The organism is Peptoniphilus sp. HMSC075B08 (assembly GCF_001815405.1).
GTDB classification, from domain to species: Bacteria; Bacillota; Clostridia; order Tissierellales; family Peptoniphilaceae; genus Peptoniphilus_A; species Peptoniphilus_A harei.
The window spans coordinates 1-57,671 of record NZ_KV820448.1; the positions used below are offsets into that span (position 1 = coordinate 1).

The 57,671-nt window shown below is 33.8% G+C and carries 51 protein-coding genes and 1 pseudogene; 40 read left to right on the top strand and 12 right to left on the bottom strand.

The window, feature by feature from the left end:
• Positions 1 to 266: 266 nt before the first annotated feature.
• Positions 267 to 806 carry a glutathione peroxidase gene (locus HMPREF3023_RS03625; protein WP_070700816.1) on the bottom strand — a complete coding sequence of 180 codons (540 nt, stop codon included), beginning with the start codon at positions 804 to 806 and terminating at the stop codon, positions 267 to 269.
• A 345-nt stretch (positions 807 to 1,151) separates the two neighbouring features.
• Positions 1,152 to 1,742 (bottom strand): TlpA family protein disulfide reductase, encoded by a 591-nt coding sequence (locus HMPREF3023_RS03630; RefSeq protein ID WP_070700818.1) that lies wholly within the window; start codon positions 1,740 to 1,742, stop codon positions 1,152 to 1,154.
• A gap of 160 nt (positions 1,743 to 1,902) precedes the next feature.
• Between HMPREF3023_RS03630 and HMPREF3023_RS03635 the strand changes: the two genes are divergently transcribed.
• The 12 genes from HMPREF3023_RS03635 to HMPREF3023_RS03690 all read left to right on the top strand — a co-directional run bounded on the left by HMPREF3023_RS03635 (position 1,903) and on the right by HMPREF3023_RS03690 (position 12,716).
• Complete coding sequence (locus tag HMPREF3023_RS03635) at positions 1,903 to 2,850, top strand: nucleoside hydrolase (RefSeq protein WP_070700822.1); 948 nt, start codon at positions 1,903 to 1,905, stop codon at positions 2,848 to 2,850.
• The gene (locus tag HMPREF3023_RS03640; protein WP_070700825.1) at positions 2,847 to 3,392 is read left to right on the top strand and encodes an ECF transporter S component; all 546 of its coding nucleotides are present in this window, start codon (positions 2,847 to 2,849) and stop codon (positions 3,390 to 3,392) included. Before HMPREF3023_RS03635 ends, HMPREF3023_RS03640 begins: the two co-directional genes overlap by 4 nt.
• A 261-nt stretch (positions 3,393 to 3,653) precedes the next feature.
• Positions 3,654 to 3,977: a hypothetical protein gene (locus tag HMPREF3023_RS03645; protein WP_070700826.1), complete on the top strand. Its 324-nt coding sequence runs from the start codon at positions 3,654 to 3,656 to the stop codon at positions 3,975 to 3,977.
• Positions 3,964 to 5,913, top strand: coding sequence for a V-type ATP synthase subunit I (locus HMPREF3023_RS03650; protein WP_070700828.1), 1,950 nt, complete (start codon positions 3,964 to 3,966; stop codon positions 5,911 to 5,913). Before HMPREF3023_RS03645 ends, HMPREF3023_RS03650 begins: the two co-directional genes overlap by 14 nt.
• Positions 5,914 to 5,923: 10 nt before the next feature.
• Complete coding sequence (locus tag HMPREF3023_RS03655; protein ID WP_070700830.1) at positions 5,924 to 6,394, top strand: V-type ATP synthase subunit K; 471 nt, start codon at positions 5,924 to 5,926, stop codon at positions 6,392 to 6,394.
• 8 nt (positions 6,395 to 6,402) lie between these two features.
• Positions 6,403 to 6,951 carry a V-type ATP synthase subunit E gene (locus HMPREF3023_RS03660; protein ID WP_070700833.1) on the top strand — a complete coding sequence of 183 codons (549 nt, stop codon included), beginning with the start codon at positions 6,403 to 6,405 and terminating at the stop codon, positions 6,949 to 6,951.
• A 17-nt stretch (positions 6,952 to 6,968) separates the two neighbouring features.
• The gene (locus HMPREF3023_RS03665) at positions 6,969 to 7,961 is read left to right on the top strand and encodes a V-type ATP synthase subunit C (protein ID WP_070700836.1); all 993 of its coding nucleotides are present in this window, start codon (positions 6,969 to 6,971) and stop codon (positions 7,959 to 7,961) included.
• Positions 7,954 to 8,268, top strand: coding sequence for a V-type ATP synthase subunit F (locus HMPREF3023_RS03670; protein WP_070700839.1), 315 nt, complete (start codon positions 7,954 to 7,956; stop codon positions 8,266 to 8,268). Before HMPREF3023_RS03665 ends, HMPREF3023_RS03670 begins: the two co-directional genes overlap by 8 nt.
• Positions 8,269 to 8,295: 27 nt before the next feature.
• Positions 8,296 to 10,065 carry a V-type ATP synthase subunit A gene (locus tag HMPREF3023_RS03675; protein WP_070700843.1) on the top strand — a complete coding sequence of 590 codons (1,770 nt, stop codon included), beginning with the start codon at positions 8,296 to 8,298 and terminating at the stop codon, positions 10,063 to 10,065.
• Positions 10,058 to 11,482: a V-type ATP synthase subunit B gene (locus tag HMPREF3023_RS03680; protein WP_070700846.1), complete on the top strand. Its 1,425-nt coding sequence runs from the start codon at positions 10,058 to 10,060 to the stop codon at positions 11,480 to 11,482. The genes HMPREF3023_RS03675 and HMPREF3023_RS03680 overlap by 8 nt, the downstream gene beginning before the upstream one ends.
• Positions 11,482 to 12,165 carry a V-type ATP synthase subunit D gene (locus HMPREF3023_RS03685; RefSeq protein ID WP_070700849.1) on the top strand — a complete coding sequence of 228 codons (684 nt, stop codon included), beginning with the start codon at positions 11,482 to 11,484 and terminating at the stop codon, positions 12,163 to 12,165. The genes HMPREF3023_RS03680 and HMPREF3023_RS03685 overlap by 1 nt, the downstream gene beginning before the upstream one ends.
• Positions 12,166 to 12,341: 176 nt before the next feature.
• The gene (locus tag HMPREF3023_RS03690) at positions 12,342 to 12,716 is read left to right on the top strand and encodes a lactoylglutathione lyase (protein WP_070700852.1); all 375 of its coding nucleotides are present in this window, start codon (positions 12,342 to 12,344) and stop codon (positions 12,714 to 12,716) included.
• Positions 12,717 to 12,765: 49 nt separating this feature from the next.
• Here HMPREF3023_RS03690 and HMPREF3023_RS03695 read toward each other — a convergent pair whose 3' ends face one another.
• The 3 genes from HMPREF3023_RS03695 to HMPREF3023_RS03705 form a co-directional block, all read right to left on the bottom strand.
• Positions 12,766 to 13,218 carry a DUF3021 domain-containing protein gene (locus HMPREF3023_RS03695; protein ID WP_070700855.1) on the bottom strand — a complete coding sequence of 151 codons (453 nt, stop codon included), beginning with the start codon at positions 13,216 to 13,218 and terminating at the stop codon, positions 12,766 to 12,768.
• Positions 13,219 to 13,227: 9 nt separating this feature from the next.
• Complete coding sequence (locus HMPREF3023_RS03700; protein ID WP_070700857.1) at positions 13,228 to 13,668, bottom strand: LytTR family DNA-binding domain-containing protein; 441 nt, start codon at positions 13,666 to 13,668, stop codon at positions 13,228 to 13,230.
• A 118-nt stretch (positions 13,669 to 13,786) separates the two neighbouring features.
• Positions 13,787 to 14,164 carry a hypothetical protein gene (locus HMPREF3023_RS03705; RefSeq protein WP_070700860.1) on the bottom strand — a complete coding sequence of 126 codons (378 nt, stop codon included), beginning with the start codon at positions 14,162 to 14,164 and terminating at the stop codon, positions 13,787 to 13,789.
• A 70-nt stretch (positions 14,165 to 14,234) separates the two neighbouring features.
• Here HMPREF3023_RS03705 and HMPREF3023_RS03710 point away from each other — a divergent pair, with 70 nt between their 5' ends.
• Positions 14,235 to 14,756, top strand: a complete 522-nt coding sequence (locus HMPREF3023_RS03710) for a DUF3783 domain-containing protein (protein ID WP_070700863.1) — start codon at positions 14,235 to 14,237, stop codon at positions 14,754 to 14,756.
• 208 nt (positions 14,757 to 14,964) lie between these two features.
• Here HMPREF3023_RS03710 and carB read toward each other — a convergent pair whose 3' ends face one another.
• On the bottom strand, positions 14,965 to 18,168 hold the full coding sequence (carB, locus tag HMPREF3023_RS03715; RefSeq protein ID WP_070700866.1) for a carbamoyl-phosphate synthase large subunit: 3,204 nt from the start codon (positions 18,166 to 18,168) through the stop codon (positions 14,965 to 14,967).
• 696 nt (positions 18,169 to 18,864) lie between these two features.
• Between carB and HMPREF3023_RS03720 the strand changes: the two genes are divergently transcribed.
• The 19 genes and pseudogenes from HMPREF3023_RS03720 (at position 18,865) to HMPREF3023_RS03805 (ending at position 39,373) form a co-directional block, all read left to right on the top strand.
• Positions 18,865 to 20,001 carry a glycosyltransferase family 4 protein gene (locus tag HMPREF3023_RS03720; protein WP_070700869.1) on the top strand — a complete coding sequence of 379 codons (1,137 nt, stop codon included), beginning with the start codon at positions 18,865 to 18,867 and terminating at the stop codon, positions 19,999 to 20,001.
• Complete coding sequence (locus HMPREF3023_RS03725; RefSeq protein WP_070700872.1) at positions 19,988 to 20,476, top strand: DUF4330 domain-containing protein; 489 nt, start codon at positions 19,988 to 19,990, stop codon at positions 20,474 to 20,476. Before HMPREF3023_RS03720 ends, HMPREF3023_RS03725 begins: the two co-directional genes overlap by 14 nt.
• Positions 20,477 to 21,025, top strand: a complete 549-nt coding sequence (locus HMPREF3023_RS03730; protein WP_070700874.1) for a hypothetical protein — start codon at positions 20,477 to 20,479, stop codon at positions 21,023 to 21,025.
• On the top strand, positions 21,019 to 22,398 hold the full coding sequence (locus HMPREF3023_RS03735) for an O-antigen ligase family protein (RefSeq protein ID WP_210400908.1): 1,380 nt from the start codon (positions 21,019 to 21,021) through the stop codon (positions 22,396 to 22,398). The genes HMPREF3023_RS03730 and HMPREF3023_RS03735 overlap by 7 nt, the downstream gene beginning before the upstream one ends.
• 24 nt (positions 22,399 to 22,422) lie before the next feature.
• Positions 22,423 to 23,523 carry a polysaccharide pyruvyl transferase CsaB gene (gene csaB / locus HMPREF3023_RS03740; RefSeq protein ID WP_070700879.1) on the top strand — a complete coding sequence of 367 codons (1,101 nt, stop codon included), beginning with the start codon at positions 22,423 to 22,425 and terminating at the stop codon, positions 23,521 to 23,523.
• A gap of 192 nt (positions 23,524 to 23,715) precedes the next feature.
• On the top strand, positions 23,716 to 24,645 hold the full coding sequence (locus tag HMPREF3023_RS03745; protein ID WP_246829179.1) for a Ppx/GppA phosphatase family protein: 930 nt from the start codon (positions 23,716 to 23,718) through the stop codon (positions 24,643 to 24,645).
• Complete coding sequence (ppk1, locus tag HMPREF3023_RS03750; RefSeq protein WP_210400909.1) at positions 24,623 to 26,767, top strand: polyphosphate kinase 1; 2,145 nt, start codon at positions 24,623 to 24,625, stop codon at positions 26,765 to 26,767. The genes HMPREF3023_RS03745 and ppk1 overlap by 23 nt, the downstream gene beginning before the upstream one ends.
• 300 nt (positions 26,768 to 27,067) lie before the next feature.
• Entirely contained in the window at positions 27,068 to 27,748 is a 681-nt protein-coding gene (locus tag HMPREF3023_RS03755) for a phosphoribosylaminoimidazolesuccinocarboxamide synthase (RefSeq protein ID WP_070700884.1), read from the top strand.
• 10 nt (positions 27,749 to 27,758) lie between these two features.
• The gene (gene purE, locus HMPREF3023_RS03760) at positions 27,759 to 28,235 is read left to right on the top strand and encodes a 5-(carboxyamino)imidazole ribonucleotide mutase (RefSeq protein ID WP_070700886.1); all 477 of its coding nucleotides are present in this window, start codon (positions 27,759 to 27,761) and stop codon (positions 28,233 to 28,235) included.
• A gap of 11 nt (positions 28,236 to 28,246) precedes the next feature.
• Entirely contained in the window at positions 28,247 to 29,278 is a 1,032-nt protein-coding gene (gene purM, locus HMPREF3023_RS03765; RefSeq protein WP_070700888.1) for a phosphoribosylformylglycinamidine cyclo-ligase, read from the top strand.
• Positions 29,262 to 29,864 carry a phosphoribosylglycinamide formyltransferase gene (gene purN, locus HMPREF3023_RS03770; RefSeq protein WP_210400910.1) on the top strand — a complete coding sequence of 201 codons (603 nt, stop codon included), beginning with the start codon at positions 29,262 to 29,264 and terminating at the stop codon, positions 29,862 to 29,864. The genes purM and purN overlap by 17 nt, the downstream gene beginning before the upstream one ends.
• Position 29,865: 1 nt before the next feature.
• Complete coding sequence (gene purH / locus HMPREF3023_RS03775) at positions 29,866 to 31,377, top strand: bifunctional phosphoribosylaminoimidazolecarboxamide formyltransferase/IMP cyclohydrolase (RefSeq protein ID WP_070700892.1); 1,512 nt, start codon at positions 29,866 to 29,868, stop codon at positions 31,375 to 31,377.
• A gap of 8 nt (positions 31,378 to 31,385) precedes the next feature.
• Positions 31,386 to 32,630 carry a phosphoribosylamine--glycine ligase gene (gene purD / locus HMPREF3023_RS03780; protein WP_070700894.1) on the top strand — a complete coding sequence of 415 codons (1,245 nt, stop codon included), beginning with the start codon at positions 31,386 to 31,388 and terminating at the stop codon, positions 32,628 to 32,630.
• Positions 32,631 to 32,737: 107 nt separating this feature from the next.
• A complete protein-coding gene (locus tag HMPREF3023_RS03785; RefSeq protein WP_070700896.1) occupies positions 32,738 to 33,409 on the top strand; it encodes a YoaK family protein in 672 nt (223 codons plus the stop codon).
• A 158-nt stretch (positions 33,410 to 33,567) separates the two neighbouring features.
• Positions 33,568 to 33,741 (top strand): annotated as a pseudogene (locus HMPREF3023_RS09825) (gamma-glutamyl-gamma-aminobutyrate hydrolase family protein); the annotation flags it as partial.
• 388 nt (positions 33,742 to 34,129) lie between these two features.
• Complete coding sequence (locus tag HMPREF3023_RS03790) at positions 34,130 to 35,467, top strand: DUF3798 domain-containing protein (RefSeq protein WP_070700898.1); 1,338 nt, start codon at positions 34,130 to 34,132, stop codon at positions 35,465 to 35,467.
• A 109-nt stretch (positions 35,468 to 35,576) separates the two neighbouring features.
• Entirely contained in the window at positions 35,577 to 37,169 is a 1,593-nt protein-coding gene (locus HMPREF3023_RS03795) for a sugar ABC transporter ATP-binding protein (protein WP_070700900.1), read from the top strand.
• Entirely contained in the window at positions 37,162 to 38,238 is a 1,077-nt protein-coding gene (locus tag HMPREF3023_RS03800) for an ABC transporter permease subunit (protein ID WP_070700902.1), read from the top strand. Before HMPREF3023_RS03795 ends, HMPREF3023_RS03800 begins: the two co-directional genes overlap by 8 nt.
• Positions 38,231 to 39,373 (top strand): ABC transporter permease subunit, encoded by a 1,143-nt coding sequence (locus HMPREF3023_RS03805; protein ID WP_070700904.1) that lies wholly within the window; start codon positions 38,231 to 38,233, stop codon positions 39,371 to 39,373. The genes HMPREF3023_RS03800 and HMPREF3023_RS03805 overlap by 8 nt, the downstream gene beginning before the upstream one ends.
• Before the next feature lie 350 nt (positions 39,374 to 39,723).
• Here the strand turns inward: HMPREF3023_RS03805 and HMPREF3023_RS03810 are convergent, their stop codons facing one another.
• Positions 39,724 to 40,599 carry a DUF4300 family protein gene (locus HMPREF3023_RS03810; RefSeq protein WP_070700906.1) on the bottom strand — a complete coding sequence of 292 codons (876 nt, stop codon included), beginning with the start codon at positions 40,597 to 40,599 and terminating at the stop codon, positions 39,724 to 39,726.
• A 234-nt stretch (positions 40,600 to 40,833) separates the two neighbouring features.
• Between HMPREF3023_RS03810 and HMPREF3023_RS03815 the strand changes: the two genes are divergently transcribed.
• The 4 genes from HMPREF3023_RS03815 (at position 40,834) to HMPREF3023_RS03830 (ending at position 46,258) form a co-directional block, all read left to right on the top strand.
• A complete protein-coding gene (locus HMPREF3023_RS03815; RefSeq protein ID WP_070700908.1) occupies positions 40,834 to 41,418 on the top strand; it encodes a TetR/AcrR family transcriptional regulator in 585 nt (194 codons plus the stop codon).
• 9 nt (positions 41,419 to 41,427) lie between these two features.
• Positions 41,428 to 43,482, top strand: coding sequence for an efflux RND transporter permease subunit (locus HMPREF3023_RS03820; RefSeq protein WP_070700910.1), 2,055 nt, complete (start codon positions 41,428 to 41,430; stop codon positions 43,480 to 43,482).
• Positions 43,483 to 43,502: 20 nt separating this feature from the next.
• Positions 43,503 to 45,929, top strand: a complete 2,427-nt coding sequence (locus HMPREF3023_RS03825; protein ID WP_070700912.1) for a hypothetical protein — start codon at positions 43,503 to 43,505, stop codon at positions 45,927 to 45,929.
• 62 nt (positions 45,930 to 45,991) lie between these two features.
• Entirely contained in the window at positions 45,992 to 46,258 is a 267-nt protein-coding gene (locus tag HMPREF3023_RS03830) for a GNAT family N-acetyltransferase (protein ID WP_070700914.1), read from the top strand.
• Positions 46,259 to 46,321: 63 nt separating this feature from the next.
• Here HMPREF3023_RS03830 and HMPREF3023_RS03835 read toward each other — a convergent pair whose 3' ends face one another.
• Together HMPREF3023_RS03835 and HMPREF3023_RS03840 are read right to left on the bottom strand one after the other, a co-directional pair.
• On the bottom strand, positions 46,322 to 47,347 hold the full coding sequence (locus HMPREF3023_RS03835; RefSeq protein WP_070700916.1) for a PTS sugar transporter subunit IIC: 1,026 nt from the start codon (positions 47,345 to 47,347) through the stop codon (positions 46,322 to 46,324).
• Positions 47,347 to 47,928 carry a nitroreductase family protein gene (locus HMPREF3023_RS03840; RefSeq protein WP_070700918.1) on the bottom strand — a complete coding sequence of 194 codons (582 nt, stop codon included), beginning with the start codon at positions 47,926 to 47,928 and terminating at the stop codon, positions 47,347 to 47,349. Before HMPREF3023_RS03840 ends, HMPREF3023_RS03835 begins: the two co-directional genes overlap by 1 nt.
• A 309-nt stretch (positions 47,929 to 48,237) precedes the next feature.
• Here HMPREF3023_RS03840 and HMPREF3023_RS09205 point away from each other — a divergent pair, with 309 nt between their 5' ends.
• Together HMPREF3023_RS09205 and HMPREF3023_RS03850 are read left to right on the top strand one after the other, a co-directional pair.
• Complete coding sequence (locus HMPREF3023_RS09205; protein WP_083315508.1) at positions 48,238 to 50,175, top strand: acyl-CoA dehydrogenase family protein; 1,938 nt, start codon at positions 48,238 to 48,240, stop codon at positions 50,173 to 50,175.
• Between the two features lie 11 nt (positions 50,176 to 50,186).
• Complete coding sequence (locus HMPREF3023_RS03850) at positions 50,187 to 51,431, top strand: FprA family A-type flavoprotein (protein WP_070700920.1); 1,245 nt, start codon at positions 50,187 to 50,189, stop codon at positions 51,429 to 51,431.
• A gap of 220 nt (positions 51,432 to 51,651) precedes the next feature.
• Here HMPREF3023_RS03850 and HMPREF3023_RS03855 read toward each other — a convergent pair whose 3' ends face one another.
• Genes HMPREF3023_RS03855 through HMPREF3023_RS03865 form a run of 3 tightly spaced genes read right to left on the bottom strand, consistent with a single transcriptional unit; the run spans position 51,652 to position 53,736 of the window.
• Complete coding sequence (locus tag HMPREF3023_RS03855) at positions 51,652 to 51,966, bottom strand: DUF5960 family protein (RefSeq protein ID WP_070700922.1); 315 nt, start codon at positions 51,964 to 51,966, stop codon at positions 51,652 to 51,654.
• Positions 51,963 to 52,337 (bottom strand): hypothetical protein, encoded by a 375-nt coding sequence (locus tag HMPREF3023_RS03860; RefSeq protein WP_246829180.1) that lies wholly within the window; start codon positions 52,335 to 52,337, stop codon positions 51,963 to 51,965. The genes HMPREF3023_RS03855 and HMPREF3023_RS03860 overlap by 4 nt, the downstream gene beginning before the upstream one ends.
• Positions 52,324 to 53,736 (bottom strand): Y-family DNA polymerase, encoded by a 1,413-nt coding sequence (locus HMPREF3023_RS03865; RefSeq protein WP_070700924.1) that lies wholly within the window; start codon positions 53,734 to 53,736, stop codon positions 52,324 to 52,326. Before HMPREF3023_RS03865 ends, HMPREF3023_RS03860 begins: the two co-directional genes overlap by 14 nt.
• 375 nt (positions 53,737 to 54,111) lie before the next feature.
• On the opposite strand from HMPREF3023_RS03865, the gene HMPREF3023_RS03870 reads away from it, so the two are divergent.
• Together HMPREF3023_RS03870 and HMPREF3023_RS03875 are read left to right on the top strand one after the other, a co-directional pair.
• The gene (locus tag HMPREF3023_RS03870; RefSeq protein ID WP_070700926.1) at positions 54,112 to 56,667 is read left to right on the top strand and encodes a DUF4268 domain-containing protein; all 2,556 of its coding nucleotides are present in this window, start codon (positions 54,112 to 54,114) and stop codon (positions 56,665 to 56,667) included.
• 75 nt (positions 56,668 to 56,742) lie between these two features.
• Positions 56,743 to 57,495 (top strand): YfjL-like protein, encoded by a 753-nt coding sequence (locus HMPREF3023_RS03875; RefSeq protein WP_070700928.1) that lies wholly within the window; start codon positions 56,743 to 56,745, stop codon positions 57,493 to 57,495.
• Positions 57,496 to 57,671: the final 176 nt, after the last annotated feature.

Consider the following 57,671-nt stretch of genomic DNA (forward strand, 5'->3'; position numbering starts at 1 on the left):
GAACTGTAGCATCAGGAGTAGTATCAAAGATTCTTGACTAATCCTTTGGGATTAACAAAAAAATCTTAATAAATAAAATTAGAGGGAGTTTATGCTCCCTCTTTTTTGTTGCCAACTTATATTTATTAAAATAATATTAAAATAAGTAGAATTTTTTTTCATTACAACTATTTATTTGAAATTTAAAATAAGGTAAATAAAGAAAAAGACTTCTGTAAAATTTAATACAGAAGTCTTTTTGTTTTATAAATTTTTAACTTAGAAGTTTAAATTAACTCTACAATTTTTTCATCGACCAAATCCATTTTTTCAGTTGGCTCAAATCTTTCTACTACATTTCCATCCCTATCAATTAAGAATTTTGTGAAGTTCCATTTGATATCAGGGTTATTCTTGTAGTCCTTGTCCCTAGATTTTAGAAGGGTTGCCATGGCAAGAGCCTTGGGACCATGTCCAAAGCCTTCAAATCCCTTTTTAGATTTTAAAAACTTGTAAAGTTCAAGTTCATTATCGCCATTTACTTCAGCCTTTTTCATTTGAGGGAATTCAATATTGAAATTCAATTGGCAGAATTTTGTAATTTCTTCATCACTTTCTGGAGCTTGTTCCTTGAATTGATTGCAAGGGATATCAATTATTTCAAGTCCCTTGTCGTGGTATTTGTCATAAAGGTCTTGCAAGTCATTATATTGGGGTGTAAATCCACACCTTGTTGCAGTGTTAACTATTAAGATAACTTTCTCCTTTAAATTTTTTAAATCTAAGAAAGATCCGTCTTGTCTTTCAACTTTATAATCATAAATCATTTTTATTCCTCCTATTTATTCTTAATTACCCATTTTTAAAAAATTAACAACTCATAAAGACTTTAATAAAATTAGTAAGTCACTGATTAAGAGTCTTTACTAAAAAAGAGATGGTTCCCCATCTCTTAAATAATTTTATCAACTTGTCTTATAAAAAGTTAGTAATTTTTTGTTACTTATAAATCTTATAGAAAATCTTAATCACTTAAGACTTGGTAAATTTTTATGATTTAGCATTTTCTTATAAGTTTACAAATTTTTATGACTCAGCATTTTCTTATGAGTTTACAAATTTATATGACTCAGCATTTTATTATGAGTTAACAAATTTTTATGACCTAAAGCTTACTTATTTTCTTCCAATAGTTTGTCAATTGTTGCTGCAATTGAAGCTTTATCTTTTTTACCAACAAATCCACCTAGAACTTGGCCTTCAGAGTTGACAAAGAAAGTTGTTGGCATTGCAGTTATATGCACAAGACTATCTTCAGTTGTTGGGTTAGGCATTATATTTGTATAAGTCACTCCAGCATTTTTAATTATTTCTGTAGCTTCTTCTACATTTGTGTCCATGCTTGCATTAGTATCAACAACTACTCCTAAGAAATTAATTTTGTCCTTATATTCTTCGCCTAGGTCAGCAAGGTCTGGCATTTCTTCTTTGCAAGGTCCACAGAAAGTTCCCCAAACATTAACAAGAGTAAGAGGTTTTTCCTTGTAAAAATCTTCAGACTTTACAATATTTCCCTCTTCAATGTCAAGAGTTTGGAAGTCAAATCTTTTAATTGGCATTGATTCTAAGTCTATTGCAGATGCTTTTGTCTCCTGAACTTCTTTAGAATTATTTTCTTTTGATACATCATTAGTTTTCTTATTGCATGCGAAGAGACTTAAAGCCACTGCACAAACAATCAAAATTTTAAATAATTTTTTCATATAATCACTCCAGTGTAAATTTTTTTAATTTTGCCTAAGTCAATTATACTTCATGGCCAAAAACTTGTCTATTTTTTAAAAATAAGGTATAATTTATCTCACTTGTTCGGGAACTCCAAGTATAAAAAACTAATTGTTCTCCAAAGAAATGGAGGTTATTATGAAGAAAATTATTATTGACGCAGATCCCGGGATTGATGATTCTATAGCTATTATGCTAGCAGCAAAGCTTAAAGAATATGAAATCCTCGGGATCTCTTTGGTTTCAGGAAATGTTCATGTTGAAAAGGGAAGAAAAAATGTCCTTAGACTTATGAAGTTCTTGCAGAAAGATTTTAAAATCTATATGGGTTCAGAGGAACCCCTTTGCAAGGAATTTATAAATGCTGAAGACACTCACGGTGAAGATGGACTTGGTGAAACTTATTTAGACTATGATGAAAAAGAAAATTCTGGTGATGCCATAGATTTCTTAATTGATGAAGCCAAAAAGGGCGACTTGACAATTTTTGCCCTAGGACCCCTAACTAATATAGCAAGAGCTATTGAAAGGGATAGGGATGCCTTTAAGGACACAAGAATTATTGTAATGGGTGGCAACTTTAGGAGCCACGGCAACATGAGCCCAGTAGCAGAATTTAATTTTTATGTTGACCCAGAGGCAGCAGATTATGTGATTAAAAATGCACCGAGAATGATAGAAATTGTCCCACTAGATGTAACTAGAGAATTTGTTTTAACTCCAAGTATTCTTTCTTATATCAAGAGACTTAATCTAGAGATGGGAAATTTTATAGAAAAGATTACTAATTTCTATATGGATTTTCACTGGGAATATGAAAAAATTATTGGGTCTGTTATAAATGATCCACTTACAATTCTTTTAGAAAGAAATCCAGACTTATTTTATGGCAGAACTTATAATGCAGAATGCATCACAGATGGACCTGCCAGGGGAATGCTCATGGTTGATGCCATGGACTTCATGAAAAAAGAAAAAAATGTAATTATTTATGAAGAGACAGAAGTTTTTGAAGTATGGAGAGACTTTATAGAAGTTATTACAGGTAAGGAAGTTGACGTAAATGTCTTAGGTGATTTGCTATGAAGATTTCAACAAAAAAAATTACTATTTTAGCTCTTTGCATAGCAATAAATATGGTTGGGTCCTGGATTGGTGTCTTGATAAAATTACCAGTTTACCTAGACTCAATAGGAACTATAATGGCAGGTTTTACCTTTGGCCCAATATTTGGCCTTTTGACAGGAATGATTACTGCCTTTGTAAACACTATAGGGGACCCTATTGCCCTTTACTTTATGCCAACTCAACTTATAGTAGGTTTTACTGCGGGATATTTTAAATTTCTAAAAAGAGATGATTATATTTCTAAGTTTTATTTAACTCCTTTTATGTCAATACCTGCTGCTATATCTTCTGCACTTATCGCAACTTATCTTTTTGGAACTGTGACAACAGCAGGATCATCTTATATTGTCCAAGCCTTGCGTGCAGTAATGGATTTGCCAGATTTTGTAATTGTATTTGTAATTCAAATTATAACTGACTACGCTGACAAACTAATTTCTATACTATTGGTTTCAAAGGTGTACAATATGGGTGCTTTTCAAAATATTTTAAAGAAATAATTATCACGACCGCTTCTAAATGAAGTGGTTTTTTATTTTGGAAAATTCAGTTTAATTTGTTAAAATATTAATAGAATACTTGTTACTTTTATTCTTGTAAATAATTTTAAAATTTACTTTTTTGATAAATTTTAAATAAAAATGTCTTATAAGGGTAAAAGTAAATTATATACAAATAAAGATTAAAACATTTTAGTTAAATAATATTTTAACAAGTGCTATAATTTATTTGTGAGAAGATTTTACACTGGAGGTGATTTAGTGTCAGATGATGCAGTAAAAAAAGTTAAAGACACTGAAGCTGAGGCAAAAAAAATAATTGGCGATGCTGAGGTTAAAGCCAAGGAAATTATTGAAGAGGCAAGTGCCAAGGGCGAGGAAGCTTATCGAAAAATAGTTGATGAAGCTAGGGATAAGAAAGACGCCTATGTTGAAAAGGCAAGGATTGAAGCTGGTGAAGCTGTAAAACCAATTGGAGCTGAAGCAGACAAAAAAATTGCTGAAATTTCAAAAAATTCCAAGAGCAAAGAAGCTGAAGTTGTAAAGTCAGTGGTAGAGAGGATTGTGAATAATGGCAATAGTTAAGATGAAAAAATTCAAACTCTTTATCTTTGATGAGAACAGGGAAAATTTGATTAACAAGTTTCAAAAATTTAACTATGTTCACATTGACGAATCTGATTTTGATGAAGATAACTTTTCAGAAGATGATTTCACAAGACCTAGGTCATCAGAAGATTTAATAGAAATTGATGACAAAATCAAGAGATCTAAGGAAGATATTGATCTTTTACTTAAGTTTAAGGACAAGGAAAACCCAATTAAAGCTATGAAAGATGGGGTTAGTGACATAAGTCTTGAAGAACTTACGGCTAGGGCCTTAACCTTTCCCTTTGAAAAAATTGACGGTGAGATTAGGGACTTAGTTGATCGAAAGGATAAGAACAAGAGTAAGATTCAGAATATTGATTCTAAAATAGCTGAATTAAAACCTTGGGAGGACCTTTCTTCTTCATTAAAAGATCTTAATAAGTTTGGTACTGTAAACATTTACACAGGAACGGTCTCATCAAATTATGCAGAGGACTTTGAAGGCGAGGTAATAAAAAATGACTTAGCCTATATTGAAAGGGTCTCAAAAGACAAGAATTTTAACTATTATCTCATGATAGTTGAGAACTCTGTGGACGAAGAAATTAAAGATCTTATGACAAATTATGGGTTTACTCCTATAAAGGTCAAATCAGATGGAAAAGTTAAGGATACTATAGGATCCTACGAAAAAGATAAAGAAGTACTTTTTGAAAAAAATAATAAAATTGAAGAAGAATTAAAAACTTACTTAAAATACCTAGAAGATTTTAAGTACTCTTATGAACATTATAGGAATGAAAAAGTAAAAATAATGTCTGAGAGAAAATTTTTAAAGACTACTGAATTAAATCTAATTGAAGGTTTTGTCCCAGAAGACAAACTACAAGATTTGGAGAAGGAAATCCAAAAAGTTTGCAAGGATAACTACTATCTAAGGGCAGAGGATCCAGATAGGGATTCAAAAGAGGTTCCAATATTACTAAAGAACAACGCTTTTGTAAGTCCTTTTGAACTTATGACAGAAATGTATGCCATGCCAAAATACAATGAAATTGACCCAACACCATTCTTTGCACCTTTTTATTTTGTATTTGCAGGGATAATGGTTGGAGACTTTGGTTATGGTCTTTTGGTATTCTTGGCAACACTTTTTGCCTTGAAGAAATTCAAACTAACAGATAAGAAGAGAAGGTTTTTCAAGTTTTTTAACTACCTATCTATTTCAACAATTATATTTGGACTAGTATTTGGTTCCTTCTTTGGAGGAATAATTGAACTTCCAAGCTTAATAGATCCAGCAGAGGATTCTACACTTTTGGTAATATTATCAGTTATCCTAGGTGGAATTCACATATTCTTTGGTCTTGGTATTAAGGCTTATATGGATATTCGTGATGGAAAACCAAAGGATGCCCTATATGATGTAGGATTTTGGTACATGGCAGTCTTGGGAGCAATAGGTTTTATACTTGGAAAGTTCCTTCCACAAATTGCACCTTACAGCAAGTTACTTATGATTATAATGATTATTGGTATGGTTGGAATTGTTGCAACAGGTGGTAGAGAAGAAAAGTCAACTGGAGCAAAGATTGGTTGGGGAGTTTATTCTCTCTATGGAATCACATCTTATCTTGGGGACTTTGTATCTTACCTAAGACTTATGGCACTGGTTTTATCAGGTTCCTTCTTGGGACTTGCTATAAATATGATTGCAGGAATGCTTTTTGAATCAAATATAATTGGCAAGTTATTTGCCATAGTAATTTTTGTGGCCTTCCAATTATTTAATGCCTTTCTTTCTTATTTGTCAGCTTATGTTCACACAGCAAGGCTAACTTATGTAGAAATGTTTAATAAATTCTATGAAGGTGGAGGCATACCTTTCAAGAAAATGATAGAAAATTCAGATTACTTTAATATAGACTAGGAGGATTAATATGTTAAATGGACTAATGGGAGAATATGGCGGATTGATTTTAGGATCAATTGGAATCTTTTTAGCAGTTGCACTTGCAGGTGCAGGTTCTGCTAAGGGAGTAGGTTTAGCAGGGGAAGCTGCTGCTGGAGTTGTAATTGATGAACCAGAAAAGTTTGGTAAGTCACTTGTACTTCAACTGCTTCCAGGTACACAAGGTCTTTACGGTTTCGTAATTGGACTATTTATCTTATTTAGACTTGCAGCTGACACACCAGTTAACACAGGTTTTATGTACCTAGCAAGTGGTGCAGTAATTGGTCTTGCAGGACTTGTATCTGCTGTTGCACAAGGAAAGGTAGCTGTTGCAGGTATCAACATCCTTGCTAAAAACGAAGAACAACAAGCAAAGGGTATTATCTTTGCAGTAATGGTTGAGCTTTACGCTATTCTTGCTTTTGCAATTTCATTCTTTATCCTATTCAGAGCCTAGGTGATACTATGGCAGGACTTGAAAATATTTTAAATAAAATAATTAAGGATGCAGAGGAAAAAGCAAAGCTTATAATAAAAGAAGCTGAAGAAAAAGAAAACACTATTATAGAAGATAGAAAAGAAGACGGCAGATTTCTTGCCAATAAAATTGACAGGATTGCTGAAAGAGAAAGAGAAGACATCTTCAAGAGAAGTAAGTCATCAGAAGAACTTAAGGCAAGAGACAAAATTTTATCTGAGAAAAACAGGATAATTGATGAAGTCCTTGAAAAAGTTGTTGAAGAACTTGAAAATCTATCTGAAGATGATTTTGTCAGATTCCTAAAAAATAATTTAGGAGATGAAAAACTTAAGGGCGGCACTATTGATATTCCCAAAAAATATAGGAATGCTGTAGAAAAGGCTGACCTGGGTTTTAAAATATCTGATAGGGATATTGAAAGTGGATTTGTCCTTAACAAGGACAATCTAGTTTACAATGGAGACTTTAGGTCCATTGTAAGATCTGAGAGAGAAGATTTAGAAAAATATCTAGCTGAAGAACTATTCAGTTAAGAGGAAAAGGTGATTTAATGGATAGAAATAAATTTATCCAAAGTTCCACAAGATTAAGAGTTTTGGAAAAGAAGCTTTTAAAAAGTGAAAACTTTATAAGGATTTCTGAACAAGATACTTTGGAAGACGCACTTAGATCTCTATCTGATACAGTTTACAACAAATTTATAAATAAAATATCTTCTCCCACAGAATATGAAGTCATACTGAAAGAGGAGCTCACGAGATTTTATGACGAAGTTTATGAAATCTCTCCATCGAGAATACCTGTTGACTTAGTTGCATTAAAATACTTCTACCACAATCTAAAGGTCTTAATTAAGGAAAAGATTGGGGAAGAAGATTTAAAAGACCTATTTATGACCCTAGGTGGATTTGATATTAAGGAATACAGGGATGGCATCTTAAAGGGCAGCAAGAGAAATAAATATTTTGAACTTATAGGAAAAATTGAGGAAGCTTACGAAGAAAAGAAGGATCCTCAAATTATTGATATATATCTTGATAATGCCTACTTTAAGGACCTACTTGAGCTTGCAGAAGAATCTAAAGTTGACCTATTTATAGATTATGCGAAAAATCTCATTGATTTTACAAATATAAGGACCCTACTTAGGGCTAAAAAACAGGAAAAAGATGTAGAATTTTTAAAAAACATAATTGTTCCTGGAGGCAAACTAAGAGAAGAAACTTATTTTGATTTATTAAATAGGGATATAAGTTCAGACACTGAAGCTTTCAAGAGACTTGATATTTATAAGTATATAAAGGAAGGTCTTGACGACTTTAAAGAAAAGGGAACCCTATCAAACTTTGAGAGGGAGATGGACAACTACTTTATAGACCTTATTAAGGATGTAAAATATATTACCTATGGTCCAGAAGTTGTTTTTGCCAATGTATTGGCAAAGGAAATGGAAATTAAAAATCTAAGAATTATTTTAGTTTCAAAATTAAATGGACTTGATGGTGAATTTATAAGAGAAAAGTTGCGTGATAGTTATGTATAAAATTGCAGTTGTTGGAGACAAGGACTCTGTTTTATCTTTTAAGGCAATAGGAATTGATGTCTTTGTTGCCTATGAAGGTAAGGACGCGAGATACCAGGTAGACAGTCTTGCAAAAAAAGATTATGGTGTAATTTATATTACAGAAGATCTTGCAGCAAAAATACCAAAAACAATTGAAAGATATAATGATGAATTAATACCAGCCATAATTGTTATCCCTTCAAACAAGGGAACTCTTGGAATTGGTATGCAAAACTTAAATAAAAACGTGGAAAAGGCAGTTGGAGCGAATATATTAGGTGATTAGTCACCTTTTTATAAAGGAGGAGCTTTATTGAAATCAGGAAAGATAATTAAAGTATCCGGACCACTAGTCGTAGCTTCTGGCATGGAAGATGCCAATGTCTATGATGTGGTAGAAGTTTCTAAAGACAAATTAATTGGTGAAGTTATTGAAATGAGAGGAGACCAAGCCTCTATTCAAGTATATGAAGAAACTACAGGCATAGGACCTGGAGATGAAGTTTATACAACAGGAGCACCCCTATCAGTTGAGTTAGGACCTGGAATGATTGAGCAAATGTTTGATGGAATCCAAAGACCATTAGTTGGACTTAGAGACGAAGCCGGAGACTTTCTAGAAAGAGGAGTTACAGTAAATCCTTTAAATAGAGATAAAAAATGGGAATTTAAAAAAGTTGCGAGTGTTGGAGATGAAGTTGAACCAGGAGATGTTCTTGGTACAGTTGAAGAAACTCCAGTAGTAACTCACAAGATTATGGTTCCCAATGGTATAAAGGGAAAGGTTAAGGACATTAAGGAAGGTTCCTTTACAGTTGTTGATACTGTTGCAGTTATTGAAACTGAGGATGGCGACAAGGAACTTAACATGATTCAAAGATGGCCAGTTAGAAAGGGGAGACCTTACAAGAAAAAGGTTGATCCTAAGGAACCACTTATTACGGGACAAAGGGTAATTGATACCTTCTTCCCAATAACTAAGGGTGGTACTGCAGCTATACCAGGACCTTTTGGTTCAGGTAAGACAGTTGTACAACATCAACTTGCTAAGTGGGCAGATGCACAAATAGTTGTTTATGTTGGTTGTGGCGAACGTGGAAACGAAATGACAGACGTACTTATGGAATTTCCAGAACTAATAGATCCAAATACTGGCGAATCTATTATGAAGAGGACAGTTCTTATTGCCAATACATCTAACATGCCAGTTGCTGCTCGTGAAGCCTCAATTTATACAGGAATCACAATTTCTGAATACTTTAGAGACATGGGATATTCTGTTGCCATGATGGCGGACTCAACATCTCGTTGGGCAGAGGCTCTTCGTGAAATGTCTGGTCGTCTTGAAGAGATGCCTGGTGACGAAGGTTACCCAGCTTATCTTGCATCAAGAATTGCAGAATTTTATGAAAGGGCAGGACGTGTTCTTGTAAATGGTAAGGAAGAAAGAGAAGGAGCCCTATCAGTTATAGGTGCAGTTTCTCCTCCAGGTGGAGATATTTCTGAGCCAGTAACACAAAATACACTTAGAATTGTAAAAATATTCTGGAAGCTTGACTATGATTTATCATATCAAAGACACTTCCCAGCAATTAACTGGATAGACTCTTACTCTTTGTATCAACCAAAGATAGATTCTTATCTAGATGAAAATATAAACAGAAGATTTTCTAAACTTAGAAAGAGATCAATGGCACTTCTACAAGAAGAAACTTCTTTACTTGAAGTAGTAAGACTAGTTGGCCGTGATTCACTCTCTGATGAAGACCAAATGAAATTACACACAAGTAAGTCAATTCGTGAAGACTTTTTACAACAAAATGCCTTCCACGATGTTGATACCTTCTGTCCATTAGAAAAACAATTTAAGATGTTAGACACAATTCTTTACTTCTATGACAGGGGACAAGAAGCCCTAGAAAATGGAGCCTACTTTAGCGAAATTGAAGAACTTGACGTTAAAGAAAGCATTGCAAGAATGAAGTATGTTCCAAATGAAGAATTGGAAAAAATTGATGAAATAAAGGACAAAATTGTTAGTCAGCTTAATAAATTAGTAGAGGTCGGTGATACAGATGCTTAAAGAATATAAATCAGTAACAGAAGTTGTTGGACCTCTTATGACTGTAGAAGGTGTAGAAGGTGCAGCTTATGAAGAACTAGTTGACATCGAGCTGCAAAATGGAGAAAAAAGACGTGGTCGTGTAATCGAAATTGACGGTGATAAGGCCATGGTTCAAATCTTCGAAGGTTCTAGTGGAATCAACCTAAAGGATACAAGTGTTAGGTTCTTAGGTAAGCCTCTTGAACTTGGAGTTTCACCTGACATGATTGGTAGAGTCTTTGATGGACTTGGAGAACCAATTGATGATGGTCCAAAGATTATTCCAGAAGAAAAAATCGATATAAATGGTACTGCAATTAACCCAGTATCAAGAGACTACCCATCAGAATTTATTCAAACTGGTGTGTCTGTAATTGACGGACTTAACACTCTTGTAAGGGGACAAAAACTCCCTATTTTCTCTGCAGCAGGACTTCCTCACAACGAACTTGCAGCTCAAATTGCAAGACAAGCTACAGTACTTTCTGGTGGAGACTTCGCCGTTGTATTTGCAGCTATGGGTATTACCTTTGAAGAAGCTCAATACTTTATTGATGACTTCACAAAGACAGGTGCCATTGACAGGGCTGTTCTATTTATGAACCTTGCAGATGACCCTGCAATAGAAAGACTTGCAACACCAAAGATGGCCCTTACTGCAGCAGAATACTTGGCTTTTGAAGAAGGCAAGCACGTTCTTGTTATCTTAACAGATATGACAAACTATGCAGAAGCCCTAAGAGAAGTTTCTGCAGCAAGAAAAGAAGTTCCAGGTAGACGTGGTTACCCAGGTTATCTATATACTGACCTTGCAGGTATCTATGAAAGAGCTGGAAGAATAAAAGGAAGAGATGGATCTATCACTCAAATCCCTATCCTAACAATGCCAGAAGGTGACATCACTCACCCAATCCCTGACTTGACTGGATATATCACAGAGGGACAAATAATCCTTTCAACAGAATTATTTAAACAAGGTCTAGAGCCACCTATTAACGCCATCCCATCCTTATCAAGACTTAAGGACAAGGGTATTGGTAAGGGAAAGACTCGTGAAGACCATGCAGATACAATGAACCAAATTTATGCTGCTTACACAGCAGGTAAAGAAGCAAAAGAATTATCAGCAATCTTAGGGGAAACTGCCTTAACAGAAACAGACAAGGCCTTTGCTCAATTTGCAGATATGTTTGAAAAACAATATGTATCTCAAGGTTTTGAAACAAATAGGTCTATACTTGAAACCCTAAACTTAGGTTGGGAACTTTTATCTATAATTCCTAAGACAGAACTTAAGAGAATTGACGACAAATTAATTGAAAAATATTTGGGCGATAAGGAGAATAAAGAGGAGGATTCTAAGGATCCTGAAAATTTAGAAAATGAGGGATTATAATGGCAAGACTAAATATAAACCCCACAAGGATGAACCTATCCATTCTAAAGACGAAACTTGAAACATCAAAAAGAGGCCACAAACTTTTAAAGGACAAGCAAGATGAACTTATGAGACAGTTCATCACCCTTATCAAGGAAAACAAAAAGTTAAGACTTGAAGTGGAAGACAAACTTCAAGATTCCTTTAAGGCCTTCTTAATGGCATCAGCTGCCATGAGTCCTGAAATGTTAGAAGAAGCAATTGCCCTTCCAACAACAAGGACTTTAGTTGATATAAAAAAGAAAAATATTATGTCTGTTAACGTACCTGAAATGGAATTTATAACAAAGAAGACATCAGAAGATGCATCAAGATATCCCTACGGATATGCACAGACAACTTCAGACCTTGACTCAGCTATAGATAATCTTACAGAAGTAATGGAAGAGCTTTTGACCCTAACTCAGAAAGAAAAGGCGTCACAACTTCTTGCTAACGAAATCGAAAAGACGAGAAGAAGAGTAAATGCACTTGAGTACAAAACAATTCCAGACTTAGAAGAGACTATAAAATATATTCGTTCAAAACTTGATGAAAGTGAAAGGGCAAATATAACAAGACTAATGAAGGTCAAGGACATCATCTCAAAAGAAGAGATGAAGGAAGAAAAATCAGAAAAAGTAAATGCAGAACTTGCATGAGAATAATAAAGCTAGAGAAAAATCTCTGGCTTTTTTATTTTAGAAAATTTAAATTAAAGTTTAATTGAGTTTTATTAATTAAAGATTATGATAGAACTTTCAAACTTTGTGTGTGGCCATGTATTTCATTGGTTATAAATAAATTATAAGAAGAAATCATTAGAGGGAGGAATAAAATGAAATTTTTACACACAATGATTAGGGTAAAAGATCTAGAAAAATCTGAAAAGTTTTATAAAGAAAATTTGGGTTTTGTTGAATCAAGACGCAAGGACTTTCCAGAAGATGAATTTACACTAGTCTATTTAAAGTTAGAGGATTCACCCTATGAATTAGAATTAACTTATAATTATGACGGAAGAGATTACACAATGGGCGACGGTTACGGTCACATTGCAATCTCTCACCCAGACATCAAAGCCTTTAGGGAAGAATTAAAAGAAAAGGGTTGTGATGTAACAGAACTTAAAGCCCTTTCAGACAATTCAGATTCTTATTTCTTTGTAAAAGATCCAGATGGATACAAGATTGAAGTTATTGGTGAAAAATAAATAACAAACATGACCACCTTGTGAAGTGAATTCATAAGGTGGTTTGCATTTACATATTATTTTTAATTTTAGCATTTAAACTTGCAACATCCCTTTTGTAAATTGCGTATTCAATAAACCATATTCCAAGATAGATTAAAAAGTAAATTGCAAGAAAGATAGCAAGGGATAAAAAGGACTTTTGGAACCAGTAGAGTTTGTAGCCCACAAAAACCATAGTTGAACCAGTCAATAGAAAGTGTAGAATAGTCCTTGCAAGTATTGAAAGTTTTTCTTCTCCCCAAACTACAGAGGCAAAGCCAAATATCAAGCCAAGAAGTCCAACGAGGCAAATTGACAAAAAGCTTGCTGAAAAGACTGAATTAGAGTTCTCAATTAGCATAGGGTTTGCAATAGAAAAATCGCCATCAGTGAAGAAGTAGGACATGACAAGAGAAATTACAAGCAAAACAAATTCACATATCAAAAGACCATTTACCATTCGACTAATAATTTTTTTCATAAAATCACCTCATATACCAAGAGTTTCTTTAATTTTTTTTACATATCTTCGAGAGACAAAGGTCTTGGAATTATTTTTCATTTTTACAGAAATAGTTCCAGAGTAGGATAAGTCAAAGCTATCAACTAAATTTAGGTTGATAAGTTCAGAATTTGAAATTCTAACAAACTTCTTAGACTTTAAAATATCTTCAAGCTGATAAATTCTTTTCTTTACTAAATATTTTTCATCTATAGACTCAGCAAAGACCTTTGAATTCTCTGTGTAAATTCTATAAATTTTTGCCGGATTTAGAATTTTTATCTTCTCATCAAGAAAATCAATTAAAAGACTCTCTGAATTTTCTAGTACAAAGGACTTGATCCTTAGAACTTCTTCCGTAATCTTATCTGTGTAAACAAAAGTCTTGGGAAGCTTATAAGCTTCATCTATTTTAATTTCAAAATCCATATGTGACCTCCTTTACTTATAATATAAACCATGAGAAGAAAAAGTAAATAAATCTCAGCTAAGTGGTCAAAATTTTTATATAAGTGGTAAAAGAAAAAGTGTAGGAATATTCCCACACTTAATCTAATAAAATTCCTTTTAAAATTGCGTGAATAAGATGGTCGCCATTTTCGTCATAGACATCTGAAGTTATATCAATAAAATTTTTGCCATTTTTACTTTCGATATTGTCAACTACATTAATACTTTTGATTTTTCTTCCTGTATATGCTTTTTTCAAAAAATCAAATTCCATCCTATACATCAAAATATCGTAATCGCCACCAATTTTATTAGTGAGACTTGCTGTCAGAAGACCTTGCAAAAGATATTCGCCTTTGTCGTTGGGATTTTCGTGGTGCTTACCCCAAAAGTTAGCATTTTCTGCATAGTCATTTAAGTCCTTCTCAGTAAAAATTCTTTCGTAAATAACTTCATCGCCCTTATTTAATCTCATAATAACACCTCGATTATAATATACCCAATAATTAAATTAAATTTGGGTAAAATAATATAGAGGTGTTAAAATGAAGAAAATTTTATTATATGGACTTGACAGTGAAAAGACAAAAATCACTGAAGAAGTTGCAAGTGAATTTGGAATTGAATTAAATAAAATAAATAAGGAAAATTTAGAAGAAAAAGTTGGAAAACTTTTTGAAGAAGATTTAAGTAAGAATGAAGGACTAGAAGCTGAAGAAAAGCTTATGGTTTTATCAGACATGGATAGGGAAGAGCTGCGTGACTTCCTATTAGGTCTTAAGGGCAAGGGAGTCATGGTAGACCACAAGTGCGTCCTTACAAAGACTAATGCAGAATGGACCTTTGGATTTTTAATGGGACACATTGCTGATGAACACAGGGTGGTTACAAAATTTAGAGAACTTGGTGGACTTGTAAAGATTGCCCTTGATAAACTTGAAAAAGAAGCTGACCAAGACTTGAAAAAACTTGTGGATAGGGCAATGGAAAATAGAGACAGAGAACTTGACGAAGAAAGAATTGACAAGGACATAAGAGATTTAAAAGATAGATTAAATATAAAATAAATTTAAACCCAGAAGCTTTTCTGGGTTATTTTTATGAATTTAATTAAGAGCTAAAAATTAAATAACTTATAGCTTAAAGCAATAACTTTAAATTTTTATAAGATATCTAGGAAGAAAATCCCTAACAGATATTTCATAAAACATAAAAAAATAAAACCTCGATGTATTAATTACACCGAGGTTTTTTAAGCTTTATAGATTTTTAAAATTAAAATTCTTTTATGTCATAGATATCCATGTTTTCTTCATGGAATTTTTTATTTTTAACTGCTACTCTTGCTGCTAATGTGTCAAGTGATGTCACTATGTCAATGCCGTATTCTGTAGCCATTCTTCTAATTTTAAAGCCATCTCTTGTTGAGTCGCCACCCTTTGTTGGAGTGTTAACTACAAGATCGATTTCGCCGTTTCTTATTACGTCAAGTATATTTGGTCTTGGGTCATTGATTTTGCCAACTTCTTTTGCATCGATGCCAGCATCTTTTAAGAATTTACAAGTTCCCTTAGTTGCTACAATCTTGTAACCCATATCTTGCATTGTCTTTGCAATTCCTAAGAATTCTTCCTTGTCATTGTCATTAATTGTTGCAAGAACACGTGATGCATTGTCTTCTATCGCAGATCCTCCTGCTAGGAAGCCTTTGAAAAGTGCTTCGTCAATGTCTTTTCCAACTCCAAGGACTTCTCCAGTAGATTTCATTTCAGGTCCAAGAGAAATTTCTACCCTGTTAAGTTTTGACATTGAGAAAACTGGAACTTTAACAGCCATTAATTTTGGTTCTTTGTAAATGCCTGTGCCATAAGAAAGGTCAGCTAATTTTTCGCCGAGCATTGTCTTTGTTGCAAGGTCCACTATAGGAACTCCAGAAACCTTTGAGATATAAGGAACTGTTCTTGATGCACGAGGGTTTACTTCTATGATATAAAGTTCATTTTTGTATTCAATGAATTGGATGTTGATCATGCCCTTAACGTGTAGTGCCTTGGCAATTTTCTTTGTGTAATCTAAAATTTTATCTTTGATTTCATTTGAGATGTTAATGCTTGGATAAATTGTGATTGAGTCACCAGAGTGAACTCCAGCTCTTTCAAGGTGTTCCATAATTCCTGGTATCAATACATCTTCGCCATCTGATATAGCATCAACTTCAATTTCACGACCCACTAGGTATTTGTCAATTAGGACAGGATTAATTGCATCTCTTTCAAAGGCACCCTTTAGGTAAGTTACAAGACTTTCTTCGTCGTTAGTTATTTGCATACCTTGGCCACCTAGTACATAGGATGGTCTAACAAGTAGTGGATAACCAAGTTCTTTTGCAACTTCAAGACCTTCCTTGATATTGAAGACTCCGTGTCCCTTAGGTCTATTGATTTTTAATTCTTCAAGCATTTCGTCAAATTTTTCTCTATCTTCAGCCCTGTCAATGTCTTCGAAGTCAGTTCCAAAGATATTTACCTTTTGGTCGTGAAGGTATTTTGCAAGTTTAATTGCAGTTTGGCCACCAAAGGCAAGGATAACTCCCATTGGTTTTTCTGTGTCAATAATTGATTTTACTTCTTCTTCAGTAAGTGGTTCAAAGTAAAGTTTGTCTGATGTATCGAAGTCAGTTGAAACAGTTTCTGGGTTGTTGTTTATTGTAATTGTTTCGATTCCCATTTTGATAAGGGCCTTAATTGCGTGAACACTGCAGTAGTCGAACTCAATACCTTGACCAATTCTTATTGGACCAGATCCAATTACAATTATTTTTTTATTGTCAGAGATAATATTTTCGTCTGTCTTTTCATAAGTTGAGTAGTAGTAAGCACCATTTTTTCTAAATGGAGAAGTATCTACTCTTCTGTAGTTTGGAAGGATATTGTTCTTTTGACGAAGGTCAACAACTTCATCTATATCAACTTCAAGTGCCGCTGCAATAGTCTTGTCAGAAAAACCTAATTTCTTTAACTTGGCTAATTCTTCAGGAGTTATTGTATCAAGACTTAAGTTTTTAAGTTTTTCTTCTTCGTGAACAATTCTTTCGATTTTTTCTAAGAAGTAAAGGTCAATGCCAGTTATGTCGTGAATCATTTCTATAGAGAGTCCACGTCTAATTATTTCTGCGACGTCGAATAGTCTTTCATCGTCTGGAAATTTTATTCTCTTCTTTAATTCTTCAGTAGTTCTTTCTTCAGAGAACTTTGATTCAAGAGAGAATTTGGAAATTTCAAGAGATCTTATACCCTTAAGAAGGGCTTCTTCAAAGGATGAGCCAATGGACATAATTTCGCCAGTTGCCATCATCTTTGTACCAAGTTTTCTGTTGGCAAACTTGAACTTGTCAAAAGGCCATTTAGGGATTTTAACAACTACATAGTTACATTTTGGTTCGTAGTTTTCAATAGTTTCGCCAGTAGTTTCGTTTTGGATTTCATTTAAGTTTAGGCCAAGGGCAATCTTTGTTGCAATCCTTGCTATTGGATAGCCTGTTGCCTTTGATGCAAGAGCTGATGAACGAGAAACTCTTGGGTTAATTTCAATTATTGCATAGTCAAGTGTTTCTGGGTTTAAAGCAAGTTGTACGTTACAAGCACCAACAACATTTACACTTTCTACTATATTAAGGGCAGATTTTTTTAACTTAGCTAGAACATCCTTATCAAGACTTTGACAAGGAGCAACAACTATGGAGTCGCCTGTGTGAACTCCAACTGGGTCTACATTTTCCATGTCACATACAATTATCTTTTCGCCAGCAGCATCTCTAATTACTTCAAATTCAATTTCCATCCAACCACGAATAGATTTTTCAAGAAGACATTCGTTTACTGGGCTAAGACTAAGTCCATGAGATAAAACTTCTTCGAGTTCTTCTTCATCATAAGCAAAGCCACCGCCAGTTCCTCCAAGAGTATAGGCAGGTCTAACAACTAGGGGATAGCCAATTTTCTTTGCAAGTTCCTTTCCTTCTTCAAGGCTTGTTGCAATTTCAGAATCAATAATTGGTTCGCCAATTTCCTTCATTGTATTCCTAAAAATATCCCTGTCTTCGCCCTTTTTGATGGCTTCTATGTCAGTACCAATTATTTTTATTCCATATTTTTTTAGGATTCCACGCTTGTCTAGTTCAAGTGTCATGTTGAGACCAGTTTGTCCACCCATACCGGCAATTAATGAGTCAGGTCTTTCTTTTTCAATAATTTTTTCTATAAAAGAAATTGTAATTGGTTCAATGTAAATTTTATCGGCAACACCCTTGTCTGTCATAATAGTAGCAGGATTTGAATTTACAAGAACAGTTTCAACTCCGTTTTTCTTTAGGGTTTCACAAGCTTGTGTACCTGAGTAGTCAAACTCTGCAGCCTGTCCTATGACAATGGGACCAGAACCTATTACTAGTGTCTTCTTAATTGAATTATCTCTTGGCATTTTTTTCTCCTTTTTCCAAATAAAAGATCAAACATTCTTAAAAATGGGCAAAAAAAATTTAGGTCATTAAATTTGCTCAAAAAAAAATCATGCACAAGGACATGATTTTACTCAGTCCTTGGACTGATTTTCTATTTTTTTATCTTTATTATTAAATCACTTTTTGGAAACAATTGCAAGAACTTTTTTTGAAATTTTAAAATTTATATTGAACTTACTTATTAAACTTGTCAGCAACTTCTACAAGTCTTCTTGCTTGGAATCTTACTCAATGATATATCAGCTAATTATTTTGAAATAATGTCTCTTTTATTATTAATATAATATCAATAATTTATTACTCCTAATTAATAAGTTACCCGTAAATGCATATAGAAACATAAAAAATATAAAACAGCAAAAGTAGATAAAATATAATAAATTATAAAGACGTAAAAATATTCTAAGTCACAAGAAAACATAAAGTCACAAAAAAGCATAAAGTCATAAAAAAGCATAAAGTCACAAAAAAATATGAAATCATAAAAATTTATCAAGTCATAAAATTTTATAGACTTATAGAAAATTATAAAGTGGGAAAAATTTGTTAAGTCGAAGGAAAATATTATGGGTGAAGGTCTTGGTAAGTGACATAAACAAAACTGTTAAAATTATTTCAAATTTATTGTATAATGAATTAGATAAGGAGGAGAAGTTATGAGAAAAGTTCTCCATTTAATTAGTGGCGGCGACACAGGTGGTGCAAAGACTCACATCTTCACCCTGATGAAGGGCCTTAGTGGAAAGGTAGATACAAAAATTATCTGCTTTATTAAAGACACCTTTTACGAGGAAGCCAAGGAAAGAGGCATAAACATAGAAGTCTATCCACAGGAAAAGAGGTCAGACCTTTCAGTCGTTTCTAAATTAAGTGACGAAATAAATAAGAGCAAGTATGATTTAGTCCACGCTCATGGTGCGCGAGCTAATTTTATTTGCATGTTTTTAAAAAAGAAAATAAGTATCCCCATGGTTACAACAGTTCACTCAGACTATAAGCTTGACTTTAAGGATTCTTTTTACAAAAATTTGATTTACACGACTTTAAATAAGATGTCTCTCAAGAAATTTGACCATTATATTTGTGTAAGTGACAATTTTAAAAAAATGCTAGTAGATAGGGGCTTTGATAGGGAAAAAATTCATGTCCTTTACAATGGCATAGACATAGAAGAAAAAATTGACCACGATCCAAAGACTGCTTTCTTAGAAAAGCACAAGGTTAATTACAACGGTGAACTCTTAGTTGGTATTGCTGCAAGGCTCGATAAGGTCAAGGACCACGAAACCTTTATAAAGGCTTGCAATGAAACCCTAAAGGTAAATCCAGATATAATTTTCTTAATAGCAGGAGAGGGAGAGGAAAAGAAAAATTTACAAGAGATGGCAAGGTCCTATGGAATAGAAAAAAATATTTATTTCTTAGGCTTTGTAAGAGACAAGTATTCTTTCTTTAATGCTATTGATATAAATGTCTTGACTAGTTTATCAGAGTCTTTCCCTTATGTGATTCTTGAGGCAGCTCTCTTAAATGTGCCTACAGTTTCCACAAAGACTGGTGGTATACCTGAGATAATAAAAGACGATTACACTGGATACTTATTCCCAGTGGGCAATTATAAGTCTCTTTCAAGATATATCCTAGACCTTTATAACAAGAGGGACAAGCTAAAGGAATTGGGAGAAAACATAAGGAAAGAAGTTATAGAAAATTATTCTCATGAATCTATGGGAAATAGACAAACAGAAATTTATGAAGAAATATTAAGGGGAGGAAAAAATGAAGATAATTGACAAAAAGGGCAGACTTTTTGGCTTAATTAATATAATTGATTTATTAGTAATTGTATTACTGATTGCACTTGTTGCTGTAGGAGCAAAGAGATTTGGAAATAAGGGACCTGTTGGTGAAGTAACAACTAAAAAAGGTGTTATTACTGCTGAGGTCAAGGATGTTAGAGATGTAACTGCCAACAACATTAAGGTTGGAGACCCAATCTACGATTACGATAAGGGAACTTATCTTGGTAAAATTGCCACTGCTGAAGTTGAACCTTACAAGGATAAGACTGAATACCAAGGCAAATTTTACAATTCAGAAGTTCCTGACAAGTACAGGGTCCTTATGACTATTGACGCAGATGTAAAGGACACACAAGATTTTTATCAAGTTGGCACTGAACAAGTGAGAATTGGTGCAGAGATGAGAATTAAGAACAAGAGCATCACAACATTTATGACAATACTTGGTGTAGAAGTAAAGAACTAGGTGATTACTATTAACTCATTAACTATAAGGTTTTTAAATAAAATCTATAGGGCCTTTAGTGGATTCTATGAAGACTCCTTTACTAAAAGAGCCCATGATTTTATAGCTAAACCAATGGAAAAAAATTTTGCAAATTCAAAAACTAAACTTGTCCTGGGAGGAGAGAAAGTTTTATTTGCAAATTCCTTTATCTATAAGATTTATAGGGGCTTATTTAGGCTTATAGAAAGGTTTATGAATTTTCTTGGAAAGATTTTTGTGCCCTTAATAAAAAATTCCTTTTTCTTAGGGGGAGCCTTTAGGTCTCTTAATGACTTTGATGAGATTGCAGGTATTATTTCCAATATAATCTTTTATTCTGGTGTTCTAACCTTGATTATTTCTCTAATTGTAGGGGCGAAAATTATTTTTCCTATTTTATTTATAATTTTGGGAATAATTCTTTCACTATTTAAGGGAAGATACATGGATATAATTATGGGTTCAAAGTTTTTGGAATTTTTCACAAGCTTTTTTAAATTAGATGAAGGCGGTGAAAACTGGTGGTAAGATCAAGAAAAATTAATTTTATTTTATTGTCTGCAGTTTTCCTAAGTATCATATATTATTTTTTGGGACTTAAGTTATTTTTGGCAGCCTTTCTTGGGATAAGTGGACTGCTTTTAGTTATTTACGATATTAAAATCGGCCTATTTGCTTCAGTCTTTCTTTACCCCTTTGTGCCCGATGCCTTAGGCTTAATTATGCTCTTGTCCATGGGATTTTTTGTCTTACTAAGGACTTTCTTATACAAAGAAGAATTTAAGGTTGGGGAGAGGACAGTTCCTCTTGCAATTTTTGTATTTATTATAGTTTTCTCGACTATAACATCAATTGATCCATCGGGTTCAGCTCGTGACTTGGCCTTAAATGCAGCAGGTATTTCCTTTTTATTTGCAATGACAAATTCCATAAAGACTAAGGGCCAACTTAATGCCTTTATATCAACGTTACTTTTATCTGCTCTTGTAGTTGCACTACTTGGAGTTCTTCAATATTTTACTGGAGTAGAGATGAGACCGGAGTGGCTTGACACAGAAAATAACACAGACATTGCAGTAAGGGTTTACTCAGTATTCTTTAACCCAAATATTTTGGCAGAGTACCTAGTGCTTATCACGCCAATTGCCGTGGGAATGACTTGGTATACAAAGAGCATGAGGAAGAAATTTCTCTTTGCAGGATCAACTGGTATACTTTTAATCTGTATTGTCATGACACTTTCAAGAGGTGGTTGGGTAGGAATAGCCCTAGCAGCCCTTGCTTTTGTACTATTGGTTGACAAGAGGTTACTTCTTCTTGGAGTGCCAATGGTCTTGGGTGGACTTGCCTTTCTTCCACAAAAAGTTGTAGATAGGATTACTTCCATAGGTTCAACAGTAGATAGTTCAAATATGTATAGGATAAAAATTTGGCAAATTACTAGGGATGTAATTAGGGACAACATGGTTGCAGGAGTTGGTTTTGGCTACGTGCCTTTTAAGGAAACCTTTGAGAGATATATAAGGACAATGCCAATATATCACGCTCACAACACTTATCTTGAAGTTGCAGCAGAAATTGGCCTAATTGGATTTATATTTTTCATTCTCTTACTATTTTCAAGTTTGAAATACACTTATGTAAACCTAGTAAAATCTCAAGACAAATATTTTAAATATCTTGGAGCAGGACTTTTCGCAAGTATAATTGGCATCATGGGTCATGGACTTGTGGAACACTTCCTATATATTCCAAGAATTATATTTACCTTCTGGATTGTGCTTGGAATAATTTTCACTGCTATAAATGTGGAAAAACTTGAGAGAGATGAAAGTTTAGAAGAAATAGAAAATAAAGATAATTTAAAAGAAGAAAACATAATAGAGGCAGAAACTATTTAGAGAGTGATTAAACAGAGTGATCTTATGAAAAAAATTGTAATATCTGGATACTTTGGCTTTGACAATTCTGGCGACGACGCCATCTTAAAAGCCATGGTAGATGATTTTAAAAAATTAAATATTGATTTAGAGATGACAGCACTCTCAAATAATCCTGAAAAAACAAAAGAGGTTTATGAAATAGGGGCAGTAAATAGGTTTTCATTCAGTGAGGTCCGTGGAGCCCTAAAAGAAACAGATCTCCTCTTGTCTGGTGGAGGATCTCTTCTCCAAGATATTACTTCCACAAGGTCTATTATTTATTATCTTTCTGTAATTATCTTGGCAAAGTTTTTGAGAAAAAAAGTTTACGTCTATGCCAATGGAATTGGACCAATAGATAAAAAATTCAACAGGATTTTGACAAGATGGGTCCTAAACAGGGTGGACTATATAAGTTTAAGGGACGACCTCTCCTATAAGTTTGTAAGAGATCTAGGAGTTACCAATAAAAATATAGAAGTAACTGCTGACCCAGTCTTTACCCTTGAAGCTGCAAGTGAAGATAGGGTTGATGAAATCTTAAAGAATGAAAATATTAAGATTACAGATAAGACTATAGGATTTTGCATAAGAGATCAAAAAAATATTGAAGAGATAAGGGATAAGTTTGCAGCGACTATCGACAAGTTAATCGAAGATGGTTACGATATTCTCCTTGTACCCTTCCATAATCCTAGGGACAATATTTATTCAAGCGAAGTTGCAAATAGGTGTCGTCACAAGGACAAGGTAATGCTAATAGAAAACACCTACTCTGCAGGAGAGTTAATGGGAATTTTTAAAAAATTAAAACTCCTTGCGGCTATGAGGCTTCATTCACTTGTATATGCAGCAAGTGTCAATCTTCCAATGGTGGGAATAATTTATGACCCAAAGGTTGAAGCCATGGTAAAGGAACTGGGGATAGAAGAAGCTATTGATGTGGAGAACTTTACTCCAGAAGAACTCTTTACTAAAATAAAATTAGCCCTTGAAAATTTGGAAGAAAGAAGACAAGTTTTAGCTGACAGAGCAGAAGAAATGAGACGAGAGTCCAAGAGAAATGTAGAAATAACTTTGGACTTATTAGAAGAAAAATTTTAAATAGTTTTAACTTAAATATAAAAGAATTTATTAAAAAATTAATTATCACAAAGGGGTCAGGTAACTGGCTCCTTTTTTGTTTAAAATTTTATTGTTCAAAATACTAGACAAAAAATTACATACTTTAAAAGAAAAATTTACAAGAATTTTACAATTGAAGTTTAAGATGATTGTGAATGATTATGAGGAAGGATGAGATTATTTATGAGACACGCAATAGTAGATATAGGATCCAACACAATTAGGTTAATAGTCTTTGACGTTCACGAAGAGACTGAAGAATTAAAAAAAGTTTTAAATAAAAAATATACGGCTGGACTAATAACTTATGTGCACGATGGCGAACTTTCTGGAAAGGGAATAAAAAAACTTATAAAGACCCTTGCAAGTATAAAAAATATTGTAGAAGAACTAAAGGTTGACACTTTCTCACCCTTTGCTACAGCATCCTTGAGAAATTTAGACAACACAGAGGAAGTCTTGGCAAGAGTCAAGGAAGAACTTGATATTGATATTGACGTCCTAGACCAAGTTGAAGAAGCTTTTCTTGGAAATGTTGGAATAAGAAGTGAAGTAGAAATTGAAAGTGGACTTTCAATAGATATTGGTGGTGCCAGTACAGAAGTTGTTTATTTCGATGAAGAAGGACCTAAGGAATTTTTAAACTTAAATATTGGTTCACTCTTACTTTTTACTGCAAATGTATCGAGAATTTTGCCAAAGAAAAAAGAAATGCGTGCTATTAAAAAGATTGTTCTTCGTGAAATTAATTCTTTTAAATTTTCTACTAAGACAGACAAATTAGTTGGAATTGGTGGATCAATTAGAACTACAGGAAAAATCATTGAAGACCTTTGGGGAGGAGATGACAAATCCTTTAGCTTAGATGACCTTGATAAATTAATGGAACTTATTGAGGACAAGGACACAGATATTATTAGGTCAATCTTGAGCATAAACCCAGCCAGAATCCATACAACTGTACCTGGAATAATAATTTTAAGAACTTTTATGAAAAAGTTTAATATAAATGAGATACAAGTTTCTGGAAATGGACTGAGAGAAGGTTATTTAATTTATAAAGTATTGGGTGGTAATGATGAAATCCTACTTTCAAAATAGAGAATTATCCTGGCTAAGATTTAACGAAAGAGTACTCCTTGAAGCAACTGAAAAAGAAGTCCCTGACCTGGAGAAATTAAAATTTATTAGTATTTTTATTTCAAATTTAGATGAATTTTTTATGGTTAGGGTTGGCTCTCTTCATGACTTATCTTCCTTGAAAAAAGAAGTAAAAGATAACAAGACTGGGATGAATGCAGAAGAGCAAATTCAGGCAATTTTAGAAACTCTTCCAAAAATTTATGAAGAGAAGGACGAGATTTTTAAAGAAGTAAGTGAGAGCTTAGAGAAGGTAAATATAAGAAACTTATCTTACGAAGATTTGGATAAAAATCAAAAAGATTTTGTAGATGACTTTTATATTAATAGGATTGATCAACTTGTGTCTCCTCAAATAGTTGATATAAATCATCCCTTTCCATTTTTAGAAAATACGAAATTATATGCCATTGCACATCTAGAGAAAAATGGAGAAAAAGTATTTGGTATAGTTCCGGTTAGAAGAACTTATCCAAAATATTTAATCTTGCCAGGAGAAAACTTTGAATATATTTTAATGGAAGATATAATTCTAAATAAAATTGATGAAATTTTTAAGGATTATGAGGTCTTATCAAAAAATATAATTAAGGTAACAAGGAATACCGACTTTGTTGATGACAGGGATACCTGGGAAGAGTTTGACGACTACACTGAATACATGAAGACCATCTTAAAGAAGAGAAAGAGATTAAATGTTGTGAGGTTGGAATCAGAAGGAAGTCTTCAAAAGCCAAGTCTTAAATTTCTTTTGAAAAAGTTGGACTTAGATGAGGCTGCTTATTTTTCTTCAGAAACACCCCTAAACATGAAATATGTCTTTGATTTAATTGATGAAGTGCCAAAGGCTATAAAAAGTGGTCTCCTCTATAAGAAATTAAGACAATACAATCCTAGCGATTTTTCTTCCAGCGTGACAGAAGATATTAGATTGAAAGACAGGATTTTATCTTATCCCTATGATAGTATGGATACCTTTATATCTCTTCTTAAAGAAGCAGCTAATGACCCTGAGTGCAAGTCCATAAAGATAACAATTTATAGGCTGGCAAAAAATTCTAAGGTTGTTAGATACTTAACAGAGGCAGCACAAAATGGAAAAGAAGTCACAGTTTTTGTTGAGATAAAGGCGAGGTTTGACGAAGAATCAAATATAAATTATGCAAATATTCTTTATGAAGAAGGCTGCAACATTATCTATGGTTTTAACAAGTATAAAATGCACTCCAAAATTTGCCTAATAACTTATAAGGACAGTGTAAGTGGAAATTTAAATTACATCAGCCAAATTGGTACAGGAAATTATAATGAATCCACTGCTAAACAATACACTGATTTTGCCTTAATGACTGCCAATCCAGAAATAGGACTTGATGCAACAGATTTCTTTAAAAATATGTCCATTGGCAATTTAGATGGAAAGTACAAACATCTCCTACAGTCACCAACAAGCTTAAAGTCAGGACTTATGCATCTTGTAGAAAGAGAAATTGAAAGGGGAGAAGATGGCTATATCCTTTGTAAATTCAATTCTCTAACAGACAAGGACTTTATAGAAAAATTTGTTGAAGCATCACAAAAGGGAGTGAAAGTTGATTTAATTATTAGGGGGATTTCATGTCTTCTCCCTGGTATAGAAGGGAAAAGTGAAAACATAAGAATTAAGTCTATTGTTGGAAGATTTTTAGAACACCCTAGGGTTTATGTCTTCGGCAAGGACAAGAAAGATATGTACATTTCTTCTGCCGATCTTATGACAAGAAATACAGAGAAGAGAGTTGAGATAGCGACACCAGTATTGGATGAAGATATAAGAAATAGAATACTAAATTATCTTGAAATACAAATGCAGGATAATGTTGGTGCTAGGTTAATGAATAGCCATGGAGAATATGAAAAAATTGAAATTCAAGGAGAGAGAATTTCATGTCAAGATTACTTTATAAAGAAGTGTGAAGAAAAGAACTTTGCTGCGAGGAGTAAAGTCGAAAAAACAACTACTGATAAAGAAAAAGTTGAAGATGAAAAACATAACAAAAAGAACTCTTTCTTTGGTAAGCTCTTAAAAAATTTCAAAAAATAAAATTTTAAAAAATACACTTTTACTTTTGGAATTCCTTAAAAATTATTGATATATAAGGAATTTAAATTCAGGCTCAAGTTTACAAAAACTATTGACAATTAAAATCTAAATTGATAATATCTAATTGTATGAGAGCTCATATCATGAGTGAAAGTGTGCCTAGGGATCCGGGCTTTGCCAAGGACCGAGCGGTACGGGTACTTTTTTTATAAAGTATCACACCTTAGGGAAAAAAGCCCAGAGGGGTAGGTTTTACGAAATCTGCCTCTTTGGGCTTTATTTAATTTACTGGAGGAAATTATGAAAACTATTTACCAAGGAAAAACTAAGAATGTTTTAGAAGAAGACGGAAGATGTTACCTACAATTTAAGGATGACATGACAGGAACTGACGGAGTTTTTGATACTGGTGGAAACCAAGTAGCTGGTAGTATTGAAGGTGCAGGTAAAGAATGTCTAAAAGTTACTAAATACTTCTTTGAAAAAATCAATGAAGCAGGAATTAACACTCACTACATTTCTTCTGACCTTGACAATAATTTAATGGAAGTAAAAAGAGCAAGTGTATTTGGTAAGGGTCTTGAAGTTATTACAAGATTTAAGGCCGTTGGATCTTTCTACAGAAGATATGGCCTTTATGTAGAAGAAGGTGCTGACCTTCCAGAATATACTGAAATCACTTTAAAAGATGATGGAAGAGACGATCCACTTATTACTAAAGAAGGACTTGTTGCCCTAGGTATCTTAAAAGCTGAAGAATACGACACAATCGTAGAAATGAATAAGAAAATTGCAAATATTGTAAAAGACCTTTTAAAAGAAAAGGGACTAGACCTTTACGATATTAAATTTGAATACGGTAGACTTGAAGGATCAGACGAAATCGTCCTAATCGACGAAGTTAGTGGTGGAAACATGAGAGCTTACCATAATGGAGAATATGTAGAACCTCTTAATGTTTCAAAATATCTAGAAATTTAAGGAGTAAAAAATGAGAGTATCAATTATAATGGGTTCAATTTCTGACAGAGAAATTGCAGACAAGATCGTTGCAAAATTAATGGAATTTGGGATTGAATATGAAGCCAAAGTAATTTCTGCTCACAGAGCCTTAAAAGAGTTACAAGAATATGTAAAAAATGCTGAAGATGAAAGTCAAGTTTTCATTTCAATAGCAGGCAAGGCTGCCCACCTTGGTGGAGTTATAGCAGCTCTTACTACAAGACCTGTTATTGGAGTGCCTGTTAAGAGTTCAACTCTTGATGGACTAGATGCACTTCTTTCCACTGTTCAAATGCCAAGTGGAGTACCTGTTGCTACAGTTGCTATTAATGGTGGAGAAAATGCTGCAATCCTTGCTGCAGAAATTTTGGCTGTATCTGATGACAATTTAAAGGAAAAGCTAAGACAATTTAGGTCTGATATGTCAGAAAAAATTGCAAACACCGAATATATTTACGAAGGATAAAAGGAGCGGAGATGGCAATTAATTATAAGAATGCAGGCGTAGATGTTGATGCCGGTCAAAGAGAAGTTGAATTAATTAAGAGTATTGTTAAAAAAACCCAATCCAAGGATGTTTTATCATCTCTTGGTGGATTTTCTGGTTTATTTAATTTAGACCTTGATGGAATTAAAAATCCTGTACTTTGTAGTGGTACAGATGGTGTTGGTACTAAAGTTATCTTGGCTCACATGCTTGATAAACACGATACTATTGGTATTGACTGTGTGGCAATGTGCGTAAATGATATTTTATGCCAAGGCGCTAAACCACTTTTCTTCTTGGACTATATTGCAACTGGCAAGCTAGTTCCTGAAAAAATGGAAGAAATTGTAAAGGGAGTTGCCGAAGGTTGTATCCAATCTTCAGCATCACTTATTGGTGGAGAAACTGCAGAAATGCCTGGAGTTTACCAAGAAGACCAATATGACCTAGCAGGTTTTGCTGTTGGAGTTGTTGATAAGGACAAAATTATCGATGGTTCTGCTATTAAGGAAGGAGACATAGTTTTTGGTCTTTCTTCCAATGGTATCCACTCTAATGGTTATTCACTTGTTAGAAAAATTGTATTTGACCACTGCAAACTTGATTTAAATGAAGAAATTGATGAATTAAATTCTACTCTAGGGGAAGAACTTTTAAAGCCAACAAGAATTTATGTTAAGGAAATTCTTGAGCTTTTGAAAATTGTTGATATTAAGGGAATGAGTCACATAACAGGTGGAGGATTCTACGAAAACATTCCAAGAATGATTCCAGATGGACTTTGTGCAAAGGTTGATACATCTGTAATCGAAACTCCTGAAATCTTTAAACTTTTAAAGAAGTGGGCAGATCTAAAGGATGAAGACATGTACGCTACCTTCAATATGGGCGTTGGATTTACTCTTGTTGTATCTGAAGAAGACAAAGATAAGGTTGTTGACTTCTTTAAGGATACAGACTTAAAACTTTATGAACTTGGAAAAGTTGTGGCTGGAGAAGATAAAATTGACCTTAGCCTCTAAAAATATTGCAGTTTTAATTTCAGGTGGTGGCACAAACCTACAAGCCATCATTGACAATACAGAAAATAATTATATTAACGGAAAAATAAAAATTGTCATTTCAAATAGAGAAGATGCTTATGGCTTAGTCAGAGCAGAGAAGGCGGGAATACCTGGCCTCTGCATTAAAGATGATGAAGAACTCATAAGCAAGTTAAGAGAAAATAATATTGACTTAATTATTCTGGCAGGATATCTAAAAATCTTGCCAGAAAAAATTACCAAGATTTATGATAATAAAATAATTAATATACATCCATCACTAATTCCTGCCTTTTGTGGCAGGGGTTACTATGGATTAAAAGTACATGAGGCCGTCATATCAAGAGGTGTTAAATACACTGGTGCCACAACTCATTTTGTAAATGAGGGGGCAGATGAGGGTCCTATTATCATGCAAAGAATTGTTGAAGTTGAAGACGAGAGTCCAGAAGAACTTCAACAAAAGGTTTTAACGATTGAGCACGAAATTTTGCCTCTTTCTGTAAAATATTTTTGCGAGGATAAGTTAAAAGTTGTTAATGGAAAAGTTGTAATTGGAGGTTAGGATGAGGGCACTTATTTCAGTTTATGACAAAGAAGGAATTGTTGAGTTTGCCAAAGAACTTGCCAATAGAGGTTGGGAAATCATTTCTACTGGTGGAACTTATAAGAAGCTAAAGGATGCAGGAATAGATGTAATATCTGTAGACAAGGTAACTGGTTTTCCAGAAATTTTAGATGGAAGAGTGAAGACTCTTAACCCAAAAATCCACGCAGGCATACTTGCAAGACGTGATTTAAATGAACATATGGAAACTTTAAAGGAAGAAGAAATAGGAACAATTGATATGGTTGTAAATAACCTCTATCCTTTTGAAGAAAAGTTGCTTGAAAAGGCAGACCACGACACTATGATTGAAAACATAGATATTGGTGGGCCATCAATGATTAGGGCAGCTGCCAAAAATTATAAGGACGTCTACATTGTAACTGATCCAGCAGACTACGACCGTGTACTTGACTACATAGATAAGAAGGATCCAAAGTTTAATGAATATCTTGCCAACAAGGCCTTTAGCTACACTGCACACTATGATGCCGTAATTTCAAATTATTTTGCAAAAAGAGAAGGGGATAGGTTCCCAAGATATATAAACAAGTCTTATAAACTTGTTGAAGAGTTGAGATATGGTGAAAACCCTCATCAAAGGGCAGCCTTCTATGAAGATTCTTATACTCCAGACAAAATTGAATACAAGGTTCTTCATGGTAAGCAAGTTTCTTACAACAACTTAAACGACATGTACTCTGCTCTTAATGCAGTGATTAATTTTGATAAGCCAGCAGCTGTTGCTGTTAAGCATACAAATCCTTGTGGAATTGGAACAGGGGATAGTCTTGAAGAAGCCTTTGTAAAAGCCTATGAATGTGATGATGAATCAATTTTTGGTGGAATAATTGCACTTAATAGGGAAGTTGATATAAAAACTGCAGAACATCTTTCAAAGATTTTCTTGGAAATTGTTGCAGCTCCAGGTTTTTCTAAAGAAGCCTATGGCCTTTTAGCTCAAAAGAAAAACATCAGACTTATAGAAATACCTGACTTTGAAAAACTTTACGAGCCAGGATTTAGATTTAAACAAGTCCTAAATGGAATTATTATCCAAAATTTTGATGACAAGATTTGGGATGAAGATAAATTATCATTTGTTTCAAATAGAAAACCAAGTGAAAAAGAACTTGAAGAATTAAAATTTGCCTTTACTTGCTGTAAGACAACTTTCTCAAACTCAGTTGTCATTGCAAAAGATGGTGGAACTCTTGCCCTTGGTCAAGGGGAAACAAAGAGGTCTTGGGCAGTAGAAGAAGCAATTGAAAGAGCTGGAGAAAAAATAAAGGGTGCAGTCCTTGCATCAGATGGATTTTTCTTTAGGGACACAATAGAACTTCTTCACAAGGCAGGAATTGAGGTAATTGTTCAGCCAGGTGGATCTGTTAAGGACCAAGAAGTTATAGATTATGCAAATGAAAATAATATTTGTCTTGTCTTCACTAATATGAGACATTTTAGACACTAGGAGGCCAAATGAAAGTACTTGTAATTGGAAATGGTGGAAGAGAGCACGCACTTGCATGGAAGCTTAAGGAAAGTAAATCTGTTGATAAAATTTACATGGCAAGGGGCAATGGTGGCACAGGGAATTTTTGTGAAAATTTAGATATTGACCCAACAGATATTGAAAAACTTCTTGCCTTTGCAGTGGAAAATAAGATTGACCTAACAGTTGTGGGACCAGAAGACCCACTATGTAGAGGATTAGTTGATGCCTTTAATGAAAAGGGACTTAGGGTTTTTGGACCAAATAAGTCTTGTGCCAGATTTGAAAAGTCAAAAGAATTTACCAAAATATTCCTAGAAAAATATTCTATTCCAACTGCAAAATATAAGAGCTTTGAATCCTATGATGATGCAGAAAAGGGTCTTGAAGAATTTTCTTATCCCCTAGTTGTCAAGGCAGATGGACTTTGCCTTGGAAAGGGAGTTATAATTTGCCAAGACAGGGATGAAGCTATAGATGCCCTTGAAAAGATTTTTAAGGACAAGATTTTTGGCGACCAAGGAAACACAGTTGTTATTGAAGAATTCTTGACAGGAGAAGAAGCTTCAGTTCTTTGCCTAGTTTCAGATAACAAGCTATTCCCTCTTGAAAGGGCTAAGGACCACAAGCAAATTTTTGATGGAGACAAGGGACCAAACACTGGCGGAGTGGGAACTTATTCTCCAGTATCAGCAAGTTCTAAACTAGAAGAAAATCTTGAAAAAATTTATAGAAAAATTGAAAAAGGACTTAATGATGAAGGTCTTCACTACTCAGGAATCCTCTTTGTTGGATTCATGATAGAAGATGACATGCCTAAGGTTCTTGAATTCAACGTAAGATTTGGAGACCCTGAAACAGAAGTCCTAATGCCAAGACTTGATGTCGACCTATATGAACTTTTAAATAAGACAATAGATGGAAAATTAGAAGCAGATGATATTAAGTGGAAGGATGAGACTTGCCTAACAGTTATCATGTGTTCAGGTGGTTATCCAGGATCCTACGAAAAGGGAAAACTCATCGAAGGACTTGATAAGGTTGATGAGGACTTAATAGTCTTCCACAATGGAACTAAAAAAACTGATGGACTTTACACAAATGGTGGAAGAGTCCTATCAATTACAGCCTTAGGTAAAGATTTAGAAGAAGCTCGCAAGAAGGCCTACGACAATGTGGAAAAAATTTCCTTCCAAGGAGCTTACTATAGAAAAGATATAGGAACAAAATAAATTTTTTCATAAATATTTATAATTAAATTTACAGGTGGTTGGAATCAATCACCTGTTTTTCATTGCAGAAAATTATTTTTGTATTAGACTATATATTGGTGGTTAAAATGAAATTAAAATCTTATGAAAATTTACACGAAACATTTTTGGTTATAGTCTTTATTACCTTGGCAGGTGGCTTTCAAGATGCCTACTCCTACCTAATGAGGGGGAAAGTCTTTGCCAATGCACAAACGGGAAATATAGTTCTCTTATTCAAAAACATAGTAGACTTGAATTTTAAAGAGTCCTTGGCATACTTAATCCCAGTCCTATCTTTTGCTCTTGGAGTCTATGTTGCAGTCAGGTTTGAAGATGCAATTGAAAAAAGAGTCCTCCACTGGCGTCAATACATAATTGGATTTGAAATAATAATTATGATTCTAGTGGCCATGATTCCAGAAAGTCTAAATAATTTGGCTAACGCCCTTTTATCCTTTTCTTGTGCCATGCAAGTTTATTCCTTTAAAAAAATTTATGGACTTAACTTTGCCACAACTATGTGCATAGGGAACCTAAGATCAGCAACAGAAAATCTTTCTAAGTATCATATAACTAAGCAAGATGTTTATCTTGAAAATGCAAAAAAATATTACACAGTTATCCTTATCTTTGGATTGGGAGCAGCCCTTGGCTACTTGACTTCTAAAGGCTTGGGAATAAAATCAATATTAATTGCAGCGGGACTTTTGGCAATTTCCTTTTTTATACTATTTCTAGAAGAAGGTTTAAAGTCTTAAGTTTATGAAATTTATAAAACTAAGTTTATTAAAGATCTATTAATATTTATTCAAAAATTGTTTATAATCAAAAAAAGATTCTAAGTTATATACTATTTCACAAATATGATTTATTAGAGGATTCAAAACCAAGATAGGCCTTAAGAGATAAGAGACTTTTTGTTAACTCTGTTCACTATCAAGCCATTGACAAGTTGGGAATAGGATTTAAGCTAGCAGCGAAGTCTCAAGACAATATTTTTGAAACATTTGAGACGATAAATGACGAACATAATATTATTAGAGTCCAATGGAATATTGAAACTTTATTTTATGTGATGAAGCTAGTATAAACTTGTTTATAAATTTTATAAGAAAAAGTGAAAATTAATTTTAAGTCTGAGTTTTTAACTCAGGCTTTTTTATATTTAAAATACTTTAGACTGATAGGGGTTAAAATGAACAAAGGATTATACTTTTTAAAATCTTAAAAAAACATTTTATAAAATATTATTAAATACAAAAATTTATTTAAGACTATATTGTAGTAATACAGAGGCTTATAAAACTTTTAAAAGATAATAAAATTTTAAAAGCAATACTCTAATTGCAAAAATATTGTATTTTTTATTTACAAAACATGAAAATTAATTCATATTTCCATTGTATTTTGCCATTTAATGTGATAAAATCTCTTTAATTTATAAACCAATATTAAATAAATTAGAAGAGGTGTAAAAAATGAAAAAATTTAAAGGGTTTATGGGTATCATGCTTTTAATGCTTGTTGCATTGGCATTCACTGGTTGTCAAAAAGTTGACAACGGAGCTGCAAAGGAAGAAGGAGAAGCTTCCACAACTGCAGATGCAGGAGTAAAGGCAAAGTTTGAAACTCTAAAAGAAGGCGAAGAATATCACATTGGAATCGTAACTGGTACTGTATCTCAAGCTGAAGATGAGTTCCGTGCTGCTGAAAAGGCAATTGAACTTTATGGTTCTGCTGATGAAGGCGGAATTATTAAACACGACACTTATCCAGACAGATTTGAAGCTGAACAAGAAACTACAATTTCTAAAATTGTAGCTATGGCAGACGACCCTCAAATGAAGGCTGTCCTTGTTAACCAATCAGTTCCAGGAACTGTTGCAGCTTTTAACCAAATTAGAGAAAAAAGACCTGATATCATTCTTGTAAACTTAGTTGCTCAAGAAGATACAGTAATGGTTGAAAATGCATCTGACCTTGTAATGGATGCTGACAACGTATCTAGAGGATACAGAATTATAGCTGCTGCTAAGGAAATGGGAGCTACTAAATTTGCTCACATCACATTCCCAAGACACATGTCTATTGAACTTCTAGCTCTTAGACGTGCAATCATGGAAGAAGCTTGTAAGGACCTAGGACTTGAATTTATTTCATTAAACGCACCAGATCCTACAACTGATATTGGTGTTCCAGGAGCACAACAATATATAGCAGAAAACATCCAACCATGGATAGACAAATACGGTAAAGACACTGCTTTCTTCTGTACAAATGACGCCCACACTGAACCACTACTTAGAGGTGTTGCAGCTGGTGGAGCAATCTTTGTAGAACAAGACTTACCATCTCCAATTATGGGTTATCCTAAGGCATTCTCAGTAGACATCCAAGATATGGCTGGAGACTGGAAGGCAATTAACGAAGCTGTTGAAAAGGCAGTTATCGAAAAAGGTGGCGACAAGAGAATGGGTACTTGGGCATACTCTCTAGGTTATTCACTAACTCTTGGTGCTGTTGACCACGTAATGGAAGTTCTTAAGGGTGAAGGCGAACTTCTTAACCAAGAACAAATTCTTGCTGCTATTCAAAACTACACTGAAGGTGCAAACTGGATGGCTGAAAACTATATAGACAGAGCTACTGGAGAAACTAAAGAAAACCACTTCTTACTAGCTCAAGACACTTATGTATATGGTAGAGGTTACCTAGGTATGGATAAGGTTGACGTTCCTGAAAAATATCTAAACCTAAATGTTGACTTAGACGCTATCAAGGAAGCACAAGAATCAGCAGAAGGACAAGCTGAATAAAATAATATTTATATATTATTAATTAATAAGTAAATATCTTATTGAACAAATTAAAGTCAACGGGCTACCGTTGATTTTAATTTTATATTATGAAGATGGAGGGATTTTGTTGACAAACAGTTTACTTGAAGTCAAGAATGTCAGCAAGAGTTTTGGCGAAAATACCGTCTTAAAGGATGTTAACTTCTCTCTCAATAGGGGAGAAATTTTGGGACTTGTTGGAGAAAATGGTGCCGGCAAGTCAACTCTAATGAATATAATTTTTGGAATGGAAGTTATAAGAGAGACAGGCGGTTATAACGGTGAAATTTATTTTGACGGAAAATTAATTGACTTTAAAAACCCAATTGACGCCTTAAATGCAGGCATAGGAATGGTACATCAAGAATTTAGTTTGATCCCTGGATTCACTGTTGCAGAAAATATTACTCTAGACATGGAAGAAACTAACTCTTCTGTAATATCAAAGGTTTTTGGTAAAAAATTAGAAAGTATTGATGCAAAGGAAAATTTAAAAATTGCAGGTAAATCATTAGATACTTTAGAGGTTAAAATTGATACTAATGCTCTTGTGTCTGAAATGCCTGTAGGTCATAAACAATTCATTGAAATTGCAAGGGAAATGACAAGGAAAGATGTTAAATTAATTATTATGGATGAGCCAACAGCAGTTCTTACTGAAACTGAAGCTAATAACCTAACAGATTCCTTAAGAACTTTGGCAAATCTTGGAATTTCTATAATTTTCATCACTCATAGACTTCGTGAAATCACTAGTGTATGTGATCAAGTTGTTGTCCTAAGAGATGGTGAAATAATAGAAGATAGAAAAAATGAAAACCTATCTATTGAAGAAATAGCCGAATGGATGGTTGGAAGAGATGGAGAAAAGAAGCTAGCTAAAGAAAGACTTGTTAAGAACCTAGATTCAAATGACCATATTATGGAAATTGAACATCTATGGGTGGATATGCCAGGTGAAGCTGTATATGATGTTAACCTTTCAGTTGTTAGGGGTGAAATCCTAGGTATTGCTGGTCTTGCTGGTCAAGGAAAGCTTGGTATACCTAATGGGATCCTTGGAACTTATCCTGTAGGTGGTAAAATCACATACAATGGAAAAGAATTAAAACTTGGAGATACCCTAGATATTTTGAGAAATAAGATTGCCTTTGTATCAGAAGATAGAAGGGGAGTTGGACTTCTATTAGAAGAGCCAATTTTTTGGAATATTGCCTTTAATGCAATGCAGGTTCAAGAAAAATTTATTAAAAAAGTTTTAGGTTTCAAATTTAGAGATGAAGCAAAGATGAAGGAATTATCTGATGAATATATAAAATCTCTTGCCATTAAGACTACAGGATCTCATCAAAAGGCAGGAAACCTATCAGGTGGTAACCAACAAAAAGTTTGTCTTGCCAAGGCCTTTGCCATGGAACCAGAACTTCTATTTGTATCAGAACCAACTAGGGGTATTGATATAGGTGCTAAAGAACTTGTTCTTGATGCCTTAAAGGAATCTAATGAAAAAGACGATACAACAATTGTTATGGTTTCATCAGAACTTGAAGAACTTAGAAGTATTTGTGACAGGATAGCTGTTATATGTGAAGGTAAAATCGCTGGCATCTTACCAGCAAGTGCTGATCCTACAAACTTTGGACTTCTAATGAGTGGGGAAGGAGAGCTTGGAAATGACTAAAAAGAAAAGTTTAATACAACAAATTGGAATACCAAGGCTTATTATTGCAGTTTTCTTGTTAATATTATTCATTGCTGCTCCTTTTGCTGGTGTTTCTCTTAGAGACTCAGCACAAAACGTTCTTTCAAGATTTGGAATGTTCTCAGTTTTAGTCTTATCCCTAGTGCCTATGGTACAATCTGGATGTGGACTTAACTTTGGTATCCCAATTGGAGTTGTTGCAGGAATACTAGGAGGAGTAACATCTATTGAATTTGGTTTCAAAGGTTTTGCAGGAATCTTTATTGCAATGATATTCGCTGCTCTTATTGCTATAGTATTTGGATTTTTCTACGGAATTTTATTAAATAGGATTAAGGGCGATGAGATGCTTATTGCTACTTATGTAGGTTATTCTTTCACAGCCTTTATGTGTATAGCTTATTTGATTCTTCCATATAAGAATCCTGTTTCTGTACTAAGTTATTCTGGTAGGGGACTTTCACAACAAGTTCCAGTTGCAGACTATTGGATGAAGTCCAAGGTATTAGAAAATGGAACAAGGATAACAGAAGGTCTTTTAAACAACTTCTTATCTATCAGCATACTTGGAGTTAGGATTCCAGTGGGAATGTTTTTAATTTTTGCTCTTATGGCCTTTATTGTTTGGGCCTTCTTTAAGACAAAAACAGGTACAGCAATGACAGCTGTTGGTTCTAACCCAGAATATGCAAGAGCATCTGGAATTAATATTAACAGGGTGAGGTTAGTTTCTGTAATATTCTCTACAGTACTTGCTGCAGTTGGAATTATTATATACCAACAATCCTATGGTTTTATCCAACTTTACCAAGCGCCGCTTGCCTTTACCTTCCAAACAGTAGCAGCCCTACTAATTGGTGGTGCAAGTATTAACAAGGCATCTATTCCAAATGTTATAATTGGTACATTTTTATTCCAAGGTGTAATTACACTTACTCCTACTGTTATAAATGGTGCACTAAATATAGATATTTCAGAAATACTAAGAATGATAATCACAAATGGAATGATAATTTACGCACTTACAAGGAGGAGTAAAGATGAATAAAAAATTTAATTTTAAAGAATTTTTATACAGATTTATGGTTCCAATTTTGTTTATAATTATAGTTGTGGCTGGACTTATAATTGCCAAACCACCACTTTCTTATATAACAAATGAGCTTTCAAAGAGAATGGTAAGAAATACCTTCTTAGTACTTTCTCTTATCATTCCCATCATAGCTGGTATGGGAATCAACTTTGGTATTCCTCTAGGAGCTATGGCAGGACAAATAGGAATTATCTTTGCCCAAGACTGGGGATTCACTGGAGCAACAGGACTTCTTATAGCTGCCCTTATTGGTACTCCAATTGCAATCCTACTTGGACAATTCTCAGGTAGAGTCCTTAATAGGGCAAGAGGTAGAGAAATGATCACATCAATGATGCTTGCCTTCTTTATCCTTGGCTGGTACATGTTATTCCTACTTTACTTCTGCGGAACTATAATTCCAATGAGAACTAAGTCCATGGTCCTTTCAGCAGGTTACGGTATTAAAAACTCTATTACCCTAGCATCTGCTCAAGGCTTTGACAACATTCTAAAGTTCAGAATCAACATTCCTATCACTGCTAAGCACCAAATTCTTTTTGATGTTCCAGTAGTTACTCTTGCAATAATCGCTCTACTTTGCCTATTTATCGTTTGGTTTAGAAATACAAAACTTGGCCACGACATGAAGGCAGTTGGACAAGATCAATTTGTTGCACAAAACGCAGGAATGAATTCAGATAAGATAAGAATTGCATCAATTGTTATGTCAACAGTTCTTGCTTGCTACGGACAAATTATATATCTACAAAACATTGGTACTCTTGCAACTTATGCAGGTCAAGACCAAGCAGCTCTTTATGCAGCAGCATCAATCCTTGTTGGTGGTGCCTCTGTATCAAAGGCTTCAATACCAAATGTTATCTTAGGTACAGCCCTTTTCCACTTAATGTTTATAGTTCTTCCACAAGCGGGAAGAGTTTTAACAGGAGATGCCATGATGGGTGAATACTTTAGAACATTTATCTCTTACGGAGTTGTAACTCTTGCACTTATACTTCACGCTTTCGAAAGAAAGAGAGAGCTTGATGCAAATAGGTTAAAGTTAAGAGAAGACAAGATAAAAGATGGAAATAAAGTAGCAGAATAAAAATAAATTTATTAAAAATAAAAATTGCTCCACATAATAGTGGGGCAATTTTTTGTGTAAAATTTTAAAACTATGAATTTGAATTTAAATAAAACTCAAAGAAAAGTCTTAAGTTAATTTTAAATTATAAAGTGAATTCAAAATTATAAACAAGTAAAATTTATAAATTAGTTTATAAAACAAAATCAGTTAAAAATTAAAGATTAATAAAAACATGTTTTTTAATTTTACAGATTAAATAAAAATTATTAATTTAAATAATTAAGCTTGTCTAATAATAATTTCAAATAGATAAATAATCTAAAAAATATTAATTTAAAAAATAAATTTTTAAAAATACTTGTAATAAATTATATTTCTACATATTTATTATTTTCCATAATAAAGGGAGGAGCAACCTCTGGATCAAGATAGTCCCTGTACTTTTCTTTCAAATACATATAGGCATCTTCCTTCTTAGAGAACTTTACTGCTTGGTAGGGCTCTTCAAAAGAAATCTTTTCTAAGAATAAATAGCCATCATCTAAAGGAAGGAGGACTCCAACGTGACCAATAAATAGGTAGTCGCCATCTAAGTTGTCGTGAAGTACTACTGATAGCATGTTTACATCTTCTGGAAAGTCAACTTTTGACAAAAATTCTTCCATTACTTTGGCATGAACTTTTGGGTCTTTAGAAGATGAAGTCTTCACTCTTGAAAATAATTTATAAAAATTTTCTAAGTTCTCATCATTAAATAAATTTAAATCTTTTAAAGCTTCCTTATCCATGAAAAGCATCTCATCATCAATATCCATATCATCTTTTATGGACAAGTCATCTTTTAATAGTAAAAAAGAATTTATCCTACAATTTGTGTCAGTATACTTGTGGCTTATAGATGATCTCTTGTCTATAATTTCTCCAGTCTTATCTATCTTAGAAGTCCTTTCAAAGTCACCAGTAAGCAAATCTTTTGGGATTTCTTTGTTGTAGTCAATAACAAGGTCCACAAAGGAGTATGCAACACTTTTATTTAAATTCTTTTCTATAATAGACCTAACAAGATCAAGTGAGGTATCATTATTCATATTTGATATGAGATAATCTTTCTGTTCATTTTTATCAAGCTCATTTACTTCAATCTTAGTCTTATTATCTTCAATTTTATTATCTTTATTTTTATTTCCACATCCTGATCCTATAAGAGTCAGACATGTGAGAATTATTAGTGATTTTACTTTCATTTTTCCTCCAAAAAATATTTTCTCTGCTATTATACAATAGAAATTTAAAATTGAAATTTAAAAATAAAAAATAATTTAAACTTGAAAATATAATATAAATATCAGGCCCTTATCCAGGGTCTTTTTTAAAATAAAAATAAAAAAAACTTGAACTTTGTTCAGAAAAGTATTATTATATCTTTTGCAAAGATGAACAACGTTCAGTTATTAATAAAAGTTTAGAAGGAGGTAAAAATGACGTCTCAAGATAAAAGAAAAGAGAAAGAAAATAAAATCTCAGAAGCTGCTATGTCTTCCTTTAGAGAAAAGGGGATAGAAGTTACTTCTATAAGAGATATTATGAGCAGAACTGATTTAGGTCTGGGAACTTTTTATCTTTACTTTAGAGATAAAAAAGATCTGGAGCAAAGAATAGTCCTAGATATAATGACGGAGCTCTTTTATGAAGCTGAGTCCACTTGTGTGGATAGTGATCCAAAGAAGAGATATATTTCTTTTATAAATTATATAATTGACCACTTAGTGGAGGATCCTCTTGAGTTGCAACTTTTTTCAAACAACTTAAACTGGGCTCTTTATGCAAAGATAGAAAATGATGATAGGTATAAAGAAGCAGACAATAACCTTCAATTTATTTTAAATAAGTATTCAAGCTTATTTAATGATGAATTATCAGAGTCTGAAAGATTATTTATCTTGTCAATAACGATTCATATAGTTCTTTCAACTTGTGAATCAGCTTTAATGCCAGACTCGGTTCTTAGTATTGAAGAAATGAAGCCTGCTTTGTACAAAATCGTAGACAGAATATTTAGATAAAGGAGTAGAATGAAAAAATTTACAAAATTTATTTCACACAGACCTAAGTTTGTACTCTTAGTCATGACCTTACTTTTGATCCCCTCATTTATTGGCTACAAGCTGACTGGAGTAAACTATGACATCTTATCCTATTTGCCTCAAGACTTAAAGTCAACCCAAGGTCAAAAAATCTTGGATGAAGACTTTAAAAATGCGGCCACAGGTATGTTAATTTTAGAGGGAAGCGACCATGATGCAGAGGTCTTGCGAGAGAAAATACTTGAGATAGACGGGGTTGAAGATGTAATTTCAAAATCTTCTACTGTAGGAGATATGATTCCCAGCGAATTTTTGCCAGATGAGGTAAAAGATATTTTTTATGCTGATGGATCCACTCTTATGATAGTAAAGTTTAGTGAATCATCATCTTCCTTGACCACAATGTCAGCTATAGATGAAATTAGAAAGATTGAGTCAAATCAAAAATACCTAAGTGGGATTTCTTCACTTGTTAAGGATACTAAGGACTTAATTGACAAGGAAACACCAATTTATGTTGGACTTGCAGTGGCTCTTGGACTAATAATTTTGTCCTTAACAAATGAATCAACTATAGTTCCATTTGTATTCATGCTCACAATAGGTTATGCAGTCTTGTATAACTTTGGGACAAATTTATTCTTGGGAGAGATTTCTTACATTACCAAGGCCATAGCAGCTGTTTTGCAGCTTGCTGTTACCATGGATTATTCAATCTTTCTCTATCATAGGTATGTTGAAGAAAAACAATATTATGATACAAAATATGATGCTATGGATGTTGCAATCCAAGAGACAATTTCATCTCTTTTTGCATCATCACTTACTACTTTTGCAGGATTTATTGTCCTAATAGCAATGAGATTGGGCTTAGGTAAGGATATTGGTTTAGTAATGAGTAAAGGGGTCCTAATAGGCCTAATCTCAACTGTAACAGTCCTTCCAGCAATGCTTCTCATGGTTGAAAATTTAGTAAATAAATACAACCACAAGGTTATGCTGCCAAGTTTTGATAAATTATCAGACTTTAACATTAGGCACAAGAAAACTCTTTTCTTTGTTGCTATAGGATTATTTATTCCAGCAATTTATGGATCATTGAACACAAAGCTCTACTACAACTTAGACAGGTCCTTGCCTCAAGACCTAGATTCTATAGTGGCCCTCAACAAGATGAAGAAGGACTACAACATGGCAAGTACCCATTTTATAGTGGTAAAAGATGATTTATCAAATTCTAATCTAGAAGGTTTAATCAGTGATCTAAAGGGAATTGAAGGTATAAACTCTGTTCTAAGTATAAGCTCAGTAACAGGGGTCACTGTTCCTAGCGAATTCTTGCCAGACAAACTTCAAGATAACTTTAGCAAGAATGGTTACCAAATGATCATGGCAAACTCTGAGTTTCAAACAGCATCACCTGAAGTGAAAAGACAAGTTGCACAAATGAAAGAAGTAATAAATGAACATGACGAGGAAGGTTACCTAACTGGTGAAGCGGTTTTAACGGATGACTTAACAGTAATATCTGACAGGGACTTTAAAATAGTAAATATTATTTCTATTTCAGTAGTATTTTTAATTATTGCCCTTGTATTAAAGTCTATTGGCTTTCCAATAGTTTTAATTGGAGCAATTGAACTTGCCATACAAATAAACATGGGAATTCCTTTTTACTTCAACCACACAATACCATTTATTACTTCAATAATAATTGGTGTTATTCAGCTTGGATCAACTATAGATTATTCAATACTTTTGACAGATAGGTTTTTAGCAGAATACAAAAAGTCCAAGGACGTAGATGGATCTTTAAAAATTGCTGTTAAAGAAACTTCAAAATCAATTGTAACCTCAGCCCTATCCTTTATGGCGGCAACAATTGGTGTAGGTATATATTCTAAGATGGAAATTGTGTCAACAATTTGTACTTTTTTAGCAAGGGGTGCCATTATAAGTATGCTTGTAATCATACTTTTACTACCTGCTATTATTTCAATTAGTTTTCCTTTCATTAAGAAGACTACAAAAAACTTAGATTAAATTATTAAAAGGAGAGAAAAATGAATAAAAATTTTCAAAAGGGAGTTATTTCCCTTGTCCTATCTTCTATGATATTAACTAATACTGCCTTTGCAGCATCAGAAATTATAAATAAAAGTGAAACAGTTTATGTCCTAAAGAAGGATGATAAAATTACAGATAAGACTGTTTCAGTTTGGCTAAACTCTGAAGATAATATTAAGGGAAAGGACAAGTCAAACTTAAAAAATGTAAAGAACTTAAAGACAGATGAAATGATAAAAAATGATTCAGGATATATTTATTGGGACGAAGATGTTAAGGACATCTACTACCAAGGTAAGAGTGAAAAAGACCTTCCAATAGATGTAAAGATCGATTACTATCTTGACGGAGAAAAAATCGAAAACTCTGATTTAAAGGGTAAGTCTGGTCACTTAAAAGTTGTCCTATCAGCAGAAAATAAAAACTATGCTATAAAGAGAATTGCTGGCAAAAAGCAAAGAGTATATGCACCCTATACCCTAATGGCAGCTATGGCCTTTCCACAAGAAGTAGCTTCTAATATTGAAACAGATGATGCAAAAGTGGCAAAAGATGGAAAAAATGAAATGGTGACAACAATTTTAACACCAGGCCTAAGAGAAAACTTTGAAACTATTCTAGAAGAAAGGCAAATGGAAGACTTCAAGAGCCAGGCAACAATAGAAATGGACGTTAAGGACTACAAACCTGTTGAAGCATATATTGTTATTTCCAATGAACTATTCCAAAACGAAGCTGACCTAGATACTATTGACAAGTTAAGAGATGGAATTAAGGAACTAGAAGATAATTCAAAAAAATTGGTAGATGCTTCTTCAAAATTATCTGATGCCCAAGGCGAATTAAATGACGGTATCTCAGAAATGGGAGATGGATCTGTTAAATTAAAGGACGGTTCCAAGGAACTTTATGAAAAGTCTGGAGAGTTTGAAGACAAAATTGATGAAGTTATTGATAAGGTTGAACCGATTCCAGGTGCAGCACAAGAAATGTATGAAGGTGGAAGCAAATTAACTTCTGGTATCACTGACTACACTTCTGCAGTTGGCAAGATGAATGAAAAAACTGGAGAAATGAAAGATGGGGCAAGAAAGCTTCACGATGGTTCAGTGGAACTTGACAATGGAATTGGAAAATTAAAAGACGCAACAACACAACTTAGAGAAGGTTCAAGCAAGCTTAGCAAGATTGATGAGATGAAGGAAGAAGCCTTAAAGAAACTATCTGAATTAAAAGCTGGGATAGAAAAACTATCAGCTGGTGCAGACAAGGTTGATGCTGGTGCAAGTAAGGCACTTGAAAGCTCAAAGGAGCTTGCAGCAGGTCAAGATAAGTTTAATAGCAACTTCCAACAATTAAATGATAAGGTTCAAGGAATGGAAGTTCCAAAACTTCCTGATCTTGGAAATATAAATGTTGAGGGAGACCTTCAAAAGATTGGTGCATCTGCTCAATCAGTAGGTGCTTCAGCAAGAGACATTGGACAAGCAATTCAAATGTTAAAAGAAGCAAATGTTGACAATAATCCACAAATTAACCAAGCTATTGCTGTTTTAGGAGATTGTCTTGGAGATTTAAGTAAAGATGCACAAACGATTGGTGGATCAGCCCAAAATGTGGGAGCACAACTTCAAGCTTTAAAGGGTTTAAGTGGAATGGCAGGGCAACTACAAGGACTAGAACAATTAAAAGGAGGCATGAATCAACTTGCTGTAGCATCAGAAAAATTAAATGCAGGTACAAGTCAGCTTCCTGGAGGACTTGAACAACTACAAGCAGGAACATCAGAACTTGCAAGTGGAGCAAGACAAATTGATGGAGAACTTGGAAAGGCAATGACTGAAGCAGCTTCAAAACTTGATACATCACAACTTATGAAACTTTCTGACTCACTTGTTAAACTTGATGATGCAACTACAAAATTAAAAGACGGTTCATCAAAACTAAGAGAAGGAACAGAGCAAAGTGAAGAAGGTATAAATAAATTTACAGATGCAATCACAGAACTTGATTCCAACTCTGGCAAGTTAAATGACGGTGCAAGCGACTTAACAAGTGGTCTTTTAGAATTTAGAGACAAATCTAAGGACTTCAAAGAATTCCCAAGACTTAAGACAGAAGGGATTGTGCCAATGAGAGATGGAATTAAAAAACTTGACGATGGTATCATTGACTTAAGTGCTGGTGCTTTTAAACTAAAAGATGGAAGCAACCTAATTGACGATAACATGAGAATCTTCGCAGAAAAGCTTCAAGAATTTAAACAAAAGGGAATTGACGAGCTTGACAGAAAGACAGAAGAACTTCCAGAATTTAAAGAAACTGTAGACGCCATGTTAGAACTTTCAAAAGGCGACAACTCCTTCACAGGAACTAATGAAGGCTTTGATACAAAATACAGAATTATTGAAAAAATAAAATAAGAGTGAACTTTTATTTTAAATGGGTAAGTAATTTATAAGGACATTTAAAATAGGAGGTTATTATGGAAGTTAAGAAAGGTAGAAACTGTTATTATATAGGTGAAAACGAAAATAATTACAAGGGAATCTTGACTTATGAAGATAAGGGCGATGTAATTGATGCTCAACACACTATTGTGAAGCCAGAATTTGGTGGACAAGGACTAGCAGGTGAACTTGTAAAACAACTTGTAGAAGATGCAAGAAAAGAAAATAAAAAGATTTTAGGAACTTGTTCTTACGTAGAAAAGAAACTTGAATCAAGTGACTATGATGATGTAAGAGCATAAAAAAAGAAGATGGGGCGACCCATCTTCTTTTAATGCAAAAAATTATTATCTTTTAATAAAATTTTATTTAAAATATAACTTCATATCGCCATCTTGAATTAGGCCTTTCCTGTAGAGGACTTCGTAGATGACAAAAGTAACGAGACCAGGCAAAATTATATGCATAAGTAAAATTATTCCCAAAAGTTTCATAAAAGGAACATCTGGCATGGCAGTAAAGGTTGAAATTTGTCCAACAAGTCCACTAGTTCCCATACCTGAACCAAGGGGAGTGTTCTCTAGCTTAAATACCATTGTAGACACTGGTCCTAGGATTGCTGATGAAAGTATTGGCGGGATGATTATAAGAGGTTTTCTCACAATATTTGGCATTTGTAACATTGAAGTTCCAAGTCCTTGGGCCACAAGTCCTTCCACCTTGTTGTCACGATAAGACATAACTGCAAATCCAACCATTTGACAACAACAACCAATAGTTGCAGCCCCACCAGCAAGGGATGAAAGTGAAAGCATCATTGATAGGGCAGCAGATGAAATTGGAAGGGTCAAGACAATACCCACAACAACTGATACAATTATTCCCATAAAGAAGGGTGCCTTATTTGTTGCATTAATAATAATTGCTCCCAAGAGATTCATGAAGTTGCCAATATAAGGCCCAACAAAATTTGCAACGAAAACTCCAGTTAAAACTGTAATGGCAGGAGTGACTATAATATCTATTTTTGTTCTCCTGCTGACAAGCTTACCGAACTCAACAGCCACTATAGTTGCAATATAAACACCCATGGGACCTCCAAGGTCGTTGCCAGCAATTCCAACAACAGTTGCCGCATAGACAACAAGACTTGGTGCACCCATAGCTGTGGCAATGGCAACTGCAATAGCAGGTCCCGTTGCCTTTTGAGCAAGAGGCCAAAGGACATCAGTCAAAAACAAAATATTAAAGGACTTGCCAATAGTATTTAAGATTGTACCAACTAGAAGGGTTGCAAAAAGACCAAAGGCCATGGCACCAAGGGCATCTATAAAATATAATTTTGCCTTTCTATTTATAAAGCTAGAGAAAGATTTTTCCTTATTACTCATCATATTCTCCTTACAATATTATCAAGCTTGTACTTTGGAACAACATAGTTTTCATCATCGTCTAGGTAATATGATTGGTCCTCTTCTAAATCAATTTCTTTTATGGAAGACTCAAGCTTTGGATAGCCAAAAGCCACAACAAGACTACAAGTATATCTATCGTCATAAGATAAGATTTCACGCATCTTATCATCAACAATGCTTCCGATAATGCAAGATCCAATGCCTCTTTCTGCAGCAGCAAGAGTCAAATTAGAAATCACAAGTCCTTGGTCAACTCCATCGAATTTTAATTTCTTTTCCTTGTCACTTAAGATGGCAATAAAATAAACAGGTCTTTCACCTTCCTTAGGCCTGCCAGCACCATTGGGAAGGGAAGCAGCCCATTTTGTGTTATCAAAAATCTCTAAGACTTTTTCTTTGCTTTCAACAGAGATAAATCTTAAGAATTGTCTGTTGTTTGCACAAGAAGCAAACTTAATAGAAGATAAAATTCCATCAATATCTTCTTTAGTAAGCTCTCTTTCTTCATCAAACTTTCTGTAAGATCTTCTCCACTCTAATAATTTTTCTAAATTCATAATTCCTCCATTTGCAATAAATATCTTCTTGTTAATTTTATATTTTACAACAAAAAAAGAATTTATCAATTAAAGGATTAAATAGATGATAAAAAATTTAAAATAGGGTATAAATAATTCAGTAGGAAAACGAAGGATTTTCTAAAAAAACATTTTTAAATTTTATTAAAAATATTGTGAAAATGTTTTGACACTTTAGTAAAGTTGTTGTATACTTTAATTATTGTATACCGACTTGGTGTATCTTTTGTTTTTAACTAATAAAGTATCTAATACTTTAATTATCTTTAATCTTAAAAGGAGGAAAATATGTCAAATATGTACAAGACAACTGCTGAACATGAAGCCCTTCGTAAGGCTATCAGAGAATTTGCAGAAGCAGAAATCAAGCCATTATCTTTTGGACTTGATCAAAACAACGAATTTCCAGAAGAAATAATCAAGAAGATTGGCGAAAACGGTTGGATGGGTCTTCCATACTCAGAAGAAGAAGGTGGAGCAGGTAAGGATGTTATTTCCTATGCTATCGCTGTAGAAGAACTTTCAAGAGTAGACGCTGGTGTTGGTGTTGTATTATCAGCTCATACTTCACTAGGATCTTATCCAATCCAAGCTTTTGGTACTAAAGAACAAAAGGAAAAATATTTAAAACCTCTTGCTCAAGGTAAAAAACTTGGTGCTTTTGGACTTACTGAACCAAATGCTGGTTCTGATGCAGGTGGTACAGAAACTACTGCAGTTCTTGAAGGAGATCACTACATCCTAAATGGTAACAAGATCTTCATCACAAACGCTCCAGCTGCTGATACTTATGTAGTATACGCAGTAACTACACCAGGAATTGGTACTCACGGAATTTCTGCTTTCATAGTAGAAAAAGGATGGGATGGATTCACATTTGGAGATCACTATGACAAATTAGGTATTAGATCTTCAACTACTGCTGAACTTCAATTTAACAATGTTAAGGTTCCAAAGGAAAACTTACTTGGTAAAGAAGGTCAAGGATTTAGAATCGCAATGCAAACACTTGACGGTGGTAGAATTGGTATCGCATCACAAGCACTAGGTATTGCACAAGGCGCTTATGAAGCTGCACTTGCTTATGCAAAAGAAAGAGTTCAATTTGGTAGACCAATTGCTCAACAACAAGCAGTTGCATTCAAGATTGCAGATATGGCTACAAAAATCAGAGCTGCAAGACTTATGGTTTATTCAGCTGCTGAAATGAAACAAAATCACGAAAACTACTCAATGGAAGCTGCAATGTGTAAGACAGTTGCATCTGAAGTTGCTATGTGGGTTGTTAACGAAGCTCTTCAAATCCACGGTGGTAATGGATACCTAAAGGGCATGGACGTAGAAAGATTCTTCAGAGATGCTAAGATCACAACAATCTATGAAGGTACTTCTGAAATCCAAAGAGTTGTAGTTGCAAGTCACCTTATTGGTAAAGCTCCAAAGAAAAAAGGTAGAGCTGCTGCATTAGATAAAAAAGCTGGCCCTATCACTGGAGATAGAAAAAGAGAAATTATAAAAGCAGACACAGCTGAGGAAGCTGTTGATATACTAGTTAAAAACCTTAAGAAAGATGGATATGACTTCTCTGTAGGTATTGATATTGATACTCCTGTTTACGACGCTGAAAGAGTTGTTTCAGTAGGTAAGGGAATCGGTGGAGAAGAAAACATGGATATGGCTAGAGAGCTTGCTCACGCAGCAGGTGCAGCACTTGGTTCTTCAAGACCAGTTGCAGAAACTCTAAAACTTGTTCCACTTGAAAGATACGTTGGTATGTCAGGACAAAAATTCAATGGTAACCTATATATCGCATGTGGTATTTCAGGAGCCAGCCAACACTTAAAGGGTATTAAAAATGCATCAACAATTGTTGCAATCAACAAAAACGCAGGTGCTCCAATCTTTAAGAACTGTGACTACGGTATAGTTGGAGATATGTTCGAAATCATGCCACTTCTTGCTGAAGCATTAGGAACTGGCGAAAAAGAACCAGCACCTCCAATGAAAAAAGTTAGAAGATCTAAACCTAGAAAATTAGCGCCTAACTACAAAGTTATGGTATGTCCAGGCTGTGGATACGAATACGATCCAAATTACGGAGATCCAGAAGGCGAAATCGATCCAGGTACAGATTTTGACAAGCTACCAGACGATTGGACATGTCCAGAATGTCAAGAAGAAAAGCAAAACTTTATTGAAGCTGATTTCCCAGCAGATAGAAAATAAAGGAGGATATAATGTATACAGTTAGAAAAGTCACAGATGATCTTTACTATGTTGGTGGAAATGATCATAGACTAGAATTATTTGAAAATATATTCCCTATACCAGAAGGAGTAACATATAATTCATATTTACTAAAAGACGAAAAAAACGTACTATTTGATACAGTTGACTGGTCAATTGTAAAAGATTATTTAGAAAATATAACTGAAGTTCTTGATGGAGAAGACCTAGACTATCTAGTAATTCACCACTTAGAACCAGACCACGCTGCAGCTATTGACGAAATCATCTTAAGATATCCAGATGTAAAAGTTATAGCAAGTGAACAAGGATTTGAATTCATGCGTCAATACGGATTCCACGTACCTGACGAACAATCAATCATTGTTGCTGAAGGAGACACAATTTCCTTTGGTAAACACGAATTCGTATTCTTAGAAGCACCAATGGTTCACTGGCCAGAAGTACTTGTATCTTTTGATACAACTGACGGAGTACTATTTGCAGCTGATGCTTTCGGTACTTTCGGTACACTAGACGGAAAACTATTTGCTGATGAAGTTAACTTCGAAAGAGATTACCTTGACCCAGCAAGAAGATATTTAACAAATATCGTTGGTAAATACGGTCCATTTGTACAAGATGTTCTTAAAAAAGCAGCAACTGTAGATATTAAATATATCTGTCCACTTCACGGACCAGTTTGGAGAGAAGACCTTGGATGGTTCATCGACAAATACGACAAATGGTCAAGATACGAACCAGAAGAAGAAGGCGTAATGATTGTTTACGCATCAATGTATGGCAACACAGAACGTGCTGCACAAGCTCTTGCATCAAGACTTTGTGACAAGGGAATGACTAATGTAGTAGTTCACGACGTAAGTAACACTCACATGTCTTACCTAATTGCAGACACATTTAAATACTCTCACATTGTAATTGCATCAGTAACTTACAACCTAGGTATTTATCCTGTAATGAAAAACTTCTTAATGGATCTAGAAGCTCTTAACGTTCAAAATAGAACTGTTGGTATCATCGAAAATGGTACTTGGGCTTGTACAGTTGGCGATAAGATTGAAGAATATATTGACGAAAATCTTAAGATGTTCGACGTACTTCCAGAAAGAGTTACACTTAACTCAGCTCTTAACAAGGCTAACGAAAACGACATGGAAGCTCTTGCAGATTCTATTATCGAATCAATGGCTAAGATTAGAGAAGTTAAGGCAAAATCAGCTAGCCAAGAATAAGCTTGCGAAAAGATTTGTTTTAAAAATATACAAAGAGGCTATATCACTTGATATAGCTTCTTTTTTTGTGAAAATTTAGGACTTGTGAAATGAAAATGTCTAAAAAGATAAGAGATAGAAATATAAACGGAAAAATTTTAGAAATAAAAAATTAAGAAAAAAATAGAATAAAAATAAAAATAAAAGATTAAAGAATAAAAAATCAGCCTAGGCTGAATATTCACTTCTCCTCATAAAACTTATCCTCAAAATAAAGAGGAGAGACTTGACCCAAGTATTCAAACTGGCTGATAAAATTATTTTCTAAACTTGTAACTTTTTTAAAAACAAAATAATGGTCCCTATCATCGGCAGAATTTTTAGAATTTAGGAGAAAATAAGGGTGACCTGTGGAAATCATGTGGAGAAGAAGGTCATCAGTCAAAAAAATTAAGGGGACACTAATATTTGAAAACTTATAAAAAGTCTCTTCAAAATTTTTGTAGTTAATAGAAAAATAATCAAATTGAAGAGAATTCTTTTCTAAGTCTTTCATAATTCCTCTGCAAGAACAATTTTAATAATATCCTCAAAATTAATATTTAGAGGATTATCTCCACTTAAATAAATACTCCCATCATAAATATCATTAATCCTGCCAAGATAAGGGTCTTGTCTCAAACTAGTAAAAACCAAAACCTCAAGATTATTTACATAAACCTGACTGATCAAAAGTATAATTTCCTTATTAGACATTTGAGAAGAAAAATCTATGACATCTCCCATGTGAGATAGGGCAGAAGTGTGCTCAGATATAAAAAATCCCATCCACTTTGCCATCCCCCTGTCCATGTATTCTCTAGCAGACTTAAAGGGCAAATAAGACCTATCAACCATACAAACACCTCCAAAATTATTCCAAACCATCCATGCCACCACAGTGACCACCAATTAACTTACTCCTTTCAATAACCCTAGAACCTTTCATTAGAGAAGTGGCCCTTTGAAGAGAAGTAAACCCAAACCTGTCCCTGATTTCATCAATGGTACGGTCAAGACTTTCTTCCCTCTCAATAGCCTCCACATCATCAAAAAAATCAAAAACAGTAGAAGACTGGTCCACCAAATTGTCATAAGAAACGCCGAGATTTCTAACGTCACCGCCCTCATACTTTTCCCTAAAAAGTTTAATAACTTCATCTTGTAAGACCCTAGTGGATTGGCTGGGCCTAATAGTCCTTCTTGCATGAATGGACTTTTTATTCTCTGAGTGAGAAAAACCAACATAAATGGCAACCACAGAAGCCTTCTTTCTAATACGTCTTATCCTAACAGCCACTTGCTCAGCAATCTCTGACAAGACAATCTCGATTTCATCTTGGGACTTGTAATCACGAGGGAGGACCTGGGAGTTGCCAAGACCCTTGGACTTAGACTTGTAAGGTCTTGTGACCTTGGACTCATCAACACCATTGGCATGAAACCAAAGCTGAAGACCAATTACCCCAAAGGATTTTTTTAAGACATCAGGATCATAGTTGGCAAGATCACGGATAGTGTAAATTGACATAGCATTGAGCCTTCTCTTGAGTCTAGATCCAATCCCCCAAAAATCACTTAAATCATCAATGGCCCAGACCTTGGACTCCACATCCTCATAGGACCAGTTGGCACGCATAGTGCGAGTCTTCTTGGCCTCATTATCAAGGGCAAGCTTGGCAAGAAGGGGGTTGGCATTGCTCATACCCACAGTAGAATAAAGACCAGCTCTCTCCCAAATATCCCTCTGAATCATAGAAGAAACAAGGTCCAACTTGTCATGCCTTGAAATACTTTTGTTAGGCACAAAATAATTTAAAGAATTAGTAAGATCAATAAAACCCTCATCAATAGAATAGGGAAGGATGTCCTCTCTGGGAGCATAATTTTGGAAAATTTTTTGGATTTTTAAATTTTCTTCAATATAAAGAGCCATCCTTGGCGGGACAATAAGAGTATTTTTTGCCCACTTTTCAATAAAATCAACATAAGACTTAGTGATCTCAATATTTTGTCTCCTGGCCTTTTCAAAACTAAACTTCCTAGTTTCCACGTCAAAGGGAAGCTCACTTGACCTTCCAACATTACTATTGCCATAGACACGTTTAAAGGTAGGAGAACTTGCAAGAATGAGGCCCTTAGAATTGCTAGACCTACTCATAACACAAAGGCAAGTAGTGAGAGGGTCCAAGTTCCTCTTGACACACTCAACACTGGCATAAAAAGACTTGATGTCCACAAAAGCAATATCAGATTTAGGTTCCAAAGAATAATCAATAAAAGTCATAAGCCACCTCGAGAAAAATCAAAGTAAATAAAAATGAATTTTAAAATAAATACATATTTAAACAGTAGTTCCAATTAAGTACATTTTAGAACATTTGACCTAAAAACACAAGTTCATAAAAATTATAAAGTCCTAGAAATTTATAAGACTATAAAAGTTAATGAAGTAGTAGAAATTAATGAAGTTATAAGAAATCATAAAGTCATAAAAATTTATGAACTTGTAAAAGCTAATAATTAAAAAAATACAAATCAAAATAGATTTGTGATAGGAAACAAATAAAAATTTATTTTGATTAGGGATAGAAATTATAATTTTATTAACATTCATGTGTTAAACTAGAATTATTAACAAATATAAAAACTGGAGGAGCTAATGAAGGGCGATGGTATCCAATTATTTTCTTATCTGGAAGGACCTAGTCATAGGTATATTATTCCTGTTTATCAAAGAAGATACGATTGGAAGATTGAAAACTGCAAACAACTTTATAATGATTTATTAAGACTAAGTAGGACGAAAGAAGGCAACCACTTTTTTGGAAGTATTGTATCTGATGTTGTAGGCGCTGGTTCTACTACTGAATATCACATTATTGATGGTCAACAGAGACTAACAACTGTTACTCTTCTTCTCCTGGCTATTGCCAAGCTAGTGGAAAAGGGTGAAGTTGAATCGAAAGAAACGGACTTAAATGATCAAATAATGGAAAGGTTCATTATTTCCAAGTGGGCCAAGGAAGGTGACAGGATAAAACTTATTCCTGTAAAGAGAGACAGGAAAGCACTCCATTCTTTAATTTTTGATGAAGAGGATGAGTATATTGAAAACTCTAACTTAACTATTAATTATAAGTATTTTTATGAAAGGTTAAAGAAGGACGCTCATCACATAGATGAAATTTATTCTGCGATTTTAAGACTTCAAGTTATCTCTATTACTTTGGAAAAGGGTGATGACGCTCAACTTATTTTTGAAAGTTTAAACTCTACTGGTCTCGCTCTTAGTGAAGGTGACAAGATAAGAAACTTTATTCTGATGAATTTACCTCTAGATGAGCAAAATAAATACTTTGAAAAATATTGGATAAAGATTGAGGACTTGACTAACAAAAAAATCGATAATTTTGTTAGAAATTATTTAAGTATAAAGACTTCTTCTGCCCCAACTATGGCTAAAGTTTATTTCGAGTTTAAAGAATATGTTAATAGGCACAATGATTCTTTGGAAGAATTACTTGAAGATATGTTAAGGTACTCTAAGTTTTATAAGAAGCTACTTGATGGAGAAAGTGGTTTTAATAACAAAGACTTAGATGCATCCATGTTTAATTTAAAGAAAATGGAAATTACTGTAACAGAACCCTTCCTAATGGAAGTTTTTAGCTTATATGACGATGAAAAATTAAGTCTTGATGATTTAATTGGAATCTATAAAACAATTGAAGCTTATTTATTTAGGAGAAATATTTGTAGTGTTGGAACTAATGCTTTAAATAAAATTTTCTTGAATTTAAACAAGGATATTATAAGGTATGATGGGTCTACAGATAATTATGTAGACAAATTAAAATATAACTTAATTAATAAGAGAGATTCTGGAAGGTTCCCTAAGGATGAAGAATTTTATGAGAACTTAAACAATAAAGAAATCTACTTGATGCGTGGCAGGTTTAAAAACTATTTATTTAATAAGATTGAAAACTATAATACTATTGAGACTAAGGATATTTATAATCACCTAGATGATGGGACTTACAGCATTGAACACATTATGCCGCAAAAATTAAATGATGATTGGTTTGAAGAGTTGGGTGACAATGCTGAAGAAATTCACGAAAGATGGATTCACAAGCTGGGCAATTTAACTATTACGGGCTACAACTCCGATATGGGAAACTCTTCTTTTAAGAAAAAGCGAGATGAAAAACGTGGCTTCAAAAAGAGTGGAATTAGGATGAATCAAGACTTGGCCCTATTAGACTCTTGGGGTGAAGATGAAATAGAAAAGAGGCACAGAGACCTTCTTGATCTTTCTGTTTATGAAATCTGGAAGTATCCTAGCACAGACTTTGAATTACAAAGAGAAGATGTGGAATATATTTCTTTAGCTGATGATGATTACGACCTTAAGGGAAAGAAGATTCTAAAGATTAATTTTAGGGGAGAAGAGTCATCTTTTAAGAATTGGGTTGATGCCTTTACTTTTATAATAAAAACTCTACATGAGGAAGATAAGTCTCAATTAATTAATTTAGTTAGAGAAGAACCAAGGGATGTATTAGGGCTTAATTTCTTTACAAGTTCTAATGACTTGCGAAGTTTTGAAAAAATAGATGAGGATATTTTTGTTTCTACAAATAATGATACAAATACAAAAATTAGGATATTAAGTAAACTATTTGAATTATATGATGAAGATCCTGATAATTTAATTTTTTATTTTGAAGACTCAGATAATTTTGATAGGACTCCAGAAAATATTAAGGAAGAATATTGGTATTATGCTATTCCTATAATTAAAGAAGCGAATATTGATAATGGTACTTTTGTGAATGTCACTAGATCAAAGAGTTCATGGATCGCAGGAACTACTGGGATTAGTGGATTTTATATTTCTTGTTATTATTATATGAAATCTGCTAAAGTTTTGATGACATTAAATAAGCCTGACAAGGAAGTAAATAAGGCAGCTTTCGATTATCTATATAAAAATAAAGAAAACATTGAAAACAATTTAGGTTTAAAACTTTATTGGAATAGGTTAGATGATAACAAGATGTCAACTATTGATGTGGCAATAGAAAATATAAACTCAAGGGATAAGTCTAACTGGGAGAAAATTGCAAAATTCCACGCTGAAATGAGTGATGCTTTTTATAAGGAGTTTGTTCCAAGACTTAGAGATTTTAAAAATGAATATGACAAATAAAGGATAAAGAAACTCGGGCGTGGCTCGAGTTTTTTGTGTTATAATCTACTAAAATAAAAGCTGGAGGTGGCTTACATGAAAAAGAAATTTAACTGGAAAAAATTTTTTATTGGCCTTGGCATTGTCTGTGCTATATTTTTATTATTTTACTATTTTGCTTTTTTCGGCAATCCTATTTCTAGGCTTCTTGCAGATATCTCTGCTGATAAATATATTGAGACCCACTACAAGGATTTGGACTTAAATCGAGATGAGACTTATTATAATTTTAAGGATGGCTACTACACTGTAAGGCTTCGTAGCAAAACTAGTAGGGACACTGCATTTATGTTAGGCTTTGACTCTTTTGGAAAGCTAAAGCAAGATACTTACGATGATATTTTGTTTAACACTGAGATTAGATTATTAGACGAGCTAAGGGGATATGGGGCAGATCTTCAAGCGAAGTATAGTTTTCCTTATGATATTTCTTTAAACACAGTTGAGGATATCCCTAGAGAGGACCTAGTCCTAGATCAAGAGTTTGATTTTGATAATTTTAAGAAAGATGTAAATGCTCAGGCTTTTGGATATACTAAAAATCCAAACCTTGAAGAGGGATTAGATATTCTTTGTGATTTGCAAAAGATTATGGACAAGACGAGCTTAAATGTTACGAAATATTCTATTATTTTAATTCCAGAAGAAAATAAGAAGCCCGATGGAGAAGCTGAGTCCTGGGCAGGCTCTATTAGCGTCAGTGATGTTCCTCAAGAAGTCGTGAGAAATAAGGATATAAAAGAATTTAAAAATATTTATGAAAAGTCAATAAGTGAGACTAAAGACTAATAAAAACTCTCATTCTAGGATTTCCATTTTAGGATTTTCTAGGATGAGAGTTTCTTTTTTGCCTTTATAAGAAAATAATTTTATATTTTTTTATAGACTTCTCTCGTGAAGTCTGTTTTTATTTTTATGTCGTAAAGATTATTTACATTAATTTCTTGTGAAAGTTCAAACACATA

Coding starts and splice junctions, on each gene's coding strand:
- HMPREF3023_RS03625 (WP_070700816.1), bottom strand. CDS start 806: ATGATTTATGATTATAAAGTTGAAAGACAAGACGGATCTTTCTTAGAT.
- HMPREF3023_RS03630 (WP_070700818.1), bottom strand. CDS start 1,742: ATGAAAAAATTATTTAAAATTTTGATTGTTTGTGCAGTGGCTTTAAGT.
- HMPREF3023_RS03635 (WP_070700822.1), top strand. CDS start 1,903: ATGAAGAAAATTATTATTGACGCAGATCCCGGGATTGATGATTCTATA.
- HMPREF3023_RS03640 (WP_070700825.1), top strand. CDS start 2,847: ATGAAGATTTCAACAAAAAAAATTACTATTTTAGCTCTTTGCATAGCA.
- HMPREF3023_RS03650 (WP_070700828.1), top strand. CDS start 3,964: ATGGCAATAGTTAAGATGAAAAAATTCAAACTCTTTATCTTTGATGAG.
- HMPREF3023_RS03655 (WP_070700830.1), top strand. CDS start 5,924: ATGTTAAATGGACTAATGGGAGAATATGGCGGATTGATTTTAGGATCA.
- HMPREF3023_RS03660 (WP_070700833.1), top strand. CDS start 6,403: ATGGCAGGACTTGAAAATATTTTAAATAAAATAATTAAGGATGCAGAG.
- HMPREF3023_RS03665 (WP_070700836.1), top strand. CDS start 6,969: ATGGATAGAAATAAATTTATCCAAAGTTCCACAAGATTAAGAGTTTTG.
- HMPREF3023_RS03670 (WP_070700839.1), top strand. CDS start 7,954: ATGTATAAAATTGCAGTTGTTGGAGACAAGGACTCTGTTTTATCTTTT.
- HMPREF3023_RS03680 (WP_070700846.1), top strand. CDS start 10,058: ATGCTTAAAGAATATAAATCAGTAACAGAAGTTGTTGGACCTCTTATG.
- HMPREF3023_RS03685 (WP_070700849.1), top strand. CDS start 11,482: ATGGCAAGACTAAATATAAACCCCACAAGGATGAACCTATCCATTCTA.
- HMPREF3023_RS03690 (WP_070700852.1), top strand. CDS start 12,342: ATGAAATTTTTACACACAATGATTAGGGTAAAAGATCTAGAAAAATCT.
- HMPREF3023_RS03695 (WP_070700855.1), bottom strand. CDS start 13,218: ATGAAAAAAATTATTAGTCGAATGGTAAATGGTCTTTTGATATGTGAA.
- HMPREF3023_RS03700 (WP_070700857.1), bottom strand. CDS start 13,668: ATGGATTTTGAAATTAAAATAGATGAAGCTTATAAGCTTCCCAAGACT.
- HMPREF3023_RS03705 (WP_070700860.1), bottom strand. CDS start 14,164: ATGAGATTAAATAAGGGCGATGAAGTTATTTACGAAAGAATTTTTACT.
- HMPREF3023_RS03710 (WP_070700863.1), top strand. CDS start 14,235: ATGAAGAAAATTTTATTATATGGACTTGACAGTGAAAAGACAAAAATC.
- carB (WP_070700866.1), bottom strand. CDS start 18,168: ATGCCAAGAGATAATTCAATTAAGAAGACACTAGTAATAGGTTCTGGT.
- HMPREF3023_RS03720 (WP_070700869.1), top strand. CDS start 18,865: ATGAGAAAAGTTCTCCATTTAATTAGTGGCGGCGACACAGGTGGTGCA.
- HMPREF3023_RS03725 (WP_070700872.1), top strand. CDS start 19,988: ATGAAGATAATTGACAAAAAGGGCAGACTTTTTGGCTTAATTAATATA.
- csaB (WP_070700879.1), top strand. CDS start 22,423: ATGAAAAAAATTGTAATATCTGGATACTTTGGCTTTGACAATTCTGGC.
- HMPREF3023_RS03745 (WP_246829179.1), top strand. CDS start 23,716: ATGAGATTATTTATGAGACACGCAATAGTAGATATAGGATCCAACACA.
- ppk1 (WP_210400909.1), top strand. CDS start 24,623: ATGAAATCCTACTTTCAAAATAGAGAATTATCCTGGCTAAGATTTAAC.
- HMPREF3023_RS03755 (WP_070700884.1), top strand. CDS start 27,068: ATGAAAACTATTTACCAAGGAAAAACTAAGAATGTTTTAGAAGAAGAC.
- purE (WP_070700886.1), top strand. CDS start 27,759: ATGAGAGTATCAATTATAATGGGTTCAATTTCTGACAGAGAAATTGCA.
- purM (WP_070700888.1), top strand. CDS start 28,247: ATGGCAATTAATTATAAGAATGCAGGCGTAGATGTTGATGCCGGTCAA.
- purH (WP_070700892.1), top strand. CDS start 29,866: ATGAGGGCACTTATTTCAGTTTATGACAAAGAAGGAATTGTTGAGTTT.
- purD (WP_070700894.1), top strand. CDS start 31,386: ATGAAAGTACTTGTAATTGGAAATGGTGGAAGAGAGCACGCACTTGCA.
- HMPREF3023_RS03785 (WP_070700896.1), top strand. CDS start 32,738: ATGAAATTAAAATCTTATGAAAATTTACACGAAACATTTTTGGTTATA.
- HMPREF3023_RS03790 (WP_070700898.1), top strand. CDS start 34,130: ATGAAAAAATTTAAAGGGTTTATGGGTATCATGCTTTTAATGCTTGTT.
- HMPREF3023_RS03800 (WP_070700902.1), top strand. CDS start 37,162: ATGACTAAAAAGAAAAGTTTAATACAACAAATTGGAATACCAAGGCTT.
- HMPREF3023_RS03805 (WP_070700904.1), top strand. CDS start 38,231: ATGAATAAAAAATTTAATTTTAAAGAATTTTTATACAGATTTATGGTT.
- HMPREF3023_RS03810 (WP_070700906.1), bottom strand. CDS start 40,599: ATGAAAGTAAAATCACTAATAATTCTCACATGTCTGACTCTTATAGGA.
- HMPREF3023_RS03815 (WP_070700908.1), top strand. CDS start 40,834: ATGACGTCTCAAGATAAAAGAAAAGAGAAAGAAAATAAAATCTCAGAA.
- HMPREF3023_RS03820 (WP_070700910.1), top strand. CDS start 41,428: ATGAAAAAATTTACAAAATTTATTTCACACAGACCTAAGTTTGTACTC.
- HMPREF3023_RS03825 (WP_070700912.1), top strand. CDS start 43,503: ATGAATAAAAATTTTCAAAAGGGAGTTATTTCCCTTGTCCTATCTTCT.
- HMPREF3023_RS03830 (WP_070700914.1), top strand. CDS start 45,992: ATGGAAGTTAAGAAAGGTAGAAACTGTTATTATATAGGTGAAAACGAA.
- HMPREF3023_RS03835 (WP_070700916.1), bottom strand. CDS start 47,347: ATGAGTAATAAGGAAAAATCTTTCTCTAGCTTTATAAATAGAAAGGCA.
- HMPREF3023_RS03840 (WP_070700918.1), bottom strand. CDS start 47,928: ATGAATTTAGAAAAATTATTAGAGTGGAGAAGATCTTACAGAAAGTTT.
- HMPREF3023_RS09205 (WP_083315508.1), top strand. CDS start 48,238: ATGTCAAATATGTACAAGACAACTGCTGAACATGAAGCCCTTCGTAAG.
- HMPREF3023_RS03850 (WP_070700920.1), top strand. CDS start 50,187: ATGTATACAGTTAGAAAAGTCACAGATGATCTTTACTATGTTGGTGGA.
- HMPREF3023_RS03855 (WP_070700922.1), bottom strand. CDS start 51,966: ATGAAAGACTTAGAAAAGAATTCTCTTCAATTTGATTATTTTTCTATT.
- HMPREF3023_RS03860 (WP_246829180.1), bottom strand. CDS start 52,337: ATGGTTTGGAATAATTTTGGAGGTGTTTGTATGGTTGATAGGTCTTAT.
- HMPREF3023_RS03865 (WP_070700924.1), bottom strand. CDS start 53,736: ATGACTTTTATTGATTATTCTTTGGAACCTAAATCTGATATTGCTTTT.
- HMPREF3023_RS03870 (WP_070700926.1), top strand. CDS start 54,112: ATGAAGGGCGATGGTATCCAATTATTTTCTTATCTGGAAGGACCTAGT.
- HMPREF3023_RS03875 (WP_070700928.1), top strand. CDS start 56,743: ATGAAAAAGAAATTTAACTGGAAAAAATTTTTTATTGGCCTTGGCATT.